Source organism: Pseudomonas sp. 05N431, from assembly GCF_056397005.1.
Window position 1 is genome coordinate 1 of the sequence record NZ_JBFTMN010000027.1, and the last position, 54,833, is coordinate 54,833.

Below are 54,833 nucleotides of genomic sequence, written 5' to 3' on the forward strand. Positions count from 1 at the left end.
GTTCACCCCCGGAACTGACTTCGACCACCTGGCGCAAGGCGTGGTCGAACACGTGACGCTCAGTTACCAGATGCAGGACGAACACGGGGCACTCTCGAGCTCTACGGTGGATGTGACCATCACCGGCACCAACGACGCGCCGGTGGCGGTGGCCGATACGGCCGCCGGCACGGAAAACCAGACCCTGAGCATCAACGTGCTGGCCAACGATACCGACGTCGATGACGGCCACCTGTTCACGCTGAACTCGGCCAGCGCGCCGGCCAACAAAGGCACGGCCAGCGTGGTCGGCAACCAGCTGGTGTTCACCCCCGGAACTGACTTCGACCACCTGGCGCAAGGCGTGGTCGAGCACGTGACGCTCAGTTACCAGATGCAGGATCAGTACGGGGCGCTCTCGACCAGTAGCGTAGACGTGACCATCACCGGCACCAACGACGCGCCGGTGGCAGTGGCCGATACGGCCGCCGGCACGGAAAACCAGACCCTGAGCATCAACGTGCTGGCCAACGACACCGACGTCGACGACGGTCACCTGTTCACGCTGAACTCGGCCAGCGCGCCGGCCAACAAAGGCACGGCCAGCGTGGTCGGCAACCAGCTGCTGTTCACCCCCGGAACTGACTTCGACCACCTGGCGCAAGGCGTGGTCGAGCATGTGACGCTCACTTACCAGATGCAGGATGAACACGGCGCGCTCTCGAGCTCCACGGTGGATGTGACGATCACCGGCACCAACGACGCGCCGGTGGCAGTGGCCGATACGGCCGCCGGTACGGAAAACCAGACCCTGAGCATCAACGTACTGGCCAACGACACCGATGCTGACGACGGCCACCTGTTCACACTGAACTCGGCCAGCGCGCCGGCCAACAAAGGCACGGCCAGCGTGGTCGGCAACCAGCTGGTGTTCACCCCCGGAACTGACTTCGACCACCTGGCGCAAGGCGTGGTCGAGCACGTGACGCTCACTTACCAGATGCAGGACCAGTACGGCGCGCTCTCGAGCTCCACGGTGGACGTGACCATCACCGGTACCAACGATGCTCCGGTAATGACGGCAGGTGGTTCTCTGTCGTACACAGAGAACCAGGCAGCGACGGCGATCAACTCGGTGCTGACGGTCACCGATGTCGACAGTAGCAACCTGACGGGCGCTACGGTATCGATCACCAGCAACTTTGCCTCGGGTCAGGACGTACTCGGGTTCACCAACCAGAGCGGCATCAGCGGCAGCTACAACGCAAGCACCGGCGTGCTGACACTAAGCGGGACGTCGTCGGTGGCGAACTATCAAGCCGCGCTACGTTCGGTGACCTACTCCGACACCAGCGACAACCCGTCGACGGCACCGCGCACGATTAGCTTCCAAGTGGATGACGGCTCTGCTGCTAACCACGCGAGCAACGTCGCAACGACGACTGTCACGGTGGCGGCAACCAATGACGCGCCGATAGTGGACTTGAATGGTGGCAGCGCGGGCAATGACGCAACGGCGAACTATCCAACAGGCACCTCGCAGTTATTGATTGCGCCGTCGGCGACGGTCACCGACGTCGACTCGCCGAACCTGTCGTCGATGACTGTCACCTTGACGAACGCTATGGACAGCAACAATGCGAACGTCAGGGAAATGCTCTCTCTGAACGCGTCTGCATCGACCGCCGCTACGGGGTTGACGGTGACCGGTGTTGCCAGTGGCGCAAACAATGGGATCTATACACTGACGATCACTGGCTCGGCTAGCCAGGCCACCTACCAGACTATCCTCAAAGGCGTTCAGTACACCGACACCAAGACCGGAAGCCACAACGTTACCGACCGAATCGTGAACGTGGTGACCAACGATGGAGCGGCAAATAGCCTTTTGCACACAGTCACAATCCATGTGGCAGCTCCGGCTGGTGTAGCCGGCGAGGCTATCAACCTGGCACTGACCAATCCCACGCCCGACACCTCAGAGGTCATTACCTACAAGGTGAGCGGGGTTCCGATAAATTGGGTACTGAGTGCCGGAACCAGAAACGGTGACGGTAGTTGGACGATACAAACCAGCGACCCCTCCGCGCTGACTGTCATGACGCCATCCACCTACGCCGGTGCGATGGAACTCACAGTAACTTACGGATGGACCAACGCGGACGGCAGTACAAGCAGTCACATCGTCTCCGACAACGTCGAAGCCTACGCCCCCGGCTCGCCGATCTTCGCCTTGTCAGCGGACGACAACCTCACTGCCTCCAGCGGTGCTGACCTGTTCGTGTTCGCTCAGCCGATTGGCAACAACGTCATCCACAGCTTCGATACGGCAGCGGACAAGATCGACTTGATCGGCTTCACGGGCGTTACCGGCTTTGCTGACTTGAGCATCGCTCACGACGCAAACGGCAATGCGCTGATCAGCATGGGCTCCGGCCAGACGATCACCCTGAAAGGTGTCGATGCGGCGGGCTTGAGCGAAGCGAACTTCCAGTTCGATGTGGATCCGCTCACCACCAATACCGGCACCATCAGCATTGCCGACGGGGCGATCATGCCGTTTGGTGGCAGCATCCATAACAGCGGCACCATAGAGCTCGGCTCCACCGGCAGCGAAACCGACCTGGAAATCCTCTTCCGTGGCGCGACCTTGACCGGCGGCGGACATGTGCTGCTATCCGACAGCGCGCACAACGTGATTTTCGGTGGCAGCGCTGACACCGTGCTGACCAACGTCGACAACCACATCTCCGGTGCCGGCCAACTCGGCGCAGGGCAAATGGTGCTGGTCAATGAGGGGCTGATCCAGGCCGACGGGCTGAACAGCCTGGTGCTCGACACCGGCTCCCACACCATAGTCAACAGCGGCGTGCTGGAATCCACGGGCACGGGGGGCATGACGGTGGCCAGCGCAGTCGACAACTCCGGTCACCTGTGGGCCAATGGCGGCGACCTGCGCCTGCTGGCAGACGTAACGGGCAACGGCAGTGCCACAATCGATGGCGACGCCAGCCTGATCTTCGGCGGCGGCGCCCACGCGTCAGTCGCCTTCCACGGCGAAGGTGCGGGTACGCTGATCGTGGAGCACGCCGCGGATGCCAGCTCGCTGGTCGGCATTCTCGGACTCGAAAGCAATGACTCGCTGATGTTCGGCGATATTGCCTTCGGCGCCAACACCCAGCTCGGCTACAGCGCCAATGCCCTTGGCTCCGGCGGCCTGCTGACGGTGGACGACGGCGTGCATTGGGCCGAGGTGAACCTGCTGGGGCACTACTCGGCGGCCGACTTCCAGGTCACCGACGGCGGCGCGGCTGGCACCCTGGTCGATTACCACGGCGTATCCAGCGGTACACAGGTGGGCAGCATGCTTGCGGACACACTCAGTGGCGGTGACGGCAACGACATCCTCGCGGGGCGTGGCGGGGCGGACACTCTCAGTGGTGGCGCGGGAGCCGATGTGTTCGCCTACCTCAGCCCGAACGACGGCGGCGACACCATCCTCGACTACAACTTCGCAGAAGGTGACACGCTCGACCTCTCCGCGCTGCTCAAAGCCAACTTCGTTAGCGGCAGCAGCCAGGTGTCAGACTTCGTCCAACTGGTGAAGTCCGGCAGCGACATCACCGTGAAGGTGGATACCGATGGTGCAGCCAATGGTGCGCATTTCACTGATGTGGCGGTCCTTGCCAACGCTGGCACGGCCGGCACCGATCTTGTGCGTGCCTGGTTCGGGGATGCTGACCATACGCTGAAGACCTGACAGACTGGAGCTACCCGGGGGGCAAACATTTGCCTCCCGGGCTGCCAGGCAAAGCCAAAGCATCGCCTACATCGGCGCTGGCGGTCCGATCAGCCGGCCCATGACGCCGAACAGTCCCAGCGACCTGATTGCCTCCAGTTCCCCCTGCGTTTCTATCTGCTCGGCAATCAACGGTAAATCGATGCTGTTGGTCGCGCGGAAAATGGCTTCGATGAACAGGCGTTTGTCGCTTTGCTGGTCGATGGCGCGAATGTAGCTGCCATCGATTTTCAGGTAGGCCAAACCGAGTTGGGTGAGGTTGCCGATCTGGCTGAAGCTGCCACCGAAGTGCTGCAGACCGATCCCGTAGCCGGTGTCGTGCAGGCTCAGGCACAGTTGACGCAATTCTTCGGGGAGCGGCAGTTGGCGTTCGTCGAGCTCAAGGGTCAGCAAGGGGCCGAGGCTGGGCAGGCCGTCGAGCATATCGAGGATCAGGCGTCGTTGCGCGGCATCGCGCAGGGTGCTGCCGGACAAACTCAGGGCCAGCGGCCAAGGGTGTTCGGCAAGATAGTCGAGGGTGTGTTCGAGCATTGCCAGGTCGAATCGCGCCGACCAGCCCAGCCGTTCTATCCAGGGTAGAAAGTGTCCGGCGCAAATGGCTTTGCCCTGCGGATCGAGCAGGCGCGCCAGCACCTTGTGGTGCAGCACCTGGCTGGTGTCGGCGCATTGCACCACGGGTTGGAAGTACAGCTGCATTTTGCCGTGAGTCAGGGCGTCATCGATCCAGGTGCGCCAGTCATGCTGCGTATGGTTCGGTGGGTTATCGGACTGCTGCAGATGCACCCACGGCCGTTCTGGATGCTGCTGGGCCTGAGTCAATGCCTGATCGAGGCGCAGCAGAATGTCGGTGGAGGCTTCGCCGGGTGTGTAGGCGACGATTCCCAGATGCGCCACCGGCATGCAGTCGCTGGCGCCGGTCAGGCGCAGGTTTTCCAGGGTGGCGCTGATCTCTGCGGCCAGGCGCGCTGCATCTTTGCGGTCCAGGCCTGGGGTCAGCAGGCTGAACTCACCGCCACGATTACGTGCAGCCAGCCAGGTATGGCGATCCGGCTGTTGAATCAGGTGTTTGAGTAACTGACCCACGGCGCTGATCAGCGCGTCGGTGCGCTGGCCACCCAGTCGCTGGTTGAGCCCGGCCAGGTCATTGATCCGCAGCATCAGCAGGTGTCCGGCGCTGCTCTGCTCGGTCACCAGCAACTGATCGGTGAGTTGCTCGTTGAGCAAACGGCGGTTGGCCAGTCCCGTGAGACTGTCCTGAAACGACTCGGCGCGCAGTTGCTCGCTACGCGCGGCTTCTTCGGCAAACAGCCCTTTGAGCTTTTCGACCATTTGGTTCATCGCCAGCACCACGCGTTTGAGTTCCGGGGTTCTGGGCACCTTCGGCAGGCTGAGAAACTCGCGTTTGTTGATGGCTTCGGCCTGTTTGACCATGGCGTCCAGCGGTCGCAGTTGCCGACGCAGCAACCAGCCGCCGAACATCGCGCTGAGCAACCCGCACAGCAGCAACCAGATCAGACTGCCGAGGGTACTGTCCCACAGTTTGCTCAGGACGAACTGTGGGTTGCTCACCACTTCAACGCGCGCGGCTTGCTCCCAGCCGCGCATCACCAACGCATCCCCGCCTTGCGGATGCAGGTTCACCAGATCGACGAACCAACCCGGTACGCGTTCGGTGGTGGCGACCGCATTGCGCTCGACCAGGACGCGCTCGTCCTCGATATTGATGACCCGGATACTGGAAAAGTAGCCACTGTCGAAGACCGAGCTGACCATCAATTCAATCATCGCCAGGTCGTCGATCTGTGTGGTCAACGACAGCCCCAGTGCGGTGGCAGTGTCCTGGGCGTGGGAGCGCAATTGGCTGAGTATCTGCGCACGCGAGCTTTCCAGGCCGACAAAGAAACTGCCGCTGAAGGCGACCAGCAAGAACAGGCAGATGGCCAAAAACAACTGTTTGAGTAGCGACATGAGACGCTCCGGAGCGTTGACCTTCCTGGACGACGGGATATGTCTGGCCGCAGACGTGCAGATGTCTGGAGTTTAGGCGCAGTTTTGCAGGAGGCTGGGCAGATTGTCGGGGGCGGGGGATAGATGAGCTTAGGTGGCGAAGCGTATTCAGGGTTTGATCAGGGTTTTCTGCCGCAGGATATACACCGTCACCAGCACTGCGCTGGTCAGCATGAAGCCACGTGCCCAGGGCAGTGGGACGAGGATGCAGGACAGGCCGATGCTCAGCCACATCAGGCCAATGGCGTAGACCTTGCCCTTGAACGGAATGCCGTTGCCGTCCAGATAGTCGCGAATCCATGGGCCGAGTCGTGGATGCTCGACCAGCCATTGATAAAAACGCGGCGAACTGCGGGCGAAACAGGCGGCTGCCAGCAGCAGGAAAGGGGTGGTGGGCAGTACAGGCAGGAAGATCCCGATCACCCCCAACGCTACGCTCAGCCAGCCGATGGCCAGCAGCACGTAGCGCAGGATCAGGGGGCGATTGCCTATGGGGTCAGCCACAGGCAAGGACTTAGTGGTGACGAGGCTTGAGGATCGCCGGTTTTTCGTCTGGCGCGTTGCACAGCAGGTACAGCGCAGTCAGGGCTTCCGGGATCTGCACGATCATGTCGTCCATCAGGTTGGCGTCGGCCGCGATGTCGGAGAACTCCGGTTGTTCGTCGAACAGGCCGGAACCGACCATGATCGGCAGCAGCATTTCGCTGACTTCGTCTTCGGCGGTCTCGAACCAGGCTTCTTCACGCAGGAATACGCCTTCCATGAAACCGATGCACCAGCCGCGCAGGTCGGAATCATCCGGCTCTTCGCCCAGGTCCAGGTCGCATGGCAGCTCGAACTCTTCATCGGACGCCAGTTGGCGAGCAATGTGAGCCTTGAGGGCCAACAGGGTCGATTCGATTTCCTGACGCTCGGCGTCGTCGCGATAATGCGGCTCTTCGGCGAACAGCGCGTCGATCCACTCACGATCAGGCACCGTCTCGGAACAGATCGACAGGGCCGTCAGGTAGCCGTGGGCGGCCACATAGTCCAGCGCCTCGTCATGCAGCTCGTCGGCGTCGAGGAAGGCTTGCAGGCGGGTTAGTTGCTCAGCGAAGGACATTGAAGGGCTACCTTGGGAATATACGATGCCCAATTCTAGGCGTTCTTGAGCGGTCAGGCCAGCCGCACGGCAGATTTGCCAGCATTCCAGGCCGATCTGATCCCGATCCGTAGCAGCTGCCGAGCCCGCGAGGCTGCGTTCGGCCGCGAAGCGGTCGTAAAATCCCGATCCGTAGCAGCTGTCGAGCCCGCGAGGCTGCGTTCGGCCGCGAAGCGGTCGCAAAATCAGGCATTGCGGTATTTCAGGTAGACAGAGTCGATAGGGTTTACGACTGCTTCGCAGCCGAACGCAGGCTGCGCCAGCTGCTACAAGGGATTGTTGATCTGGGTGGGGAGGCTATTCGTCAGTGACCCCCATTGCCCGGGATGCCTCGGGTATACTCGCGCGTTTTGCAAAGCCCTGCAGGTGTCGCGACGGTCCTGGACAAATCCGCTTACGGATCTGTCCGTGACAACGTGGTTTTTTGATCCAGCCTGCATACAGGGATATTCAGCACCATTTGGAGTTTTTCATGCTCGAACAGGCTCAGCGCGTCCTGAAGGACATCTTCGGCTACGACAGTTTTCGTGGCCGTCAGGGTGCCATCATTGAGCGCGTGGCCAGCGGCGGTGACGCTCTGGTGCTGATGCCGACCGGCGGCGGCAAATCATTGTGCTTCCAGGTCCCGGCACTGTTGCGCGATGGCCTGGCGGTGGTGGTTTCACCGCTGATTGCCTTGATGGACGATCAGGTCGCGACCCTCGAAGAACTCGGTGTGGCCGCGGCAGCGCTCAATTCGACCTTGAGTGCCGAGCAACAGCGCGATCTGGCGGCGCGGATCAAGCGCGGCGAAGTGAAAATGCTCTACCTGGCGCCTGAGCGCCTGGTTCAGCCGCGCATGCTGGCGTTCCTGCAAAGTCTCGAAATTGCCCTGTTCGCCATCGACGAAGCTCACTGCGTGTCGCAATGGGGGCACGATTTCCGCCGGGAATACCTGCAACTGGGCCAGTTGGCGGAACTGTTCCCCAACGTCCCGCGCATCGCCCTGACCGCCACGGCCGACAAGCGCACCCGGGAAGAAATCGTCGAACGCCTGCATCTGCAGAACGCCGAGCGCTTCCTGTCGAGTTTCGACCGGCCGAACATTTTCTACCGCATCGTGCCCAAGGAGCAGCCGCGCAAGCAGTTGCTGGCGTTCCTGGCGGAGCGGCGCAGCGATGCCGGCATCGTTTATTGCCTGTCGCGCAAGAAGGTCGACGAAGTAGCGGTATTCCTCAGCGAGCAAGGTTTCCCGGCGCTGCCGTACCACGCCGGCCTGCCCAACGATACGCGGGCCCACCACCAGAAGCGTTTCCTCAACGAGGAAGGCCTGATCATGGTCGCCACCGTGGCGTTCGGCATGGGCATCGACAAGCCCAACGTGCGCTTTGTCGCGCATCTGGACTTGCCGAAATCCCTTGAGGCCTATTACCAGGAAACCGGTCGAGGTGGCCGTGACGGTCTGCCGGCAGACGCCTGGATGGCTTACGGCCTGCAAGACGTGGTGATGCTCAAGCAGATGCTGCAGAACTCCGAAGGCGATGAGCGCCATAAGCGCCTGGAGCAGCACAAGCTCGACGCCATGCTCTCGCTGTGTGAAGAAACCCGCTGCCGCCGTCAGACGCTTCTGGCCTACTTCGACGAAGACATGCCGCAGCCTTGTGGGCATTGCGACAACTGTGTCGACGGTGTGCAGACCTGGGACGCCACCGAACCGGCCCGTCAGGCACTGTCGGCGATCTACCGCACCGGCCAGCGCTATGGCGTCGGGCATCTGGTGGATGTGTTGCTGGGCAAGGACAACGAAAAAGTCCGCAGCTTCGGCCATCAGCATCTGTCGGTATTCGGTGTCGGCAAGGCGCGGGCCGAAGGTGAATGGCGTTCCCTTTTCCGACAGCTGGTGGCGCGCGGTCTGGCGGACATTGATCTGGAAGGCTACGGCGGCCTGCGTTTAAGCGACAGCTGCCGGCCATTGCTCAAGGGTGAAGTGACCCTGGAGCTGCGCCGCGACCTCAAACCGCAAACCACTGCGAAAAGCAGCAGCACCAGCCAGGCCAGCCAGTTGGTGCGCGGCGAAGAACGCGAGCAGTGGGAAGCCTTGCGCGCCCTGCGACGCAAGCTCGCCGGAGAGCATGGCGTGCCGCCGTACGTCATCTTCCCGGATTCGACCTTGCTCGAAATGCTCCGCAGCCAGCCAAGCTCCTTGGCGGAAATGGCCAAGGTCAGCGGCGTCGGTGCGCGCAAGCTGGAGCGCTATGGCGAGGCCTTCCTCGAAGTGCTGGGCGGCCAGGCCGAGGCGCCGAAAGTGGTTGCCGACCTGCGCCACGAATTGATCACACTGGCGCGCGCCGGCATGACGCCGATGCAGATTGCCGGTCAGTTGCAGTGCTCGGAAAAGAACGTGTACACGATGCTCGCCGAGGCCATCGGCAAGCAGCAACTGTCGTTGGAGCAGGCACTGGACCTTCCGGAAGACCTGATGGGCGAAGTCCAGGACGCATTCCTGGACGGCGAGGGCGAGTTGCCGCCGGTGTCGGAGATTTCCGCGTTGTTTGCCGGTCGTGTTCCCGAAGGCGTTTTGTACTGTGTGAGAGCGGCATTGCAGTCGGAGTTTGAAATTTAAGTGTCGAAGATCAAGATGTAACGATTCAGTACAGACCGAGCCTTGCCTAGAGTCGAGGGTCATGCTTAGCTGACTAATAATTAGTTTCAGCCTATTTCAGTCTAACCATGAGTTTTTTATGCCGTTAACCGATCAACACCGTTTTGGCATGCAGTTGGCGCAGATGTCTCGCGGCTGGCGCGCCGAACTGGATCGCCGTCTCGCCGGCCTCGGCCTGTCCCAGGCCCGCTGGCTGGTGCTGTTGCACCTGGCTCGTTTCGAAGAAGCTCCGACTCAGCGTGAGTTGGCACAGAGTGTCGGTGTTGAAGGGCCGACGCTGGCTCGCCTGCTCGATAGCTTGGAAACCCAAGGTCTGGTGCAGCGTCAGGCGGTGGCGGAAGACCGCCGGGCGAAAAAGATCGTGCTGTGTGCGCCCGCCCGTCCCTTGATCGAACAAATTGAAACCATTGCCACCGAGTTGCGCCACGAGCTGTTCGAGGGCGTCGACGAGGAAGATATGCGGGTGTGCATGCGGGTTCATGGGCACATTCTGGCCAATCTGGAAAAATCTTGAGGCATAAGCACACCGCAGACTTTTGAGAACTGGCGCAGAGCAGACTATAAGAACTACCAGGCAATAACGTGTTCACACTGGACGTGCGAATGCGCACAGGTTGATTCTGGTTAGCTAAGGAATGCTCATGCTCGAGAGTTTGCAGTCTGTGTTACGGCGCTCCGTCAGCCTGTTGTCGGTCGCCGGTGCCTTGTGTTACTCCGCATTGGCACCCGCGCTGGGGCTTGGCGACATCACGTTGCACTCCGCCTTGAACCAGCCGTTGAATGCCGAAATCGCCTTGGTCGATCCCGGCGCCCTGAGTGACGGAGAACTCTCGATCAGCCTGGCGACGGCGGACGAGTTCGCCCGCGCCGGTGTCGAGCGAGTGTTTTTTCTCAACGACCTGCGTTTTACCGTCGTTCTGCGTGGTGATCGCAGCGTGATTCGGGTGGTGTCCAGCAAGCCGGTCAATGAACCGTTTCTGAATTTTCTGGTGCAGGCGAACCAGCCCAATGGGCATCTGCTGCGCGAATACACATTGCTGATCGATCCACCGGGCTCACCGGGGATCGTACCGGCGAGTGACATCGAGCCGGTTCCGGCGATCAGCCAGCAACCCACTGCCACCGCATCCATCAAAACGCCTGCTGCTCCTCCGGTAAGCACGGCGCCCACAACTACCGACCACGCTTCCGAGTTACTGGCCGCCAGCATCCTGGAAAACCAGCAGCTGAAACAAACGGTCGATCAATTGAACACCCGGCTACAAGCCCAGGATGAGCAGCTTGCCAGCCAGCGCAAGCAAGTCAGCGATCTGCAAACCGAGTTGGCCGAAGCCAAAAAGCCCGTGTCCGCACCTGCCATTGCTGCCGCGCCAATCCCGGTGCCTGTAGCCACCGTGGATGAGACGAGCAGTGGATGGGGGTTGTGGCTGATCGGCGGCCTGTCGGTGCTTGGCGTGCTGTTGCTGCTGGGCCTGTTTGCGCTCCGTCAGCGGCGGGTACAGCTTGCGTCAGAGTCTGCGTCGCGACATGAGCCGATGGTCGGTCGGGGGGCGCCCGATGCTGCGCAGAAACCATCGATTGAGCCTTCTACGACGCTGGCCCCCCCGGTGAACCGCGAAACCGTTCATGGGGCAGAAGTGCTCGAGGGCGTCGCTATCTACCTGACCTATGACCGTTTCACTGAGGCGGTCAGTCTATTGCGCGAAGCGTTGCTTAAAGAGCCGCAGCGCAGCGATTTGAACCTGAAGTTGTTGGAGGTACTGGGGCTGCAGGGCGACAGCGCAGCTTATTCGGACCACGAAAACAGCTTGCTTGAAGCGGGTTACAGCACCGAGGTATTGGAGCAGATTCGCGCACGTTCGCCAAAACTGGCCAGTGCACAATCGTTGGCGACTCTTGAGTCGACGACTGAAGCGACGACTAAAACGACGGTTGAACCTGCTGCCTCGGTACGGGATGAGTTCCAGTTGAATCTGGATGACTTGTCGATGGATTCGAGCTGGGATCTGATCAGCCCGTCCGACACGACAGCGGCAATGGCTAAACCCGTGGATCAGTTGGAACCGCTGGACGATGGCTTTCTCGACGATTTCGCCGATGCATCGCCGCCCCTGGAACTTGAGCCGTTGTCGGGCGGGCTCGCAGCGCCTGAGCACGAAGACATCCACCCCGGCAAACTGGAAGAGGCGCAGAACTGCATCGACGACGGTGATCTGGACAGCGCTATTCGGCTTTTGAATGAGCTACTCAAGGACAGTGACGAATCCTTGAAGCAAACCGCCCGCAGCCTGTTGGCCAGTATTCGCTAGGCTCCTGTGGGAGCCTGGCTTGCCAGCGATGGCGTCCATGAGATCGCTATCGCCAGCAAACTGGGCTCCTACAGGTCTTGCGCAGCCATCAATTTTCGCAATACCTGCGATCAGAACGTCTGCCCAAGGTTCAGGTAAATCGCTCTCTGATCGTCGTCGTTGAAGCCATAGCTGAAGTTCAGCGGCCCCAAAGGCGTGTCGAAGCCGAGGAACACACTGGCAGCGTTGATGTAGCCGCTGTCGAATTCGTTATCGTTGTTCCAGGCTCGGCCACGTTCCAGCGACGCTCCGATGTACAGCGGGAAGTCCAGCGGCAAATAGCTCCGAGGCGTCAGGCGGCGGTAATACACGGCACGGGCCAGGCTGATGTTCTGGCCGGAAATCGAGTCCTGCCGGAAGCCCGACAGTTGGCGCGCCCCTCCGAGCACGAAGCTCGATGTCACCACGTCGGTCTGGTCCAGGGTGCGCCCGTAGCGACCGCCAAGGATGAAGGTGTCCGGGCCGCTGCTCAGTGCCTTGTCCAGTTTGAACTCCCATTGACGGTAGCGTTTGTCTGAACCCAGCGTCGGTTCGAATTCGCGGAACGCCAGGCCAATGTCTTCGCCCGTATGAGGGAAGTACACATTATCCAGCGAGTCGAACGAATACTTGAGCTGGTAGAACCCTTCGCTGAAGCTTTCGCTGGGCAGGCTTTGGTCACCAATCCGCACGTTTGCCTTGCCCCACGCCTCACCTACACCGAAACGGATTTCGCCGCTATTGCCGATTTGCCGCCCGACGTTCAGGCCGAAGCCATAACGTTCAAGGCGATATTCGGCCACCGGGTCATTGTCCAGTATGGCATCGACGTTCCGCGATTCGAACGCCGCATAGGGGGCGACGAAGTAGCGAGAGCCGACGTCCAGCGGCTGGTAGAACTCGGTGTAGAGTTCCTGCCGATCACCAATCTGGGCCCGCGTCAGCCATTCCGCACCGAGGCGGTTGATGCCGTTCATTCGGTAGCTGGCGCCGATATTGAAGGCGCTGTCACCACGCATATCGTCAGACAGGTTCAACCCCAGGCGCAGGTAGTCAGTACCGCTGCGTTTGCCACGAGCACTGATCACCAGCGTGTGGTTCTGGCCTTTGTGGACCACGCGATACTGCACCTGTTCGAAGTAATCCAGGCCATACAGGGTGCCCATGTCGGTCTGCAAACGCTCCAGGTCCAGCGGTTCGCCGATGATCTGGCGAATGTAGTAGCGGATCACGTCGTCGCCGATCTTCGAGTCATTTTCGACCTTGATCGCCGTGATGATCGGTGTGCGCTGACCGGGAGCACGGGCGGCGGTCAGTTCACCGTCCGCCGGCTCGACGGGGCGCAGGCGTGCCAGTCGGGCATCAAGGATACGGGTGGCGCGATAACCGGCATCGATCATTTCCTGGGCCTTGCCGAAATCGGTGGCACCGAAACTGGCCAGTGGCGGCTGGATCAGCACATCGTTCTTGTGCAGCTCCGCGAGCTGCTCTTCGGAATTGCGGCGAGTCATGAGGGTGATCGACTGGTTCAACACGTCGACCACGGTCGTCAGCTGTTTACGGCTGCGTAACGGGGTGCCGATATCAACCACGATGGCGACGTCGACGCCCATCTCGCGTGCCACGTCCAACGGAATGTTGTCGGTCATGCCGCCGTCCACCAGCAGCCGGCCGTTGAGTTCGACTGGGGCGAACACCGCGGGGATCGACATGCTGGCGCGGATCACCTGGGGCAGGTGGCCTTTGCTGAAGACTACTTTTTCGCCACTGGCAATGTCGGTTGCGACGGCGCGGAAAGGGATCGGCAGTTTGTCGAAATCCCGGGTGTCACTGGCGTGAGCGAGCAGGCTTTCGAGCAACAACGCCAGGTTCTGCCCCTGAATGACTCCCAGCGGCAGGCCGAGGCTACCGTCGTCGCGAAAGCTCAGTTTCTGCTTCACCAGGAAGTCGCGGTCGTCCTGTTTGCGTCGAAACGGCACATCAGCACGTTGCGGTGCATCGGACAGGGCCTGTTGCCAGTCGATGCCCAACGCGAGTTTTTCCAGTTCGTCGATCTTGTAGCCCGAGGCGTACAACCCGCCAATGACTGCGCCCATGCTGGTGCCGGCAATCGCATCAATCTTGATGCCTTGCTCTTCCAGCGCCTTGAGCACACCAATATGCGCCAGCCCACGCGCCGCGCCCCCTGACAGCACCAATCCGACTTTCGGTCGGGGTGTTTCAGCGGCGTACGCGAACAATGGGAGCACACACAGCAACAGGCAGGACAGCAGACGGCGCATCGGGAATCTCGGGCGAGCGGCAAAGGCGGCTATTATAGCGGCGCCATCGAGCTCAGGAGTCCAGCGCGCCATGACCACACACAAACCGGAAGTCGTCATCACTTACTGCACGCAATGCCAGTGGCTGTTGCGCGCCGCCTGGCTGGCCCAGGAGCTGCTCAGCACCTTCGCTGACGACCTGGGAAAAGTTTCACTGGTGCCGGGAACCGGCGGGGTGTTTTTCATTACCTGCGACGGGGTACAGATCTGGGAGCGCAAGGCCGATGGCGGCTTCCCGGAAGCCAAGGTGCTCAAACAGCGCGTTCGCGACCAGATCGACCCTGATCGCGATCTGGGCCATAACGACAGAACTCAGTGAGAAGCGGCTTCGGCCGCCACGTTTTTCTTGCTGGAGCTGCCGGACAGGCTGCTGGATACCACAATCGCGATGATGATCAGCGCGCCACCGATCAGCATCCGCAGCGTCGGGTTTTCACCGAACAATAGCCACGCTACGGTGATGCCGTAAACCGGCTCCAGGGCAAATACCACCGCGGCGGTGCGAGCCTTGATCACCGCCAGGCTGGCCACGAACAGGCTGTGGGCGACGCCGGTACAGAACACCCCGAGCAGACCGATCCATAGCCAGTCGATGGCGCGCACCTCACTCAAGCCCGGTGCCGCCACCGGCAGCAGACAGAGTGCGACCACTACGTTCTGACACAGCGCCGCCTGCACGGCGGGTATACGCCCGGAGCTGGCACGATTGGTCAGGGACAGCAAGGCGAACAGCAGGCCCGAGCCCACCGCCCAGAGCAGACCGCTGGTGGCTTCACTGGCGAGGTCGAAATCCGGGGTCACCAGCACCAGTCCGACGCTCACCAGCACCACCAGGAGAATTTCATTGGTGCGAATTCGCTCGCGGAAGATCAGGCCTTCGAGGATCACCGTGAACGCCGGGAAACTGGCGAAGCCCAGGGTCGCAATCGCCACGCCGGCGACTTTCACCGCAATGAAAAAGCTCACCCAATGCCCGGCCAGCAACAGACCGCTGAGCAGCAGGCGACGCCAGTCCACGGCTTCGAGTTTCTGCCAACCAGTGTTGCTGGCGAAACGGGCAAAGAATGCCAGAGCGATCACCGCGAATGCCGCACGGCCAAAGACAATGATGGCAGGGGAGGCCGCGGCGAGTTTGCCGAACACACCCGTCAGGCCAAACATCAATGCGCCAATATGCAGGGCGCCAAGGGCGGTACGCGGAGTCATTTTAATCCTTTATCCATAGAGGCAATGACGACATTGAACCGCGTGACGGCCTGATCTGTCTGTCGTCAAACTCGCGTTTTTTATCGTCAGCCTAGCGCTTGCTCGCTGTACGACGCAGCGCACCCGGGGAAGCACCGAACTCGCGCATCACCGCCGCGGCGAAGGCACTCTGGGAGCCATAACCGACACGGCAGGCCACTTCGCCGATGGGCAGCGCGGATTCACGCAGCAACTTCACCGCGATGTGCAGGCGGCGACTGCGGATGTAATCCATCGGTGTCTGCCCGCATTCAGCGACAAAGCGTGCGTGCAGACGCGCGCTGGACAGCCCGGCGATGCGCGCCAGATCGGCAACTTGCAGTGGATAGGCGGCGTACTGGTCGATGTGCGCATTGAGCGCGGCGTAAGGCAAGCGGCGCCCGGCGATGCTGCTCGGCGCGGCGTTGTTGAGGCTGGCAAGCAACAACACGGCGCCTTGCTGGGCGATCAGCGGGTCAGTGACCGGGCTGCTCGCCAGCCAGCTCACCAGTTGGCTTTGTCCGGCGTCCAGCGGCAAGCGTCCGGGGTTGTCGAGCAAGCGCCGACTGGCATCGGCATGCTCGCCCAATGATTGCGAAACCCATTGATCGCTCGGCACATCGAGCACCAGGCAGCGGCTGCCATTCGGGCTACCGCAGGCGTGATGAGCGCCTGCCGGTACGACCACAAAACTTTGCTGTACCACCTGGCTGCCATGACCGCCGACCTCGAAGTCGAGCGCGCCCGACAGGCCGAACACCAGTTGCGCGTGGTCGTGGCTGTGGACGATCAGGTCGTGAGTGTATTGGCGTAGCGTGAGGATCGGTCTCATCGCAGTCTCCTGGGCAGACTCGCAGTCTACACCGGCCGCGCCTGGGTTCGGGTTGTCATCAGACTGCCGTATTTGTGTCATGGGCTATTAATCGCTGCGGTGCAAGCTTGCGGAAAATCCCGCAGAGGTTGCCCATGACCAGCGCCGAACTTGCCAAACCCAGCCGTAAACAACGCGTGCGCACCTTATGGATCTCCGATGTGCACCTCGGCACCCGGGATTGTCAGGCCGAGCATTTGTCGCAGTTTCTCAAGGGCTATCAGGCTGACAAGATCTATCTGGTCGGCGACATCATCGATGGCTGGAAGCTGCGCAGCGGCATGTACTGGCCACAGGCTCACACCAACGTCATTCGCCGTTTGCTGACCATGAGCAAGCGCGGCACCGAGGTTATTTACGTCACCGGCAACCACGATGAGTTTCTGCGGCGCTATTCGAAGCTGATCCTGGGCAACATCCAATTGGTGGACGAGGCGGTTCACGTCACTGCGGATGGCCGGCACCTGTTGGTGATTCATGGCGATCAGTTCGATGTGATCACGCGTTATCACCGCTGGCTGGCGTTTCTCGGCGACTCGGCCTACGAGTTCACCCTGACCCTCAACCGCTGGCTCAATCACTGGCGCGCACGGTACGGCTACGGTTACTGGTCGTTGTCGGCGTACCTCAAGCACAAAGTCAAAACCGCCGTCAGCTTCATCAGCGATTTCGAAGAGGCGATCGCCCACGAGTGCGTCAAACGCGAGCTGCACGGGGTGGTTTGCGGGCACATCCACCATGCGGAGATCCGCAAGGTCGGCGAGGTGGACTACCTCAATTGCGGGGATTGGGTGGAGTCATGCACGGCTTTGATCGAGCATTGGGACGGCTCGATCGAGTTGTATCGGTTGGCGGATGCGCAGGCGCGAGAGGCACAATTGAAAGCGGAATTGGTGAAGGTCGCAGAGCCGGTGTAAGCCGCGAGATTTTTGCTGCCTGATCCGGCCCCATCGCGAGCAAGCTCGCTCCCACATGTGATGGGTGCAAGGCCACAAATCTGTGGCCACCTACGATCCAGTGTGGGAGCGGGCTTGCCCGCGATGGACCGCATAGCGGTCCGCGGATTTTCAGACCGGTGCGTATTCTTCCATCGCCGCCGTGTAGATCGAATTTTTCGGTCGGGCAAACAGGCGTTCCATCATCGGTTCGAAGTAACTCAGCGGCAGGGTCTCGTAGTCCGGATCAAAGGCTGCCGCGTCATACGTGGCGCAGAACTCGATGGTTTGCCGGTACTGCGGGTGTTCGCGAAATTGCTCGCGCAGATGCCGGTCCATGCCCAGGTGATGGAAGAAGTAATAGCCCTGGAAAATCCCGTGCTTTTCCACCATCCACAGGTTTTCAGCGCTGACGAATGGCTTGAGGATCGCCGCCGCAATGTCCGGGTGGTTGTAGGAACCAAGGGTATCGCCAATGTCGTGGAGCAGCGCACACACCACGTATTCCTCATCCCGGCCATCGCGCCAGGCGCGGGTGGCGGTTTGCAGTGAGTGGGTCAGCCGATCGACCGGGAAACCGCCAAAATCACCCTCCAGCAGTTTCAGGTGCGCCACAATCCGTGTCGGTAATTGCTTGGCGTAGGTACTGAAGTCTGCGGCGATGATCGCCCAGTCTTCCTGCGTACCATCCTTCATGTGGGTGAAGCGGGCGTGCGCATTCATCGGCTATCCTCTTATTGTTTTCGAAGGGGCGTCGTGCAGTGTAGGTCTTGGATCCAATGCTGCACTGGCCATGTGGGACGGCTTGATGGCCCGGCGAGCCTAGAAAGGCACTTTGCCGAGGATCATGTCGCGGTACATCACGAAGTCGCCGAGCAGGCTGTAAAGCGGATGCTGGAATGTCGCCGGGCGATTCCTTTCGAAGAAGAAGTGGCCGACCCAGGCGAAGCTGTAGCCGGCCAGAGGCAGGGCCAGCAACAACATCCAGGTACCTTTGCCGATAGCGAAGGCGAGGATGAAAATCACCAGGCTGGTGCCGACAAAGTGCAGGCGTCGGCAGGCACTGTTGCTGTGTTCGCTGAGGTAATACGGGTAAAACTCGGCGAAGCTGCTGAAACGTTTGATGTTTTCCACGACTGCATTCTCTGTGGTTATTGTGTTGCCGAGCGGATGTTCTGCGGGCAGCTTATTTAAGTCTAGAGTCATCAGTGGCAACAGCCAGTGACCTTGGGCGCCACTTTAGTATCCTTCTGAAATTGGCCGTGACACGCGGCTCATCAAGTAAGAAAACGCCATGAGCGAACGAACGACTTCTGCAAGCTGGGCGATGGGGATTGTCAAAGCACTGGAGATGGACGGCCTGGATTGCCGGGTCTTGTTCAAACAGTTGGGGCTCGACTACGCGGCGCTGGATGATCCGGATGCGCGCTTTCCGCAAGATTCGATGACGCGGCTCTGGCAGCGCGCGGTAGAGCTGTCCGGCAACCCGGCGATCGGCCTGAACATGGGCAAGTTGGTCCGCCCGGCATCGTTTCATGTGGTCGGTTATGCGTTGATGTCGAGCCAGACCCTGGCGGAAGGCTTTCAGCGCCTGGTGCGTTATCAGCGGATCATCGCCGAAAGCGCCGACCTGAGTTTTCGCCTGTTACCCGAAGGTTATGCATTGATTCTGACGGTGCATGGCGACCATCTGCCACCCACACGACAAAGTGCCGAAGCGTCACTCGCTTGCGCGCTGGGCCTGTGCGGCTGGCTGACCGGGCGCACTCTGCAGCCACGCAAAGTATTGATGCAGGGCGATCAACCCAAAGACCTCGCACCCTACCAATTAGCCTTTCATGCGCCGCTGGAATTCAACGCGCCCTATGACGCGCTGATTTTCGAACAGGCGGACATGGAAGCCCCGTTGCCGACTGCCAACGAGGCCATGGCGTTGTTGCATGACCGGTTTGCCGGCGAATACCTGGCGCGGTTTTCTGAAAGCCGGGTGACCCACAAGGCACGGCAAGTGCTCTGTCGCCTGCTGCCGCAAGGCGAGCCCAAGCGCGATACGGTGGCGCAAACCCTGCACTTGTCCCAGCGCACCTTGCAGCGACGCCTGCAGGAAGAGGGCACGAGTTTTCAGACGCTGCTCGACGACACGCGACGTGAGTTGGCCGAGCAGTACCTGGCGCAACCGAACATGACCCTGCTGGAAATCGCCTACCTGTTGGGGTTCGCCGATCCGAGCAATTTCTTCCGGGCGTTTCGGCGCTGGTTCGAGACCACACCCGGCGAATACCGGATGCGGTTGATGGATGCGCCCAAAGAACTCAGTGACGCCAAAATGCCGGGATACACAGCACAAACACGGTAATGATCTCCAGTCGGCCGAGCAGCATGCCGAGGGACAGAATCCACTTGGCGGCGTCGGGCAGGCTGGCAAAGTTACCGGACGGGCCGATGGTTTCACCCAGCCCCGGACCCACTCCGGAAACCGTACTGGCGGCACCGGTCAGGGCGGTCATCCAGTCCACGCCCAGCAGCGATAGCGCCAGGGCGATGGCGCAGATGGTGATCGCAAAGAAGAACGAAAACGTCAGGATCGAGCGAACAATTTCTTCGTCGAGACGATGACCGTTGTACTTCTGCTTGATCACCGCACGCGGGTGGATCAGTTGGTTAAGGTTGGCCTTGAGCAGGATAAAGGCCACCTGGAAGCGGAAGATCTTGATCCCGCCAGCGGTCGAACCCGAGCAACCACCGACAAAGCCCAGGTAGAAGAACAGCATCAGTGAGAAGTTGCCCCACAGACTGTAGTCTCCCAGTGCAAAACCGGTGGTGGTGACCACCGAGGTGACGTTCAGCGCAACGTGGCGCAGTGCGTCCAGCCAATGCAGGTTGGTAGTCCACCAGTACCAGGTGCCGAGTACCAGCCAGGTAACCAGCAGCATGCCGAGCAATCCCTGCACTTGCTGATCCTTGATCAACGCCCGCCGATTGCCGCGCAAGGTTGCCACGTACAAGGTAAACGGCAGGCTGCCGAGAATCATGATCACCACCGCGACCCAGTGCACGGCCGGTTGCGTCCACTTGGCCAGGGACTGGTCGGAGGTGGAGAAACCGCCGGTGGATATTGCCGACATCGCATGGTTGACGGCATCGAACGGGCTCATGCCCGCCCACCAGAACGCCAGGCTACCGAGGATGGTGATGCCGACGTAGGCGGCGACGATCAGCCGGGCCACCATGTGCGAACGCGGCATGACTTTTTCGGAACGATCCGACGACTCAGTCTGAAACAGCCGCATGCCGCCGATGCGTAGCAGTGGCAGAATGGCGACCGCCATGCCGATAAAGCCGATACCACCCAGCCAGTGCAGCAACGAACGCCACATCAGGATGCCTGGAGACATGCTGTCCAGGCCGCTGAGCACAGTAGAACCGGTGGCGGTGATGCCCGACATGCTTTCGAAAAACGAGTCGGTGTAACTGATGTGCTGGGTCAGCAGGAACGGCAATGCCGCGAATATGCAGACCACTACCCAACTCGACACCGTGAGCAGGTACATGTCCCGCGGGCGCAGGTGTATATGCTCTGGTCGCCCGGGAATGACCAGCGCCAGACCGGCGACAAAGGTAATCATGCTGGCCCAGAGGAACGACGGCAGGTCGCTGGTGCGGTCGTAAATCAGCAGGGTTGCCATCGGCACGACCATGCTGATGGCCAGGGTAATCAGGAAGATGCCGATGATGAAACCAATAATCCGTAGGGTCGGCAACGCCATGAGGTCCGCTCGGGCTGATAGGGAAGGGCGCCATTCTACCTGCGAGGCGGGGCATGTAAACCGGCACCCCGACGGCAGTTGCCGCTAGAATAGCCAGACATTTTTTTCAGGAGGTGGCCGATGCAGGCTCTCGACGCTTTGCTCAACCGTGTATCCGTTCCGCGTTTGCTCGACCCGGCGCCCACCGCTGCACAACGGGAAGTGTTGTTTTCCGCGGCCATGCGCGCACCGGATCACGGGCATTTGCAGCCGTGGCGTTTTCTGACGGTCGAAGGCGCGGCGCGCGAGCAATTGGGCGAGATACTGGCGCAGGCAGCACGCCTGCAAGACGCCGATGTGCCTCAGGCCCTGGTGGACAAGGCGCGTAACGGCCCGCTGCGGGCGCCGTTGGTGGTCGTTGTGGTAGCGCGTGTGCAAGACCACGTCAAAGTACCGAAATCCGAGCAGTTGCTGGCCGCCGGTTGCGCAGCCCACGCGATCTTGCTGGCGGCTTACGCTCAGGGTATTGGCGCGGTATGGCGCACCGGCGAGCTGGTCTATTCGGAGCATGTGGCCCAGGGGCTGGGCCTGGCGGAAGGTGAAGAGGTGATTGCGTTCCTTTACCTGGGCACACCGCAGAACGAACCGCGTGTGGCCGGGAAAGTCGATCTCGCCGAGTTTGTCAGCGCCTGGCCTGCCAAGCCCTGAGTCATTGGCAGATTGATTTAATGTGGGAGCGAGCTTGCTCGCGATAACGTCGGCACATTCAACATAGATGTGACTGTCAGGACGCTATCGCGAGCAAGCTCGCTCCCACAAGATCCCACAGGTTTCAGGGTTGTACGGCTGCGCCGGGTTCCAACGGCAACTCCAGGCTGGCGATGAATCCACCCTCCGGGTGATTGGCCAGAATCAGGCTGCCGCCGTGGCGCTCTGCGGCGCGACGGGCGATGGCCAGTCCCAGGCCATGTCCGGCGGCCGTCTGCCCGGGTGCCCGAAAAAACGGCTCCCCCAGTTGGCTTAAATGCTCGGCCTCTACACCAGGGCCATGGTCGCGCACGCTGACCACAATCCGATCCCCCTGACGCAATGCCAGCAGTTCAATCGGTTGTCCCGCCGGATTGAAGCGCTGGGCGTTGCGCAACAGGTTGTCTAACGCCCGCTCGATCATGGTCGGCCAGCCTTTGAGGCTTAATTGCCGTTCGGCTTCGATACGGATGCTTTGCTCTGGCGCGCCAAGCTGAGCGTCTTTTTGCACCGTATTGAGTAGCGCATTGAGGTCGACCTCTTCGGCACTCGCGTTGTCGGCGTCGACCCGTGCCAGCACCAGAATTTCACTGATCAGTGCTTCCAGGCGATCACATTCGCGGGTCAATCGTGGCCAGAGCTTTTCGCGTTCTTCGGGGCCGGCCCGCTCCGCAAGCGCCAGGGCGATACGCAACCGGGCCAACGGCGAACGCAGTTCGTGAGACACGTCGCGCAGCAGCTGCCGCTGGCTGCCGATCAGGCTTTGCAGGCGTGCGCCCATGCGGTTGAAGTCGTTGGCCAGCACACCAAACTCGTCACGCCGATTGGCCAGCCGCGCCAGGCTGTTTTGCTGATAGGCCGTCTGACCGAGGTCATGCACCGCACCGCGTAAACGGCTCAACGGGCGGGTGATGGACAGCGTCACCAGCAGGCTGAACAGCGTCAGCACCACCAAGGCAATCGACAGCGCACTGAGGGGCCAAAGCAGGCTGTTGCGGTGCCAGGCGTTGAGCTCTGGATGCGGAATACGGTAGATCAGCAAGTAAGTTTCAGCGGTTTTCGGGCTGGTGTACTCGACGGTCAGGCGCCGCCAGGGCAGGTGGCGGCCGCTGTCGTCGGGGTTGTCGTTCTGCCGTGCTTCCAAGGCTGCCGCGCGGCGAGGAAAGGTCCCGCGTACCACCGGGTCACCACCTTCGTTCAGCACCTGAACATCGATGTGGTAACGCCGTTTGCGTTGTTCGAGCAAGGCTTGCGCCGCGTCCTCGCCTTTTTCTTCGTAGAGCTGCGTCCACTCTTGCGCCAGGGTATTGAGACCCGGGTGGCGACTGAGAATCCAGGCATCCTGGTTCAGCATGTGCCCGAGCAGGATCGACAACCCTGCAACCAGAGCGATGGCCAGCCAGAAACTGGCAAGGATGCGCCAGAACAGTGAACGCACGGGAAGTCCTCAAACAAAGAAAGCCCAATGGCGATTGACCATTGGGCTGGGAAGTAGCGCTAGAACATTATTGCGTTTTTTTCGGTTGCTGGGCTTTCCACGCCTGAAACTCGGCCCATTCGGCTTTGCGCTCGGCCTGCTTCTTTTGGATCGCATCGAACTTCTGCTGTTGGTCCGGCTTGAGCAGGGCACGAATGTCCTTCTCGGTTTTCTGGCGGCCGGCCGCCATTTGGTCTTTCATGGCCTGCTGATCGGCTGGCGAGAGTTTTTGCAGGTACTGCTCGACCAACTCTTTACGCGCATGCATCTGCTCGCCGATCAGTTTGCGAATCTGCTCGCGTTGTTCATGGCTCAGATCCAGTTCTCTGTACATGCCTTTGCCGCCGTGCATGTGCTCGCTGTATCCGTGGCCTTCCATTGGGCCCATCGGGCCTTGGCCTTCTGGTGCAGCCATGGCAATGGTTGGCAGTGCAGCGGCGAACATCAAAGCGATAAGGGTCTTGCGCATGGTGTGTCTCCTTGTCTCGTTCCCGGTGTGTTCCGGATGAGTACAGATTACGCAAATCAAGGTCAGCGGCGGTCAGCGGAGCGTAAAGCTTGGGTAAAGACGGTTTTGCGCTGACCTGACAAAACAGAGTTCTCGTAGCAGCTGGCGAGCCCGCGAGCCTGCGTTCGGCCGCGTAGCGGTCGTAAACCCTGTTGGCTCGGTCCACCTGAGCACTGCGGTGCCTGATTTCACGACTGCTTCGCAGCCGAACGCAGGCTGCGCCAGCTGCTACAGGGGCCGTGTGGTGTTCAGAGGCTGTAGTAATAACCGCGGCTGCGCAGGGCAACGATGCGTGGGCGGCCGTCGGGGTGCGGGCCGATTTTTTTGCGCAGGTTGCTGACGTGCATGTCCAGGCTTCGGTCGTACAGGGTCAGCTTGCGTCCGAGGGCGATCTGCGCCAGTTCCTGCTTGTCCAGCGGTTCGCCGGGTTGCTTGAGCAGGGCTTCGAGCAGGCGACTTTCAGAGACGGTCAGGGTGAATTCCTGTTCGTCGATGCTGACCACGCCACGGACCGGGCTGAAGCACAGGTCGCCGAGCTCCATCTGGCTGGACACCGCCGCCGGATGACTGCGCCGCAGCACCGCACGCAGGCGCGCAGTCAGCTCACGGGGATCACAAGGCTTGGCCAGGTAATCGTCGGCGCCCAGTTCCAGCCCGAGGATCCGGTCCAGCGGCTCGCCACGAGCCGAGAGCATCACCACCGGCAAATCCGGGTGGTCGTTGCGCAACTGCTTGAGCAGCTCCAGACCGCTGCCGTCGGGCAGCATCACGTCCAGTACCACCGCTGCCGGCGCGGACTCGGCCAAGGCGCGGCGCGCACTCATACCGTCGTGGCAAGCGCGCACGACAAAACCTTCCTGGCTTAGCCAACTGCTCAGGAGCTCACACAGCTCCTGGTCATCATCAATTAGTAACAGCTCGCTCATGACTCACTCAATTTAGCCATTGCCGACGTTTTCTACGTCCACCACTGGCGAAGATACCGCAGAGCAGGGCCAATAGCGCTACTCCGGCGCCAGTGACGAACCACTGCTGTTGATCGGTCAGCAGGCGCGGCAGCGGGTTTGCCTGGACTTCCTTGAGTTGCAGCTTGAGGCGCTGATTCTCTTGGCGTAATCGGCCCAGCAAGGCGCTTTCGCGTTCGTTATCGGCATTTTGCAGTTGTTTGTTCAGCTCTTCCCGTTGCCGCTCGCTTTCTTTCAAACGCTGCTGCAATTCGGTGATCTGGCTTCCGGCGCTTAACGACAGAGGCGTTGAATAGCCTGAGTCCGAATGCTCTTCGGCATGGGCGAAGGCCCCGATCGATAACGTGACCAACAGCAGGCACAGCGGACCTTGGCGCATCGAGACTCCTGATTCCAATCGAGTGTTGGGCAGGTTGTCGGCCGTGAAACGAGAATAATGAGCAATTGAACACGCGATGAACCGAAGGTTCATCGCGCAGAGGCTGGGTTATGGCAGGACTTGCTTGAACGGTTTGACCAGAACGTTGGCGTAGACGCCAGCGGCGATATACGGGTCGGCGTCGGCCCAGGCCTTGGCGGCTTCCAGGGAGGCGAACTCGGCGACGATCAGGCTGCCGGTGAAACCTGCTGCGCCCGGGTCATTGCTGTCGATGGCAGGGTTCGGGCCTGCCAGAACCACGCGGCCTTCGGCCTTGAGCTGTTGCAGCCGCTCAAGGTGGGCAGGGCGCGCAGCCAGGCGCTTTTCCAGGGAGTTGGCGACGTCTGTAGCAATGATTGCGTAAAGCATGTCAGTCCTCGGTTTTTGGCGTAGAAGTATCGGCGTCGTGCAGGTGGCGGGACAGGTAAATGCCCTGGCCGACCAGGAACAGCAGGGTCATGCCCAGGCTGCCGAAGACTTTGAAATCGACCCAATAGTCCTGGAAGGTGAACGCAACGAACAGGTTGGCCGCGCCGCAAAACAGGAAAAAGCCGATCCAGGCGATGTTCAAACGGGTCCAGACCAGGTCCGGCAGGGTCAGCGCGTGGCCCATGATGCGTTTGATCAGCAACTGCTCGCCGACGAAGTGGCTGCCGATAAAGGCCAGGGCGAACAGCCAGTTGACCACCGGCGCTTTCCATTTAAGGAAGGTTTCGCTGTGGAAAGCCAGGGTCAGGCTACCGAAGACCAGGCAGGCAATCAGGGTCAGCCACTGGCTCTTCTCCAGCTTGCGCTGTTTGATGAACAGCGTGCCGTAGACCACCAGGGAGCTGGTGATCAGCATCGCGGTGGCACTGTAAATGCCACCTACCGTCACTGGATGACCAGCGATGTCGACGACCCGTGGATCGATTTTGAAGACGATGAAAAACAGCAGAAGCGGGATGAAGTCGATGAATTGTTTCACAGTGGCAGCCAGAAGCAGGATGTGGCGGCATAATAACAAACATATTGAGTCGCGAAAGCGCCAGCTGATTTGAGGGTACACAGTCCTGTGAATGTTGATTTGCACTGCCATAGCACGGCCTCCGATGGCGCCCTGGCGCCTGCGGTACTGGTTGCGCGTGCGTTCGAGAAAGGCGTGCGAGTCCTGGCCTTGACCGATCACGACACCCTTGAAGGCCTCGACGAGGCCCGCAGCGCTGCGGTTGCGCTGGGGATGCAACTGATCAACGGTGTCGAATTGTCCTGCACCTGGGGGGGCGCGACCATTCATGTGCTCGGTTACGGGTTCGACGTCAATGCCCCTGCGTTGGTCGAGGCGATTGCCAAATTGCGTGACGGGCGCTGGCTGAGGTCCGAAGAAATCAGCCGCAAGCTCGAACTCAAGGGCATGCCGGGCGCGCTGGAAGGCGCGCGGGCGATCCAGCAGGAGCTTGGTGACAGCGGCAATGCGCCGGCCCGACCGCACTTTGCCGACTATCTGGTCCGTGCAGGCTTCGTCAAGGACCGTGCTGAAGCCTTCCGCAAGTGGCTGGGCGCCGGCAAGCTGGGGGACGTCAAGCAGCACTGGCCGACCCTGGAAGAAACCGTTGAAACCCTGCGCGCTGCCGGGGCCTGGGTCAGCCTGGCACACCCTTGGCACTATGATTTCACTCGCAGCAAACGCCGTCGCCTGATTGCGGACTATATTCAAGCAGGCGGCCACGCAATTGAAGTGGTCAATGGCCATCAACCAGCCGAGCAGGTTGGCAGCCTGGCTATTCTTGCGCGTGAGTTCGGTCTGCTGGTCAGTGCCGGCAGTGATTTCCATGGACCCGGAGGCTGGTCCGAGATCGGCGAGTACCGCCCACTCCCGGAGGACCTGCCACCACTTTGGTGTCGGTTCAAACATGACCCAGCCGTTATTGCCGTCTGAACAGGTAGACAATGTGAGTCAATTTTTCCAGATTCATCCGGAAAACCCGCAAGCGCGCCTGATCAAACAGGCTGTCGAGATCATCCGCAACGGCGGGGTGGTGATTTATCCCACTGACTCGTCCTACGCCATTGGTTGCCAGATCGGTGACAAGAACGCTGTGGAGCGCGTGCGCCGGTTGCGTCAGCTGGATGAAAAGCACAATTTCGCACTGATTTGCAGCGACTTGTCACAATTGGGGCTGTTCGCCAAGATCGACACCGGCACCTTCCGCTTGCTCAAGGCCCACCTGCCGGGGCCGTACACGTTTATTCTCAACGCCACCCGCGAAGTGCCGCGTCTGCTACTGCACCCGAAGAAGCGCACCATCGGTTTGCGGGTGCCGAGCCATCCGATTGCCCTGGCGTTACTCGAGGAGCTGGGCGAACCGCTGATGAGCGTGACCCTGATCATGCCCGGTGACACCGACCCGTTGAGTGATCCGTATGAAATGCGTCAGTTGCTTGAGCATCAGGTCGACCTGATCATCGACGGCGGTTTTGGCGGAATCAAAGCTTCCACGGTGATCAACCTGGCCGACGGCGAACCAGAAGTGATTCGCGTCGGTTGCGGTGACCCCGCGCCGTTTACGGTTGAGGCCTAGATGTCCGCAGTAGAACCCGTCGATAGCCAGGCCGGGGCACAGCAAGAGCTGCCGTTCGCCATGGTTTACGGCCAGGCGGTCATGGAAATGCCGCTGGACCTGTACATTCCGCCGGACGCGCTGGAAGTCTTCCTCGAGGCCTTCGAAGGCCCGCTCGACTTGCTGCTGTACCTGATCCGCAAGCAGAACATCAATATCCTCGACATTCCGGTGGCGGAAATTACCCGGCAGTACATGGGCTATGTCGAATTGATGCAGTCGGTGCGCCTGGAACTGGCCGCCGAGTACCTGGTGATGGCGGCGATGCTCGCCGAGATCAAGTCGCGGATGCTGCTGCCGCGCTCGGCCGAGATCGAAGAGGAAGAAGACGATCCGCGTGCCGAGCTGATCCGTCGCTTGCAGGAGTACGAGCGCTTCAAGGCGGCCGCTGAAGGCATCGACGGCCTGAGCCGGGTCGGCCGCGATGTGGTGGTGCCCAAGCTCGATGCCCCGCAGGCGATGGCGCGCAAGTTGCTGCCGGACGTGAGTCTGGAAGAGTTGCTGATGTCCATGGCCGAGGTGCTGCGCCGCGGCGATATGTTCGAAAGCCATCAGGTCAGCCGCGAGGCGTTGTCGACCCGCGAGCGTATGAGCGATGTGCTGGAACGGCTCAAGGGCGGCGGTTTTGTGCCTTTTGTCGAGCTGTTCACCGCCGAAGAAGGACGCTTGGGTGTGGTCGTGACATTCATGGCGATCCTCGAACTGGTCAAGGAATCCTTGGTCGAGCTGGTACAGAATGAGCCGTTTGCGGCTATCCATGTGCGGGCGCGAGCCGAATAACGAGCAAAATCAATGAATCTGAGTGAACCCCGCGAGCTGGCGCCATTGCTTGAAGCCTTTCTGTTGGCCTCGGGAAAGCCGCAGTCGATGGAGCGTCTGTTCGAACTCTTCGAAGAGGGCGAGCGCCCGGAGCCGCCGGTCTTCAAGAAGGCCTTGGCGATTCTCGCGAAATCCTGCGACGGTCGGGCTTTTGAGCTGAAGGAAGTCGCCTCGGGCTACCGTCTGCAAATTCGCGAAAAGTTCGCGCCGTGGGTCGGACGTCTGTGGGAAGAACGTCCGCAGCGCTATTCCCGAGCGATGCTGGAGACCATGGCCTTGATCGCCTATCGCCAGCCGATCACCCGTGGCGAAATCGAGGATGTGCGCGGCGTGGCGGTCAACAGCCACATCGTCAAAACCCTGCTGGAGCGTGAGTGGATCAGGATCGTCGGTTATCGCGACGTACCGGGCAAGCCGGCGATGTTCGCCACCACCAAGGCGTTCCTCGATCATTTCAACCTGAAGAACCTCGACGACCTGCCACCGCTGGCCGAACTGCGCGAGCTGGAGCCCGAGCCGATGCTCGAGTTCGACGACGCGCCGGTGCCGCAGGGCCTGCAAGAACTGGCCGATGCCAGTGCCGAGCCGGAAGAACCGAAAGACGAGACCAGTTTCCATACCTTGTTGCTCGAACTGGATTCGATGGAAGAGGGGATCAAGACCGATTTCGACGACTTGCTGCGTGATGGCGCGGTCAGCGACAGCGAGCCTCAGTCGCCCGTTGATGCGCCTGTCGAGGTGGTGGTAGAGGCCGAGCGTCAGGCAGAAGCCGAAGAGGTTGAGGAAGAGTCCTCGGACGTTGAGGAAGAGGCTGAAGATGACATCCTGGGCGTTGCCGAAGCTCGCGAGAAACTCCTCGCCGCCGTCGCCGCACTGGAACAGCCCAAACCCGCACCCGAACTGAGCGATGAAGAAGCCGAAGCCCAGGCCCTTGCCGAAGCGATCGAGAACGAACGCCGCTCGCTCGAAGATTGACACAGCCCCTGTGGGAGCGAGCTTGCTCGCGATGAGGGAGTGTCAGTCGACATCAATGTTGCCTGATACACCGCTATCGCGAGCAAGCTCGCTCCCACAATGACTCCAGTGTCTGATGAACCTTGGCACCACCGGTCGGCGGAAAAACAATTATCCGACCGTTTATCCGCTAGTCTCTGATGCGCGAGCGGCGTCATCCGCGTATGATTCGCGACCCTTTGGCGATCCCTTCGCCCAAAGACCAGATTTCAACTCTTCAGGCCAGGCCTGAACAGACCACACCGGGAGGTGCCCAGATGAGTATCAACGACCAGAAAGACGACCAGGAAATCGGCCCAGCAGGCGAAAAACTGCAGAAAGTCCTCGCCCGTATCGGCGTCGGCTCGCGCCGCGACGTAGAAGCCTGGATCAGTCATGGCCGGATCAAGGTCAACGGCAAAGATGCCACCCTTGGCCTGCGAGTCGACCTGCACGACGCCATCACCATCGATGGCAAGGTGATCAAGCGTGAAGAAGCGGCCGAATCGGTCCGCCGCGTGATCATGTACAACAAACCCGACGGCGAAATCTGCACCCGTGACGACCCGGAAGGCCGTCCGACCGTGTTCGACAAGATGCCGCGCCCGAAAGAAGGCCGCTGGATCAACATCGGTCGTCTGGACATCAACACCACCGGTTTGTTGATGTTCACCACCGACGGTGAGCTGGCCAACCGCCTGATGCACCCTTCCTACGAAATGGACCGCGAGTACGCGGTACGTGTGCGTGGTGAAGTCGACGATGAAATGATCGAGCGCCTGAAGGCCGGCGTTGTTCTCGAAGACGGCCCGGCGAAGTTCACCGACATCAAGCAGGCGCCGGGTGGCGAAGGTTTCAACCACTGGTACCACTGCGTGGTGATGGAAGGTCGTAACCGCGAAGTTCGACGTCTGTGGGAATCCCAGGGTCTGGTGGTCAGCCGTCTGAAGCGCGTGCGTTTCGGCCCGGTGTTCCTCAACTCCGACCTGCCGATGGGCCGCTGGCGCGAAATGAGCCAGTACGAAGTCGACGTACTGAGTGCTGAAGTCGGTTTGACCCCGGTGGCCATGCCGCAAATGAACGCCAAGAGCAAAGACAAGCTTGAGCGTATGCAGCGCAAGTCGTCCCGCCCGGTCGGCAAGAGCGAGCGCGTGCGGACCCTGCGTCCAGCGACCGGTGCTCCAGCGGCTGCTGGCCCGCGTCCAGTGCGCGAGCCGCAGATCGAAGGCGAGCGTCCGGCACGCAAGCCTGCGCCACGTCAGGACGGCGAGCGCGGTCCACGCACTCCGCGTCCGGCCAACGGTCGCACTGAACGTGGCGAAGGCCGCGGCGCTCCAGCCGGTGGTCGCAGTGATCGTGGTGCTCCGGCAGGTCGTGGTGAGTCGGGTCGTGGTACGCCAGTGGCAGACCGTCCGTCCGACACCAAGCGCCCGGCCAAACCGGCGCCGAAAAAGCGTCCGGGCATCGTCCTGGTCGACCGTGATGCGCCATCGGGCAAGCGTCGCGGCGCACCGGCCGGTTCTGGTCAACGCCCAGGCTTTGGTCGTCGCAAGCCGGAATAATCGGTCAGCTCCCATAAAAAACGCCAACCCTCGGGTTGGCGTTTTTTTTGTCCTGGCTTTAGTGACGTAGTGTTTTTGAGTTTGTCATCGCGAGCAAGCTCGCTCCCACAGGTGGCCGAGATCGTTCAGATAAATGCACTTAAATGTGGGAGCGGGCTTGCCCGCGATGACGTCAGCCGCGTCACCACTGAACTCGCTTAAAACACAAACCGCCCATCAAACACCGGCTTGTCATCCAGCGCCAGCACACCACTGGCGAAGATCAGGTCCAGGTGATGGCTGCCCTTGGCGCCGCCACCCAATCCCAGGTGAAGGCCGCAATGGCGCTCTTCGAAGCCGGCGTTGCGCGCATACAGGTCCTTGACGCCCTCGTTGGTGCCGATCCCCAACTCCTCGATGCGTCGGTTGGACGGGTTGGCATCCAGGTATTTGTTGAAGTCATGTTCCAGTCCCGGCACTTGCGTGGCGATTCGGCTGATGGTCGAGTTCTCGATCCACAACTCCAGCGGCGATTCGAGCACGCCATATTTGCGGGCGAAGGGGATGGTGCCGAGGAAGGTGCCGACGAACTTTACCTGGCCATTGATGGCTTCGCTGTGGGTGGCGATCTCGCCGGGCGCCAGGTCGAAGTTGCCGACGCCGTTGATATTGGTCCACTTCTTGATGCTGCTCAGCGGCGTCTCGAAGTAAGAGCCGAGCCGATCACTGAAGCTCAGGGTCGTGGCCTGGGACATACGCTGGATCAGGTGGCCGTTAAGCCCGGCGATACGTTGCGGTGTAACGCTGAAGGTGTCGTAGAAGTAATCGCCGTAATCCTTGAACAGCAGCGACTTTTTCCAGTTGTCGGCCATGACGCTTTGCAGCGCGCGAACAAAGTCGGGGCCGTCCGGGCGCGGGTTGGGCAGGGTCGACGAGTCGTAGAAGAAAATGTACAGATCGCAGTCGGCAATCGCCTGCGCCAGGGTTTGGGTCGATTCGAGGTCCAGGCGCATGGTACTGAAGTGAAATGGCTCGTTGGACGCTTGCTCGATGATCGCGCCAGTCAACGCCTCGTAAGGTTGCGTATGCCCAAGCAAGACCTTGGCCGGGCGTACGCCAACGAGGGCAGGGTGGTGTTCGAGGTAGTAAAGGAAATGCGAAATGGCGCGGAGTCTATCCATGAATCCTCCCTGACAGTCAGCGAATAGTGGCGGGTACGACCGGCCGGCTCGTACCCGCCTGGATGTCTTATTAAGGCCACATCGCCGTGCCGAACGGAACGACTGCGTCGGCTTGCATCATTTCAACGGCAGCGTCATGGGTAGGCGCTTCAAACCAATCGTCCAGTTGCAGTTCAGTTTCCAGGTCTTTATCCATTGCTTGCATAGTGAATCTCCCAGATGACTTTAAGGTTGAATGGCGGAGCTATTTTCAGTGTATGAATAAATCATGCTGACCGAATCAAGCTGCCGCTGACTTGTTGGGCGTTGGATCCCGGCAAGTGGTTGGAAACCTAGTTCAGTACTTTTTAAAATACAATTTAAAATTTAAATTCAGATTGTATGAAATTTTTATTCTGTTTTTTGGTGTCTGTTTTTTCAATTAAAAACAAAACGCTAACGCTGCCTCATCGGTAGGAATGGGGCTGCCGTCAATTTGCAGGCGACCTCCAGAAAGATCTGTTGTGGAAAAAATATGTTACGCCTTGTAAAGGAGGCTTTACGAAAAGCCGCGTTCTGCGCCATGGATTCGGGTTGATGTGGGGGTTGTAAGGAAAAGCTTCCGATTGGCGCTCGGTAGTGTGGTTTGCAGGGCTCTGGCCCGCTTGTTTCAAGACGGTTTCAGCGGTGAGATGCGCCCATGCCTGTCGTGCAGGTGCATAACAAGAAGGAGGCGCAATGAACGCCGTGAGTCATTTTCATCTCTCTTCGAGGGGCGAATTTTCCATCGCCCCCGTCAATGACCTGCAAAGGTCTGAGCCTTTTTTTGCAGCCGCCCGAGCCCCTCGAGGCGGACACAGGCAATCCCGGCAAACGACGCGCTGATTCAGCGGTGTCTGGCAGCAGGGGGTTACAGGTGTACAATGCGCCGCGTTTTAACTGTGACCTCCCTGCGTAACTGCGCAAACTCAAGGCTATCCGCTTTGTTAACTCCGCCGCGCCACAAGCGTGTCGGGTTCGATTTCGTCACAGATAAAAACAAACAGGTGACGCATGACCGGTAAAAAAACGCTGAACTCCTGGTGCCTGCGCTGGGGTTTGATCCGCGCTGCTTGATCCTGATCCGAGCGGCAACGTCTTAACGAACATTATCAAACCTTGCGTGAGACCCTTTTCATGAGTGGACAAAACTCGCATTCAGGTACGCTTCAACGCGGCCTGAAAAATCGCCATATTCAACTGATCGCCCTTGGTGGCGCGATCGGTACCGGATTGTTCCTGGGCTCTGCCGGTGTGCTGAAATCGGCCGGCCCGTCGATGATTCTCGGTTACGCAATCTGTGGCTTCATTGCTTTCATGATCATGCGCCAATTGGGCGAAATGATCGTTGAAGAGCCGGTGGCTGGCTCGTTCAGCCACTTCGCCCACAAGTACTGGGGCGGTTTCGCCGGCTTCCTGTCGGGCTGGAACTGCTGGATTCTGTACATCCTGGTGGGCATGTCGGAGCTGACGGCGGTTGGCAAATACGTGCATTACTGGTGGCCGGACGTCCCGACCTGGGTCTCGGCTGCGGCGTTCTTCGTGATGATCAATGCGATCAACCTGGCTAACGTCAAAGTCTTTGGCGAAGCGGAGTTCTGGTTCGCGATCATCAAGGTCGTGGCGATTGTCGGCATGATTGCCCTGGGCAGCTACCTGCTGGTCAGCGGCCATGGCGGCCCGCAAGCCTCGGTGACCAACCTGTGGGAACACGGCGGGTTTTTCCCGAATGGCGTCAGTGGTCTGGTGATGGCCATGGCGATCATCATGTTTTCCTTCGGCGGCCTGGAAATGCTCGGTTTCACCGCAGCAGAAGCCGACAAGCCGAAAACCGTGATCCCGAAAGCCATCAACCAGGTGATCTACCGGATCCTGATTTTCTACATCGGCGCATTGGTGGTTCTGCTGTCGTTGACTCCGTGGGACAGCTTGCTGGTGAGCCTGAATGCGTCCGGCGATGCCTATAGCGGCAGCCCGTTCGTTCAGGTGTTCTCGATGCTGGGCAGCAACACCGCGGCGCATATCCTCAACTTCGTGGTACTGACTGCAGCGCTGTCGGTGTACAACAGCGGCACTTATTGCAACAGCCGCATGTTGCTGGGCATGGCTGAACAGGGCGATGCCCCGAAAGGTCTGGCGAAGATCGACAAGCGCGGCGTGCCGGTGCGTTCGATCCTGGCCTCGGCCGCGGTAACCTTCGTCGCCGTGGTGATGAACTACCTGATCCCGCAGCATGCGCTGGAACTGCTGATGTCGCTGGTGGTTGCAACGCTGGTGATCAACTGGGCGATGATCAGCTTCTCGCACTTCAAGTTCCGTCAGCACATGAACCGCACCAGACAAACGCCGCTGTTCAAGGCGCTGTGGTACCCGTACGGCAACTACATCTGCCTGGCGTTCGTGGCCTTCATCCTGTGCATCATGCTGATGATCCCGGGTATCCAGATCTCGGTGTACGCAATTCCGGTGTGGGTCCTGTTCATGTGGGGCTGCTACAACATCAAGAACAAACGCAGCGCTCAGCACGCGTTGAATGCTGCGGCTTCTGCAGTGAAGTAACGCGGAAAGCAGAAACGACAAACCCGGCCATGTGCCGGGTTTGTTGCTTATGGGGCTATGCAAAACCTTTGGACTTGCACTGAACCCCTGTGGGAGCGGGCTTGCTCGCGAATGCGGTGTGTCAGGCAATATTGATGTGACTGACACACCGCATTCGCGAGCAAGCCCGCTCCCACAGTTGATCTTCGGCGTGCTGAATATCTCATTCAGGGTATCCTGAACGCCCTGACCCCGGACCGCTTTCCATGCTGGAGATTTCCAACAACGTGCATCTGCCGGATGCCGAGATCGAATTGACTGCCATTCGTGCGCAAGGCGCGGGTGGGCAGAACGTCAACAAGGTCTCCAGCGCGGTGCACTTGCGCTTCGATATTCCGGCTTCGTCCTTGCCAGAGTTCTACAAGGAGCGCTTGCTGGCGCTGCGTGACAGTCGGATCACCAGCGACGGCGTGATCATCATCAAGGCCCAGCAGTACCGCACGCAGGAAGCCAACCGCGCCGATGCGCTGGCGCGTCTGACCGAGTTGATCCTCAGCGCCACCAAGGTTGAAAAGAAGCGTCGTCCGACCAAGCCGACCCTGGGCTCGAAGAAACGTCGGCTGGAGTCAAAAACCAAGCGCGGCTCGATCAAGGCCGGGCGTGGTAAAGTCGACTTCTAGGGCGCTTCGCGTTCTTCGCGATACTTTTCGTTCAGGTGCAGTGGTGACTGTCGGTACAGATAGAAGCTGAGCATCAAGCCGCTCAAGGCGGCGAGGGCGGCGAACAGGAAGATCGAGGCAAAGCCGAATCCGGCTGCGATGGCGCCCGCCAACGGCCCGGTGATCCCCAGTGACAAGTCGATGAACAGCGAGTAAGCCCCGACCGCCGCGCCACGGCTGGAGGCGGGCACCAGATTCACCGCTTCCACGCCCAGTGCCGGGAACACCAGCGAGAAGCCGAACCCGCTCAGCGCCGCGCCCGCCAGTGCCCAGTGTGCGTCCGGCGCCATCCACAACAGCAACAGGCCGAGGGTTTCAACCGACAGGCAGGCAATCGCCACGCGAAAACCGCCGAGGCGATTGATCAGGTTGCCGAACAGCAGGCGCGCGCCAATGAAACAGGCGCCGAACAGGCTCAGGCAGAGCACGGCGTTGTCCCAGTGTCGGGTGGCGTAATACAGGGTGATGAAGGTGGCGATGGTGCCGAAGCCGATCGAGCCCAGCGCCAGCCCGCAACCGTGGGGCAGCACCCGTCCCAGGACATGCATGAACGGCAGGCGTTCACCGGCAACGATCGGCGCCGCGGTTTTCGGCCAGGCCAGCAGCAGCCCCAGCGCTGCCAGCAGCAGAATGCTCACGCCCATGCTCCACAGCCCCAAGTGATGAACCAGCAGCACGCCGAGCGGCGCGCCGACAGCCAGTGCGCCGTAACTGGCGATGCCGTTCCAGGAGATGACCTTGGCGGTATTCGCTGCGCCGACCCGGCCGATGCCCCAGCCAATCGATCCCGAACCGACCAGGCTTTCGGCGCTGCCCAGCACCAGTCGACCGATCAGCAGGCTGATCAGGCTCAAGGTCGGGAGGTTTTGCGTCCAGGCCGACAGCAGCATGAACACGCCGCTCAAGCCGCACCCAGCCAGGCCGATCATTACCGCGCGTTTGCTGCCCTGGTTGTCGATGATCCGTCCCGCGTACGGGCGGCTGAGCAGGGTGGCGAGGTATTGCACGCTGATCACCAGGCCCGCGATCACCGCGCCAAAACCCAGGTCGCTGTGCACATAACCCGGCAAAACGGCCAAGGGGATGCCGATATTCAGATAGCCGATGAAGGTAAACAGGACGATGGAAACGACTTGCAGCGTGACCGCCATGGGGCGCTGGGGTTCTGGCATGGGAATGGGTCCACGGGACAGCAGGATAGATAGGCTGCTTATGATACCGGTGGTTGGATGCGCAGAGGGGGAGAAATTGGCGCCAGGTGTCGGCCGTTGTGTTGCCTGGCCGGAATCAGGATTTGGCGGGTGCGACCAGTTGCGTGGTTACCAGTGCGGCGAGGGCGTTTTCCTGGCTACCGAAGCGGGTCAGGAGCAGGGCTTGCTTCTCGGGTGTCAGGCGGTTCCAGACATCGATCATCTTTTCGGCAGTGCCGATCAGTACGTTGGCCTGGCTTTCGGTGAAGGTGTCGCTCATGTACGGGTCCTTGGTTCAGGCTGTGTGGAAAGCGCATGAATTAGCGCTTTCCACACGGTCTGGGTAGTGCTTTTTTCAGTCTTCGCTGTCGGCCTTGCGGCTGCCAGTGGCTTCTTTCGGCTCGGGCTGTTGGGCGCCGGCTTGTTGCGGGGTTTTCTGCGCAGTTTCGTGCAGGCTTGGGAAGGGGAGATTAGGAATCTCGTGCATGTTGGTTGCTCCTCGCAAGGTCTGTTTTTAAATCGCTGTGTAGATCCGCGCTTTTAAAAAAGCCTGGGCAGGATACAGCAGGGGAGATGACAAAAAGACTTTTATCTCCCTTTGTTGCGACGGATGGGATTGTCTAGACAGGTCAGCAGGAGGGACGCAATTCAAATGTGGGAGCGAGCTTGCTCGCGAATGAGACGATGCGGTTTATCAGAAAAACCGTGTAATCGTTCTTCGCGAGCAAGCTCGCTCCCACAGGGGTTACTTACAGACGTCGGCGATCGCTTGCGCCAGCAAATCCAGGCGTGTGGCATCGATCCCGGCGACGTTGGCACGACCGGAGCTGACCATGTACACGCTGTGATTCTCCCGCAGGTTTTTCACCTGAGCCGGTGTCAAACCGGTGTAGGAAAACATCCCGCGTTGCACGCCGATATGCGCGAAGCGTTCGCCCAAACCGTGTGGCTCCAGCGCTTCCACCAGGCCCGAGCGCAGCTGCGCGATACGCAAGCGCATGGCTTCCACTTCATCGGCCCACAGCTGTTTCAGCTCCGGGTCGCCAAGGATGGTTGCCACGACAGCGGCGCCGTGATCCGGTGGTGTCGACCACAGGTTGCGGGCGATGTTGGCCAATTGGCTGCGGATATCCACCAGCTTTTCGGCATCCTTCGCGCAGACGATCAGCGCGCCGGTGCGGTCGCGGTACAGGCCGAAGTTTTTCGAGCAGGAACTGGTGATCAGCAGTTCAGGCAGTTCAGCGGCAAACAAGCGCACGGCCCAGGCGTCCTGCTCCAGGCCATCGCCAAAACCCTGATAAGCGAAGTCGATCAGCGGCAGCAGTTCGCGGCTGCGAACTACTTCCAGCACACGGCGCCAGTCATCGTGGGACAGGTCGAAACCGGTCGGGTTGTGGCAGCAGGCGTGCAGCAGCACCACATCGCCCTTGGGAATCAAGTCCAGGGTCGCCAGCATCGCTTCGACATCGAGGCGATTGTCGCTGCCCACGTACGGATAGTGGCTGACCTTGAGGCCGGCGGTGGCGTAGATGGTTTCGTGAATCGGCCACGTCGGGTTGCTCAGCCAGATGCCACGGCCCGGCAGGCATTGCGCGATGAAGTCGGCGCTCAAGCGCAAGGCACCAGTGCCGCCCGGAGTCTGGGTGGCGCCGGCGCGCTGCTCGGCGATCAGCGCGGAGTCGGCGCCGAGCACCAGCTCATTGATCACTTTGCCGAACGCCGCGTCACCGTGACCACCGATGTAGGTCTTGGTGGTCTGCCGATCGACCAGGCGCAGTTCGGCGAGTTTCACCGACTGCGGAATCGGGGTCAGGCCCTGGGCATCCTTGTAGACGCCCACGCCAAGGTCGAATTTGCGCGGATTGTTGTCCTGCGCATAGGCCTCCATCAGGCCGAGAATCGGGTCGCCGGGTACTCGGCCGATGGCGTCGAAATGCATTATTTTCGGCCCTCGGCGTCTTTGGCCACTTCGTCAGTGCGCGCGGCCATGATGAAGTCGTTGCGGTGCAGGCCTTTGATCGAGTGGCTCCACCAGGTCACGGTGACTTTGCCCCACTCGGTGAGCAGGCCAGGATGGTGGCCTTCGGCCTCGGAGATTTCACCCACGGCGTTGGTAAAGGCCAGGGCAAATTTGAAATTCTTGAACAGGAAGACTTTTTCCAGCTGCATCACGCCGTCGCGAACTTCGATGTTCCAGTCAGGGATCTGCTTGATCAGTACCGGCAGTTCTTCGTCGCTGACTTGTGGGGCATCGGCACGGCAGGCTTCGCAATGGGCTTGGTTCAGAGCGTTCATGGTGGGTTCCTGAATTCGGTTCTTGTTAGACGTTACTATTTTTTGAGGGGCGCCGCGACTGCGGCGCTCTCAGGCCGCCTTGGGTTTAGGCGGAAACTTGGGTGCGTGCAGCCCCAGCTGCATGCCTTGCTGGACCATGCCCATGATGTCTTCGTGGGCCAGATCGAACAGGCGCTTGAGGTTGGGCAAGACGAAGTACAGCGGTTGCAGGATGTCGATGCGATACGGCGTGCGCATCGCTTCCAGCGGATCAAAGGCTTGATGCTCTGGCTCGCCGGACAGGCTGTACACGGTTTCTTTTGGCGAGGAGAGGATGCCGCCGCCGTAGATGCGTTTGCCGTCCGGGGTGTCGACCAGGCCGAACTCGATGGTCATCCAGTACAGGCGCGCCAGATAGACACGTTCTTCCTTGGAGGCCTGTAGGCCGAGTTTGCCGTAGGTGTGGGTGAATTCGGCGAACCAGGGGTTGGTCAGCAGCGGACAGTGCCCAAAGATCTCATGGAAAATGTCTGGCTCTTGCAGGTAATCCAGTTCTTCGCGAGTACGAATAAAGGTCGCGACCGGAAACTGCTTGCTGGCCAATAATTCAAAAAAGGTCTGAAACGGAATCAGCGCCGGTACGCGGGCGACTTGCCAGCCAGTGGTCTCGCCGAGGACTTTATTGATTTCGTCGAGTTGCGGAATGCGGTCATGGGGCAGGCCGAGTTTCTCGATGCCGTCCATGTATTCCTGGCATGCACGACCCTCGAGCACTTTCAACTGGCGAGTGATCAGCGTATTCCACACTGCGTGTTCTTCAGCGGTGTAGTGAATAAAACCTTGCGCATCGGGCTCGCGGGCCACGTATTGCGTCTGCTTCATGCTGCTCTCCTGCAAAGGGATACATTCTTGTTATGTCGTGTTGCCTATGGACCTAGAGATAACCCGAAGTGTGCGACCTTGCAGCAGGGTTTGAGCGTCGTGCGTAGGAGAATTCCCTGATTTTCGTAAAGTATTCGTTACGTATGAGCAGATGTGGCGTGGGCATTGATATTTTCGGGTTTGAAAAGGACTTGAGCTGTCACATAATCTTGACGACAAACTTCGCGCCTTGGCAGAAAAGTCCTCGCCATGCGCCTCATTTACCATCGTTCAGGCCTTTATATGCGTATCAAAGTCCACTGCCAGAACCGCATCGGTATCCTGCGCGACATTCTCAACCTGCTGGTGGAGTACGGGATCAACGTCGCCCGGGGTGAGGTCGGCGGCGAGCATGGCAACGCGATCTATCTGCATTGCCCGAACCTGATCAACCTTCAATTCCAGGCACTGCGTCCGAAGTTCGAGGCCATCACCGGTGTGTTTGGCGTCAAGCGTGTAGGGCTGATGCCCAGCGAGCGTCGGCACATGGAGCTGAATGCCTTGCTCGGCGCGCTGGAGTTTCCGGTGTTGTCGATCGACATGGGCGGCTCGATCGTTGCGGCCAACCGCGCCGCCGCGCAATTGCTTGGTGTGCGGGTGGACGAGGTGCCGGGCATTCCCTTGTCGCGGTATGCCGAGGACTTCGATTTGCCGGAGCTGGTACGCGCCAACAAATCGCGGATCAACGGCTTGCGGGTCAAGGTCAAGGGCGACGTGTTCCTGGCCGATATCGCGCCGTTGCAATCGGAGCATGACGACAGCGAGGCCATGGCCGGTGCGGTGCTGACGCTGCACCGGGCGGACCGGGTCGGCGAGCGCATCTATAACGTGCGCAAGCAGGAGTTGCGCGGTTTCGACAGCATCTTCCAGAGCTCCAAAGTCATGGCCGCGGTGGTGCGTGAAGCGCGGCGCATGGCGCCACTGGATGCGCCGCTGCTGATCGAGGGCGAGACCGGCACCGGTAAAGAACTGTTGGCGCGCGCCTGCCACCTGGCCAGCCCGCGCGGGCAGTCGCCATTGATGGCGCTCAATTGCGCCGGGCTGCCGGAGTCGATGGCCGAGACCGAGCTGTTCGGTTATGGCCCGGGTGCGTTCGAAGGGGCGCGGGCCGAAGGCAAGCTCGGGCTGCTGGAGCTGACGGCGGGCGGCACGCTGTTTCTTGATGGCGTCGGGGAAATGAGCCCGCGCTTGCAGGTGAAGTTGCTGCGGTTTTTGCAGGACGGTTGCTTCCGCAGGGTGGGCAGTGATGAAGAGGTTTACCTGGATGTGCGGGTGATCTGCGCAACGCAGGTCGATTTGTCTGAACTGTGTGCCAGCGGTGAATTCCGTCAGGATCTTTACCATCGCTTGAATGTGCTTTCACTGCACATCCCGCCACTGCGTGAATGCCTCGACGGTCTGACGCCGCTGGTCGAGCACTTCCTCGATCAGGCCAGTCGGCAGATCGGTTGTCCGCTACCGAAGCTGGCACCGGCGGCGATGGAGCGGCTCAGCCATTACCACTGGCCGGGCAACGTCCGGCAGTTGGAGAATGTGTTGTTTCAGGCGGTTTCGTTGTGTGACGGTGGCACGGTCAAGGCAGAGCATATTCGCCTGCCGGACTACGGCGTGCGCCAGCCTCTGGGGGATTTCTCGCTGGAAGGCGGGCTGGACGAGATTGTCGGGCGTTTCGAGAAGGCGGTGCTGGAGCGGCTGTATTCCGAGTACCCGAGCAGTCGCCTGCTGGGTAAGCGCCTTGGCGTGTCCCACACCACCATTGCCAACAAGCTGCGTGAATATGAAGTCGGCAAGACCGAGTCATAGCGGGTACCTACTTTATTAGTGCTGGCATCATCGCGAGCAAGCTCGCTCCCACATTGGGTCTTCGGCGGCCACATAATTTGTGAGCACTCCATAACCCTGTGGGAGCGAGCTTGCTCGCGATGGCGGTAGTGGCTGCTGCCCAACATCAAAGGTTGCCGCCAAACGGCATAACCGCGCCGGTTTTTCGTCTTTGACACAATCGCTCATTCCCCTCCAATTCCTCTCAAGTCCTTTGTTTAGAGGGCTTTGAACCTCTGCGTGGAAGTTGGTCTGCAAATTGCTTGAGGCTCAGCAGTACAGCGGTGGGCGGCAAACGTCCGACATGCAGAGGAAAGACTGTGGACAAGTACCTTTATGTGGCAATGACCGGCGCCAGCCAGAACGCACTGGCGCAAAAGGCTCATGCCAACAACCTGGCGAACATCTCCACCAACGGTTTTCAGAAAGACCTGGAGCAGGCGCGGTCGATGCCGGTGTTTGGCGACAGCTTTCCGGCGCGAGCGTTTGCCCTGTCCGAACGTCCGGCCACCGACTTCTCGCCTGGCGCGATGATTGAAACCGGTCGCGATCTCGATGTGGCGGTCCAGGGTAATGGCTGGATTGCCGTACAGAATCCGAATGGCGGTGAAAGCTATGTGCGCACCGGCAGCCTGAATGTCGACGCCCTGGGCGTGCTGCGCGCCGGCAACGGCATGCCGGTCATGGGCAACGGTGGTCCGATTGCCGTGCCACCCGAGCAAAAAATCGAAGTCGGCCAGGACGGCACCATCAGCATTCGGTCAATGGGCGAAGGCCCGCGCGTCATTGCAGAAATCGACCGCATCAAGCTGGTCAACCCGGACATCAAGAACATGACCAAGGGGCTGGACGGTTCGATCAACACCGCAGACGGCAAGCCGGCACCGGTCGATGCCAACGTGCAGCTGGTGTCGGGCTTCCTTGAGTCGAGCAACGTCAACGCCGTTGAAGAGATGACCTCGGTGCTGGCTTTGTCCAAGCAATTCGAGCTGCACATCAAGATGATGAACACCGCCAAAGACGACGACCAGGCCATGGCTCGGGTCTTGCAGATCAGCTAATTATCAGAACGTCGCGCCGTAAAACAGGCGCACGAGGAGAATTGAATGCTTCCGGCTCTATGGGTTGCCAAAACAGGTCTGTCCGCCCAGGACACCAACCTGACGACTATTTCCAACAACCTGGCAAACGTATCGACCACGGGTTTCAAGCGTGACCGTGCCGAGTTCCAGGACTTGTTGTACCAGATCAAGCGTCAGCCAGGCGCCCAGTCGACCCAAGACAGCGCACTGCCGTCGGGTCTGCAATTGGGTACCGGTGTGCGCATTGTCGGCACTCAGAAAAACTTCACCGCCGGTAGCCTGCAAACCACCGACCAGCCGCTGGACATGGCGGTCGACGGTCGCGGTTTCTTCCAGATCCTGCAGCCGGACGGCACGACCGCCTACACCCGTGACGGTACGTTCCACCTGGACTCCAATGGCCAGATCGTCAACGCCAGCGGCTTTGCCCTGGAACCGGCCATCGTCATTCCGAACAACGCACAGACCTTTACGGTTGGTCGTGACGGCACCGTGTCGATCACTGTTCCAGGTGCTGCTGCCGCGCAAGTGATCGGCAACCTGCAAACCGCCGACTTCATCAACCCGGCCGGTTTGCAGGCCATGGGTAACAACCTGTTCCAGGAAACCGCCGCCAGTGGTGCGCCGCAAATCGGTACGCCGGGCCTGAACGGTTTTGGTACCACGCTGCAGAACACCTTGGAAACCTCCAACGTCAGCACCGTTGAAGAGATGGTCAACATGATCACCACTCAACGCGCTTACGAGATGAACTCCAAGGTGATTTCTACCGCCGACCAGATGCTCTCGTTCGTAACGCAGAATCTGTAATCAAGTCTATGAGGCGGCATGAAGCCGCCTGCAACACCGTGAGGTAGGGTCATGAATCGCTTTGTATCTGTTCTCGCATTGAGTGGGATCGCCGTGCTCGCGGGCTGCGTCGGTCCGACGCCGAAGCCCAATGACCCGTACTACGCGCCCGTGTTGCCTCGTACACCGCTGCCGGCAGCGGCAAACAACGGCTCGATCTATCAGGCCGGTTTCGAGCAGAACCTGTACAGCGACCGCAAGGCGTTCCGGGTCGGTGACATCATCACCATCACCCTGAACGAGAAGACCCAGGCCAGTAAAAACGCCAACTCCCAGGTGGACAAAACCAGCAAGGCCGGAATCGGTCTGACCTCGCTGTTCGGTGGCACCCCGGCCACCAACAGTCCTCTGAGTCTGGGTGCCAATTACAACGGTGACCGCGCCACCAAGGGCGACAGCAAGGCAGGGCAGGGCAACAGCCTGGTCGGTTCGATCACCGTCACCGTTGCCGACGTGCTGCCCAACGGCATCATTGCCGTGCGTGGCGAGAAGTGGATGACCCTCAATACCGGTGATGAGCTGGTGCGCATTGCCGGTCTGGTCCGGGCAGACGATATCGCTACCGATAACACGGTGCCGTCGACGCGTATCGCTGATGCACGGATCACCTATTCGGGCACCGGTTCGTTTGCCGATGCGAGTCAGCCAGGCTGGTTCGACCGTTTCTTCTTAAGCCCGTTGTTCCCTTTTTAGGTGATGAAACGACTCATGTTTAATTTCAAGCACCTGATGGCGGCCATGTTGTTGCTGTCCACTTCCCTCGGCGTTCAGGCCGAGCGGCTGAAGGACATCGCCAGTATTTCGGGCGTGCGTTCCAACCAATTGATCGGCTACGGCCTGGTCGTCGGGCTTAACGGCACGGGTGACCAGACCACGCAAACCCCGTTCACCCTGCAGACTTTCAACAACATGCTCTCGCAGTTCGGCATCAAGGTGCCGCCCGGTTCTGGCAACGTGCAGTTGAAGAACGTCGCGGCGGTGTCGGTCAGTGCCGATTTGCCGGCGTTCGCCAAACCGGGTCAGCAGGTCGACATCACCGTATCCTCGATCGGTAACTCCAAGAGCCTGCGTGGCGGCACCTTGCTGCTGACGCCGCTCAAGGGTATCGACGGTAACGTCTATGCGATCGCCCAGGGCAACCTGGTGGTCGGTGGTTTTGATGCTGAAGGTCGCGACGGTTCGAAGATCACCGTCAACGTTCCGTCGGCGGGTCGCATCCCGGGTGGTGCTTCGGTCGAGCGTTCGGTGCCGAGTGGTTTCAATCAGGGCAACAGCCTGACCCTGAACCTCAACCGCTCCGACTTCACCACCGCCAAGCGCGTGGTCGACAAGATCAACAACATGCTCGGCCCTGGTGTTGCTCAGGCCATCGACGGCGGTTCGATTCGCGTCACTGCGCCGCTCGATCCGAGCCAGCGCGTCGACTACTTGTCGATCCTGGAAAACCTCGAAGTCGATCCGGGGCAGGCGGTGGCCAAGGTCATCATCAACTCGCGGACCGGCACTATCGTGATCGGTCAGAACGTCAAGGTTTCACCGGCCGCCGTGACTCACGGCAGCCTGACCGTGACCATCACCGAAGACCCGATCGTCAGTCAGCCGGGACCTTTGTCCAACGGTCAGACGGCAGTGGTGCCGCGTTCCCGGGTCAATGCGCAGCAAGAAGCCAAGCCGATGTTCAAGTTTGGTCCTGGCACCACGCTGGACGAGATTGTCCGTGCGGTGAATCAGGTCGGCGCGGCGCCGGGTGACTTGATGGCGATCCTTGAAGCGTTGAAACAGGCTGGCGCACTGCAAGCCGACTTGATCGTGATTTGATATGGCGAACATGGATCTTCACAAGAGCGGGTTGGTCAGCAGCGGCGATTCGGGTTCGTACTCGGACCTGAACCGGCTTAACCAGCTCAAGGTCGGTGACAAGAACAGCGATGCGAACATGCGCAAAGTGGCGCAGGAGTTCGAGTCGCTGTTCCTCGGCGAGATGCTCAAGTCCATGCGCTCGGCCACCGAGACCCTGGGCAAGGACAATCCGCTCAACACGCCTGCGGCCAAGCAGTACCAGGAAATGTACGACCAGCAGCTGGCGGTTTCCATGTCCCGCCAGGGTCATGGTATCGGCCTGGCCGACGTGCTGATGCGCCAGATGTCGAAGAACAAACCGCTGGCGCCGGGCGAGGCGGCGGCGATGTCTGCGGCCAAGCAGGCAGCGGCGAAAGCGGCAGTATCAACGCCGGTGGCTGCCGGTACGGTGGGCACCGATGGGCCGTTGTCGCGGCTCAATGGTCAGCGGCCGTTGTGGGCGTCGCGCGCGGTCAACCCGCCGCAACAATCGCTCGACGGGCACCGCAATGACGTGGCGATGCTCAACCAGCGTCGTCTGGCGCTGCCGCCGAAACTCGCGGATCGCTTGCTCGCCGGCCTGGTGCCGTCGGCATCGACGACCGCTGCGACCAGCGCAACGGCGCTCAACAACATCCAGTCGTCTCAAGGCATGAAGACCGGTTCCGGTCCGCTGTTCAATGGCGATTGGCTGGCCTCGCAAACGGATTCGGGATCGAGCGGGCGGATGCAGATTTATGGTCGTGCCATGGCTCAAATTCCGCTGGCACCGGCGAAGAAAGCTTTCAGCTCCGCCGACGAATTCGTCAATACGATGATGCCGATGGCCAAGGAGGCCGCCGACCGCATTGGCGTCGATCCACGTTATCTGGTGGCCCAGGCGGCCCTGGAAACCGGTTGGGGTAAATCGGTCATGCGCGCCCAGGATGGCAGCAGCAGTCACAACCTGTTCGGCATCAAGGCCGGCAGCAGCTGGAAGGGCGATTCGGCGCGGGCGATCACCAGCGAGTTCAGGAATGGCGAGATGGTCAAGGAGACGGCCGAGTTCCGTTCCTACGGTTCTTACAAGGACAGCTTCCATGACCTTGTGACGTTGCTGCAAACCAATAATCGCTATCAAGATGTTGTGAAGTCGGCCGATAACCCGGAACAGTTTGTACGCGAGTTGCAAAAGGCCGGGTATGCAACCGACCCAGGCTACGCCAACAAGATTTCGCAGATTGCCAAGCAGATGAAGAGTTACCAGAACTACGCTGCGGCGGGCTCTTCCACGACGCCTTTATAGGCATAAGGTATAAGGTCTGAATCATGAGTTTGCTCAATATCGGGATGTCGGGGTTGAATGCGGCCTCATCGTCTTTGGCGGTGACCGGCAACAACATTGCCAACGTTGACACGGCCGGCTACTCTCGTCAGCAAACCGTACAGAACAGCAAGTCCTCGATTCAGTACGGCAGCAACGTATTCATCGGCACGGGCACGACCCTGGCTGACGTGCGTCGTGTGTATAGCGCTTACCTCGACACCCAGTTGCAGACCAGCACTTCGCTTAACGGCCAGGCATCGTCCTATCTGGGGCAGGTTACGCCGGTCGACACGATGCTGTCCGACAGCAACACCGGCCTCAGTGGCTCACTGCAGAAGTTCTTCACGTCCCTGCAAGCGGTCGCGACCAAGCCTACCGATGATGCGTCCCGCCAATCGGTGATGACCAATGCCAAGACCTTGAGCGATCGCTTCAACTCGATTTCCAAGCAGTTGACCGACCAGAACACCGGCATCAACTCCAACCTGGCGGACATGGCATCCCAGGTCAACAAACTGGCGACCACGATCGCCCAGTACAACCAGCAGATCTCTCAAACAGCGGGTAGCAACACCAGCAACAGCAGTGGCCCGAGCGACTTGCTCGACAAGCGTAACGAGGCGGTCCGCCAGCTTTCCGACCTGGTCGGTGCCCAGGTTGTCGAACGCGGCACCAACTACGACGTCTACATCGGCAGCGGTCAGCCGTTGGTGATGGGCGGCACCACTAACACCCTGGAAACCGTACCGGGCAAGACTGATCCGACTCAGTCGACGCTCCAGTTGAATCGCGGTTCGAGCGTCATCGATATTACGTCGGTGATGACGACCGGGCAGATGGGTGGCTTGCTGAGTTATCGCAGCGAAGTGCTCAACCCGGCAATTAACGAGCTGGGGCGAGTGGCACTGGTTGTCGCCGATCAGATGAACCAGCAGCAGGCACAAGGCATCGACCAGAACGGCAACTTTGGTTCGGCGATCTTCAACAACATCAACAGTGCCACGCTGATCTCGCAGCGCAGTATTGCCCAGGCGGGTAACAGCGCCGGTTCCGGTAACCTCAATGTCACCATCAACGACACGGGCAAGCTGACCACCAACGATTATCAGGTGACCTTCACCAGCGCTACGAACTACAGCGTTACGCGCTCCGACGGCACCAACATGGGAGCCTTCAGCACCACCACCACACCGGCTCCGGTGATCGACGGCTTCAGCATGACGCTCAATGGCGGCGGTGCAATGAGCGCCGGCGACACCTTCAAGGTGACACCGACCCGCAGCGGTGCCAGTGATATCCAGACGGTGATCACCGATCCGAAGAAGCTCGCCGCAGCTGCGCCTCTGAGTGGTGTTGCCAGTGCCAACAACAAAGGCACCTATACCCAGCCGACGTTGACCAGCACCCTGGATATCTACAATCCAGCGGCCAATGCCGACCTGCAAACGGGGCTCCAGTATTCGACGCCGGTCAAAGTGGTGTTCGATCCAGCAGGCGCCGGGACCCAGGGTTATAAGCTTTACGATGCCAAGGGCGTCAGCATGGGCTCGGGCAGCATCGTTCCCGGTCAAAGCAATACCCTGAACCTGCAAGTGAACATGGTCGATAGCACGGGTGCTGCGATCATGGATAACTCGGTCGTGCCGCCAGTGCAGAAGACCTTCTCGGTTCAAACAACGGTCAATGGTTCGCCTGCTGCCGGTGAGAGCTTCAGTATTTCGTTGACCGGCGCCAACTCTTCAGACAACCGCAACGGCACCGCACTGGTCGGTTTACAGACCAGGCAGACGGTGGAAACCGGTTCGGTGAGCAAGGGGCTCAGCCTCTCGGATGCCTACGGCAAACTGGTGTCCAACGTTGGTGCCCAGGCGGCCCAGGCCAAGGCTGACGGCGATGCCGCCACGGTGATTCTGACCGGGGCCAAGAATGCCCGCGATGCCCTGTCAGGTGTGAACCTCGATGAAGAGTCCGGCAACCTGGTGAAATACCAGCAGTACTACACAGCCTCATCGCAGATCATCAAGGCTGCGCAGGAAACTTTCAGCACGCTGATCAACAGTCTTTAAGGAGTCGTAATTCATGCGCATTTCTACCGCCCAGTATTACGAAACGACCGCTGCCAACTATCAGCGTAATTACAACAATGCAATCAAGACCAGCGCCGAAGCGAGCAGCCTGACCAAGGTCAACACAGCTGCCGATGATCCGATTGGTGCTGCGCGCTTGCTTCAGCTCGGCCAACAGAGTGCGATGCTGGATCAGTACGCCGGCAACATCAGCAGCCTCAAGGGTGCATACAGTCAGTCCGAAACCGCACTGAGTGCCATTGGCACCGCCTTGCAGCGGGCCAAGGAACTCGCGCTGGGCGCCAGCAACGGCACGCAGACCGATGCGGACCGTAAGGCTGCGGCCCAGGAGCTGGGGCAGATCCAGAGCCAGGTGTTAGGCCTCATGAACAGTCAGGATGCCAACGGCAACTATCTGTTCGCCGGCTCCAAAACCAGCACGCCTCCGTACACGGCAAACTCCGATGGTACCTACAGCTACAACGGTGACCAGTCCGACGTGAGCCTGGCCATCGGCGACTCCATGTCGGTTGCCAGCAACATCACCGGTTGGGATGCCTTCCAGAAGTCGGTCAATACCAGTCGCTCTCTGACCACCATGACCGCACCTGCGGTGGATGACGGTCGGGTGACGCTATCCAACGGCCAGATCAGCAACAGCGGAACGTTCGATTCCAAGTTCACCGCAGGTCAACCTTACACCGTGAATTTTGTCAGCAGTACCCAGCTGCAGATCACTGATGCGCTGGGTAACGATGTCACTGCCGAGGCCAGCCAGAACGGTGTGATCAGCAATAAGGACGCGTCTAACCAGACGGTCAGTTTCCGTGGTGTGGATTTGACGCTGAACATCAATCTGAAGCCTGGCGATACCGTTCCAGACACGGTGATCGCCGGCCATAGCTTCCAGTTGGCGGTCAAGCCCGACACCATCAATGCTTCGCGTAGCCCGGGCAACCCGTCTACTGCAGTGATTTCCGGTGCGACGACGAGCAACCCGACTGCCTATAACAGCTCCTTCCCGACTGGCGGTGCGATTCTCAAGTTCACCAGTGCCACGGCTTACGATCTTTATGCATCGCCGATCACGGCGACCAGCAAGCCGGTGTCTTCGGGCACCATGGCCGGTTCTACGGCGACAGCTGCAGGGGTTACGTTTACGCTCGGCGGTACTCCGGCAGCCGGCGATCAGTTTGTTGTCCAGGCTAACAACCACCAGACCCAGAACGTTCTGGACACCCTGGGGCAGTTGCAAGCGGCGTTGAATACTCCGGCGGATAACAATCCGGTCGCCTTGCAAAAAATGCAGGCAGCCGTCGCGTCGGGCATGGGCAACCTGGACACCGCGCAGGCGCAGTTGGGGTCGGCAATCACTGCTGTGGGTGTGCGTGGCCAGGCCCTGGATGATCAGACGACAACCAACCAGAGTCTCGTCCTGGCCAACACTACCAGCCAGTCGGCTATCCGCGACTCTGATCCGGCAGAAGTCATGACCCGTCTGACGTTGCAGCAAACCATGTTGCAGGCTGCGCAACTGGCGTTCAGCAAAATCAGTCAGCTGGGCCTGTTCAACAAGATCTAAGAGGGCCTGGCGCGAAAGCGCCTGGCCGTAAACCGCCGAATACCAATCGCCTTTTTTTCAGCGGTTTCAGGGGCTCACCCGACCGGGTGAGCATCCTCCGCTTGAGAGCCCCGCCGTGAATCCAGCCCCGTTAGTCAGCCTCGTCATCCCCGCCTTCAATCCACGCTTCTTCGCTCGGGCCCTGCGCAGTGCCCTGATCCAGCAATACGCCAACCTCGAAATCATTGTGTGCGACGACAGTCGTGGCGATGAGATCAAACAGGTTGTCGAGTCGCTGGCGGGCGACGCGGCAGAACGCGTGCGGTATGTACGAAACCCGCAGACGCTGGGATTCGTCGGCAATCTGCTGGCGTGCCTGGGCGAGGCAAAGGGCGAGTACATCAAGTTTCTCTGTGATGATGACCAGTTGTCGCCTGCGTGTATCGAACGCCAGGCGCAGGTCCTGACCGAGCAGGCGGACATCAATCTGGTGCTGGCCCAGCGCGCGTTCTGGGATGCGGATGATCACCCGCTGCCGTCACGCCTGGAGAACAGCACGCTGTCGCCGGTGTGCGGGATATTCAAGGGCGATGACCTGCTGGCGATTTTCGAGAGCTTCCCGGTCAACTTCGTCGGTGGTTTCAGCAATGCGCTGTTCCGCCGCGAGGATATGCAGGAGCTGATGCCTGCCCTGACTCAGCCAGGCCATTGCTTTGTCGCATCGCTCGATCTGGCCTTGTACATCTGCCTGATGCGCCGGGGCAACATAGCTCAGCTCAACTACGTGTTGAGTGTCGAGCGCTTGCATCCGGAGCGTTTGATTCGTCAGCAGCCGATGAAAGATGCGGCGGAGCTGGAAAAGCAGTGGCTGGTGCAAATGCTCAAGGTTCGTGGTGGCGAGGGCGCACCGGCGGCAGGTTGGGTTCGGTACTTGCCGTTGAGCCGCGCCAGCGAGGCGCCGCGCGTCTGGGACGAACTGCCCCTGAGTCGAACCCTGGGCGCTCGCCAGTCCAACCAGGAGTATCGGGTGGGTATCGCCAGCGAGAGTTTTTCCCAGCTGTACTCGCAATGGCTGGCGTGTCGCACGCTCAGTGAGACTCAGCGAAGTCTATTGCCGGAAACCGTGGCCGGTTGGTCGCGGCAACCGAAAATTGTCCCGATCATCATCGATGAGCAGGCCAGCCGAGCCAATCTGGATCTCACCCTTAAAAGCCTTGCCGGGCAGCTCTACGCGCCGGAGCTGACCTTGGTGTTGTCCAGCGCCTGTACCGAAGCGCAGCTCGATGAGCGGGTGTTCAACCTGCCATTGCAGGAGGACTGGTGCGCGCAGCTCAACGCATTGCTGGCGCAACTCGACGGCGTCGACTGGTTCTACGTGCTGCGTGCCGGCGATCGCCTGGTGGAGCCGGCGCTGTTGCTGCTGGCCGAGCGCATCAGTGCCTCGCCGAGTGCGTTGTGCGTGTATGGCGATGAAGGCGGATTGCGTGACGGTGAGTCGGCCGACCCGGTCTTCAAGCCGGATTTCAACCTGGACCTGATGCGCAGTTATCCCTACGTCGGGCGATCCCTGGCGTTTCAGCGTGAGCGTTTCCTGGCGCTGGGTGGTTTCAATTCAAGCTACGGCGAGCTGGCGCCTCACGATGTGCTGTGGCGCATGGTCGAGGATGACGGCATCAAGGTCGTCGAACATATTGCCGAGGTGATGCTGGAGTCGACATTCGGCCTGGCACAGTGGCTGGCGCTGCCCGAAGTCATTGAGCTCAACCCGCAAGTGTTGGAGGCGCATCTTCAGCGATTGGGCGTTGCCCACGAGATTCGCCAGGGCAGTTTTACCTTGCTCAATCGCGTCGATTACCTGCACGCCGATCGGCCGCTGGTGTCGATCGTCATTGTCTGCAAGGATCAGTTGGCAGTGCTGCAACGCTGTGTCGAAAGTCTGTTGGAGAAAACTGCCTACAGCGAGTACGAGTTGTTGCTGGTCGATGACGGCAGCGAGTCTGCGCAGACGCTTGAGTGGCTGAGCGCCATGGCGCAGTTGGGCTCAGACCGGTTGCGGGTGTTGACGTATCCGCAGCAGGGTAATGTCGCGGCGACGCGCAACTTCGCGGCGCAGCAGGCTCGCGGCGAATACCTGCTGATGCTTGACCCGTATGTGGTGGTCACCCGTGCGGACTGGCTGGATGAATTGCTCAATCATGCGCAGCGTCCAGAAGTCGGTGTGGTCGGGGCCAAGCTGTTCAATCCCGACGGTTGCGTGCTGCATGCCGGCCTGATTCTCGGGCTGCAAGGGCCGGCGGGTTCACCGTTTTTCGGTGACTCGCTGAACGCCGCCGGCTACATGCATCGTTTGCAAGTGGTTCAGGACTTGAGCGCGGTCGGTGCTGATTGCCTGATGGTGCGCAAGGCGTTGTTCGAGAGTGTCGGTGGGCTTCAGGCGGAGGATTTTGCCTTGACTCTCAACGAGGTGGACCTGTGTTTGCGGGTCCGTCAAAGCGGCTATCTGGTGGTGTGGACGCCATACGCCCAACTGGCCCTGGGGACGCAGCCCGTAGTCGTGCCGGACAAAGCCGAACTGGCGCTGCGCACGCAGGAGCAGGAAACCTTCTACCGGCGCTGGTTGCCCATCGTTGCTCGCGACCCGGCGTACAACCCCAACCTGATGCTGAATACGCTAGGCAGCTCCAGTTACAGTCTGGAGCCAGGCTTGCGCACCGGCTGGAGCCCGTTTTCCGTTCGTCAGTTACCGAAGGTCATGGCGTTGCCGGTCAATTCCTCGGCGGTCGGTCACTATCGGACGATCCAGCCGCTGGTCGAACTGGAGAAGGCCGGTCGGGCGACCGGGCGGATCTACTACGACCTGCCGTCGATCATCGAGATCGAGCGTGAGTCGCCGGACGTGATCATTTTGCAGGGGCGCTACAGCGAGGGGCCGATCAACGAGATCGCTGCCTTCAAGCCCTATACCAGCGCCCGACTGATTTACGAACTGGATGACTATGTCATCAAGGCGCCGAAGAAGAACGCGCACATTCGCAATATGCCGGACAACGTCGAGATGGAGCGTCTGGTCCGTCGCGGCATCGGCCTGTGCGATCGGGTGGTGGTTTCGACTCAACCACTGGCCGATGCGTTGTCGTCGATGCATCACGACATTCGGGTCGTGCCGAACATGCTCGCGACTCATCTTTGGGATGGCCTGCGCAGTCAGCGTCGCACCTCGAAAAAGCCACGGGTTGGCTGGGGTGGCGGTACCAGTCACTCGGGCGACCTGGCGATCATCGCTGATGTCGTTCGCGAGCTGGCCAACGAGGTGGATTGGGTGTTCTTCGGCATGTGCCCCGAAGAATTGCTGCCTTACATGCATGAGTTCCATGGCGTGATCGACCTCAGTGTCTACCCGGCGAAGCTGGCCAGCCTGAACCTCGACCTGGCGCTGGCGCCGCTGGAGTTTCATATCTTCAACGACTGCAAGAGCAATCTGCGTCTGTTGGAGTACGGTGCTTGCGGCTACCCGGTGGTGTGTACGGATACCGAGGCGTATCGGGGTTATCTGCCGTGCACTCGGGTTGTCAGCAACAGCACGCAAGAATGGTTGCAGGCCATTCGCATGCACCTGGCGGACCCGGATGCCAGCTACCGCATGGGCGATGAATTGCGCGAAGCGGTACTGCGCGACTACATGCTGCGCGGAGACAACGTGCGGTATTGGGAAAATGGTTGGTTGGCCGACTGATACGCCCTGCCTTCGGAGCTGCCGAAGGCTGCGATCTTTTGACCTTGGCGGCCTGGCAGCCGACCAACCTCTCGCAGATGTACACAGTCCAACTGTGGGAGCCGGGCTTGCTCGCGATGGCGGCCTGGCCGCCGACCAACCTCTCGCAGATGTACACAGTCCAACTGTGGGAGCCTGGCTTGCTCGCGATGGCGGCCTGGCAGCCGACCAACCTCTCGCAGATGTACACAGTCCAACTGTGGGAGCCGGGCTTGCCCGCGATGGCGGCCTGACAGCCGACCAACCTCTTGCAGATGTACACAGTCCAACTGTGGGAGCTGGGCTTGCCCGCGATGGCGGCCTGACAGCCGACCAATCTCTCGCAGATGTACACAGTCCAACTGTGGGAGCCGGGCTTGCCCGCGATGGCGGCCTGACAGCCGACCAATCTCTTGCAGGTGTACATATCCATTTCTGCGGTAACGGCCACTTGGGGTTTCGCCCTGACGGCGACTCACTTTTGCAGACGCCCAAAAGTAAGCAAAACGCTTCGCCCCAAGCGTACGGCACCTCGCCTAGGCTCGGCGTCCCCTCGTTCCGGCATTCATCAGGGGGCATCGCCTACGGTCTGCTTCGCGACGACCTCCTCTCGATGTGTCCGGCTGCGCCGTACGGCGCTGCGCGCCCACCCCCTGAT

Annotated in this window: 48 protein-coding genes; 25 read left to right on the forward strand and 23 right to left on the reverse strand. The window is 60.2% G+C overall.

Going from position 1 to position 54,833, the window contains the following annotated elements:
• The coding region (locus AC1DIG_RS27595) for a tandem-95 repeat protein (protein WP_477769858.1) at positions 1-3,739 on the forward strand (3,739 nt) is incomplete at its 5' end.
• 66 nt (positions 3,740-3,805) lie between these two features.
• Here the strand turns inward: AC1DIG_RS27595 and lapD are convergent.
• From lapD to AC1DIG_RS27610, 3 genes are all read right to left on the reverse strand, one after another.
• Positions 3,806-5,746, reverse strand: a complete 1,941-nt coding sequence (gene lapD / locus AC1DIG_RS27600) for a cyclic di-GMP receptor LapD (protein WP_477769859.1) — start codon at positions 5,744-5,746, stop codon at positions 3,806-3,808.
• 147 nt (positions 5,747-5,893) lie between these two features.
• A complete protein-coding gene (locus AC1DIG_RS27605) occupies positions 5,894-6,289 on the reverse strand; it encodes a YbaN family protein (protein WP_477769860.1) in 396 nt (131 codons plus the stop codon).
• Between the two features lie 10 nt (positions 6,290-6,299).
• Positions 6,300-6,887, reverse strand: coding sequence for a UPF0149 family protein (locus AC1DIG_RS27610; protein ID WP_019692442.1), 588 nt, complete (start codon positions 6,885-6,887; stop codon positions 6,300-6,302).
• Positions 6,888-7,398: 511 nt separating this feature from the next.
• Here AC1DIG_RS27610 and recQ point away from each other — a divergent pair.
• The 3 genes from recQ (at position 7,399) to AC1DIG_RS27625 (ending at position 11,876) form a co-directional block, all read left to right on the forward strand.
• A complete protein-coding gene (gene recQ / locus AC1DIG_RS27615; RefSeq protein ID WP_477769861.1) occupies positions 7,399-9,528 on the forward strand; it encodes a DNA helicase RecQ in 2,130 nt (709 codons plus the stop codon).
• 118 nt (positions 9,529-9,646) lie between these two features.
• A complete protein-coding gene (locus AC1DIG_RS27620) occupies positions 9,647-10,081 on the forward strand; it encodes a MarR family transcriptional regulator (protein ID WP_477769862.1) in 435 nt (144 codons plus the stop codon).
• A gap of 127 nt (positions 10,082-10,208) precedes the next feature.
• Positions 10,209-11,876 (forward strand): motility hub landmark protein FimV, encoded by a 1,668-nt coding sequence (locus tag AC1DIG_RS27625; RefSeq protein ID WP_477769863.1) that lies wholly within the window; start codon positions 10,209-10,211, stop codon positions 11,874-11,876.
• Between the two features lie 110 nt (positions 11,877-11,986).
• Here AC1DIG_RS27625 and AC1DIG_RS27630 read toward each other — a convergent pair whose 3' ends face one another.
• Entirely contained in the window at positions 11,987-14,176 is a 2,190-nt protein-coding gene (locus AC1DIG_RS27630) for a patatin-like phospholipase family protein (RefSeq protein WP_477769864.1), read from the reverse strand.
• A gap of 70 nt (positions 14,177-14,246) precedes the next feature.
• Between AC1DIG_RS27630 and AC1DIG_RS27635 the strand changes: the two genes are divergently transcribed.
• Positions 14,247-14,534, forward strand: a complete 288-nt coding sequence (locus AC1DIG_RS27635) for an Rdx family protein (protein ID WP_477769865.1) — start codon at positions 14,247-14,249, stop codon at positions 14,532-14,534.
• On the opposite strand, the gene AC1DIG_RS27640 is transcribed toward AC1DIG_RS27635, so the two are convergent.
• Both AC1DIG_RS27640 and AC1DIG_RS27645 read right to left on the reverse strand, forming a co-directional pair.
• The gene (locus AC1DIG_RS27640; RefSeq protein ID WP_477769866.1) at positions 14,528-15,421 is read right to left on the reverse strand and encodes a DMT family transporter; all 894 of its coding nucleotides are present in this window, start codon (positions 15,419-15,421) and stop codon (positions 14,528-14,530) included. The two genes, AC1DIG_RS27635 and AC1DIG_RS27640, sit on opposite strands and share 7 nt — an antisense overlap.
• Before the next feature lie 91 nt (positions 15,422-15,512).
• Positions 15,513-16,271 carry a helix-turn-helix transcriptional regulator gene (locus tag AC1DIG_RS27645; protein ID WP_477769867.1) on the reverse strand — a complete coding sequence of 253 codons (759 nt, stop codon included), beginning with the start codon at positions 16,269-16,271 and terminating at the stop codon, positions 15,513-15,515.
• A gap of 134 nt (positions 16,272-16,405) precedes the next feature.
• Between AC1DIG_RS27645 and AC1DIG_RS27650 the strand changes: the two genes are divergently transcribed.
• Positions 16,406-17,227, forward strand: coding sequence for a UDP-2,3-diacylglucosamine diphosphatase (locus tag AC1DIG_RS27650; RefSeq protein WP_477769868.1), 822 nt, complete (start codon positions 16,406-16,408; stop codon positions 17,225-17,227).
• Between the two features lie 150 nt (positions 17,228-17,377).
• Here AC1DIG_RS27650 and AC1DIG_RS27655 read toward each other — a convergent pair whose 3' ends face one another.
• On the reverse strand, positions 17,378-17,968 hold the full coding sequence (locus tag AC1DIG_RS27655) for an HD domain-containing protein (RefSeq protein WP_477769869.1): 591 nt from the start codon (positions 17,966-17,968) through the stop codon (positions 17,378-17,380).
• A 99-nt stretch (positions 17,969-18,067) separates the two neighbouring features.
• Positions 18,068-18,379 carry an Mpo1-like protein gene (locus tag AC1DIG_RS27660; protein WP_477769870.1) on the reverse strand — a complete coding sequence of 104 codons (312 nt, stop codon included), beginning with the start codon at positions 18,377-18,379 and terminating at the stop codon, positions 18,068-18,070.
• 160 nt (positions 18,380-18,539) lie between these two features.
• Between AC1DIG_RS27660 and AC1DIG_RS27665 the strand changes: the two genes are divergently transcribed.
• Positions 18,540-19,601 carry an AraC family transcriptional regulator gene (locus tag AC1DIG_RS27665; RefSeq protein ID WP_477769871.1) on the forward strand — a complete coding sequence of 354 codons (1,062 nt, stop codon included), beginning with the start codon at positions 18,540-18,542 and terminating at the stop codon, positions 19,599-19,601.
• Here the strand turns inward: AC1DIG_RS27665 and AC1DIG_RS27670 are convergent.
• Positions 19,558-21,012 carry a TrkH family potassium uptake protein gene (locus AC1DIG_RS27670; RefSeq protein WP_477769872.1) on the reverse strand — a complete coding sequence of 485 codons (1,455 nt, stop codon included), beginning with the start codon at positions 21,010-21,012 and terminating at the stop codon, positions 19,558-19,560. The two genes, AC1DIG_RS27665 and AC1DIG_RS27670, sit on opposite strands and share 44 nt — an antisense overlap.
• A 120-nt stretch (positions 21,013-21,132) precedes the next feature.
• On the opposite strand from AC1DIG_RS27670, the gene AC1DIG_RS27675 reads away from it, so the two are divergent.
• Positions 21,133-21,699, forward strand: coding sequence for an NAD(P)H nitroreductase (locus AC1DIG_RS27675; RefSeq protein WP_054596252.1), 567 nt, complete (start codon positions 21,133-21,135; stop codon positions 21,697-21,699).
• Between the two features lie 124 nt (positions 21,700-21,823).
• Here the strand turns inward: AC1DIG_RS27675 and AC1DIG_RS27680 are convergent, their stop codons facing one another.
• The 6 genes from AC1DIG_RS27680 to AC1DIG_RS27705 all read right to left on the reverse strand — a co-directional run bounded on the left by AC1DIG_RS27680 (position 21,824) and on the right by AC1DIG_RS27705 (position 26,073).
• On the reverse strand, positions 21,824-23,176 hold the full coding sequence (locus tag AC1DIG_RS27680; protein ID WP_477769873.1) for a sensor histidine kinase: 1,353 nt from the start codon (positions 23,174-23,176) through the stop codon (positions 21,824-21,826).
• Between the two features lie 67 nt (positions 23,177-23,243).
• On the reverse strand, positions 23,244-23,684 hold the full coding sequence (locus AC1DIG_RS27685; RefSeq protein ID WP_477769874.1) for a Spy/CpxP family protein refolding chaperone: 441 nt from the start codon (positions 23,682-23,684) through the stop codon (positions 23,244-23,246).
• Between the two features lie 287 nt (positions 23,685-23,971).
• Positions 23,972-24,649 carry a response regulator transcription factor gene (locus AC1DIG_RS27690; RefSeq protein WP_477769875.1) on the reverse strand — a complete coding sequence of 226 codons (678 nt, stop codon included), beginning with the start codon at positions 24,647-24,649 and terminating at the stop codon, positions 23,972-23,974.
• Between the two features lie 7 nt (positions 24,650-24,656).
• Positions 24,657-25,067, reverse strand: coding sequence for an SH3 domain-containing protein (locus tag AC1DIG_RS27695; protein WP_477769876.1), 411 nt, complete (start codon positions 25,065-25,067; stop codon positions 24,657-24,659).
• Positions 25,068-25,175: 108 nt separating this feature from the next.
• Positions 25,176-25,475, reverse strand: a complete 300-nt coding sequence (locus AC1DIG_RS27700) for a YciI family protein (protein ID WP_477769877.1) — start codon at positions 25,473-25,475, stop codon at positions 25,176-25,178.
• Between the two features lies 1 nt (position 25,476).
• A complete protein-coding gene (locus tag AC1DIG_RS27705; protein WP_477769878.1) occupies positions 25,477-26,073 on the reverse strand; it encodes a septation protein A in 597 nt (198 codons plus the stop codon).
• 87 nt (positions 26,074-26,160) lie between these two features.
• Here AC1DIG_RS27705 and AC1DIG_RS27710 point away from each other — a divergent pair, with 87 nt between their 5' ends.
• The 5 genes from AC1DIG_RS27710 (at position 26,161) to rluB (ending at position 31,080) form a co-directional block, all read left to right on the forward strand.
• Complete coding sequence (locus tag AC1DIG_RS27710) at positions 26,161-27,024, forward strand: PHP domain-containing protein (RefSeq protein WP_054596259.1); 864 nt, start codon at positions 26,161-26,163, stop codon at positions 27,022-27,024.
• A 13-nt stretch (positions 27,025-27,037) separates the two neighbouring features.
• Positions 27,038-27,667, forward strand: coding sequence for an L-threonylcarbamoyladenylate synthase (locus tag AC1DIG_RS27715; RefSeq protein WP_054598268.1), 630 nt, complete (start codon positions 27,038-27,040; stop codon positions 27,665-27,667).
• A 120-nt stretch (positions 27,668-27,787) separates the two neighbouring features.
• The gene (locus AC1DIG_RS27720) at positions 27,788-28,486 is read left to right on the forward strand and encodes a segregation and condensation protein A (RefSeq protein WP_173859978.1); all 699 of its coding nucleotides are present in this window, start codon (positions 27,788-27,790) and stop codon (positions 28,484-28,486) included.
• 12 nt (positions 28,487-28,498) lie between these two features.
• Positions 28,499-29,500, forward strand: coding sequence for an SMC-Scp complex subunit ScpB (gene scpB, locus AC1DIG_RS27725; protein WP_477769879.1), 1,002 nt, complete (start codon positions 28,499-28,501; stop codon positions 29,498-29,500).
• 296 nt (positions 29,501-29,796) lie between these two features.
• Positions 29,797-31,080: a 23S rRNA pseudouridine(2605) synthase RluB gene (gene rluB / locus AC1DIG_RS27730; RefSeq protein ID WP_477769880.1), complete on the forward strand. Its 1,284-nt coding sequence runs from the start codon at positions 29,797-29,799 to the stop codon at positions 31,078-31,080.
• Between the two features lie 197 nt (positions 31,081-31,277).
• Here the strand turns inward: rluB and AC1DIG_RS27735 are convergent, their stop codons facing one another.
• Positions 31,278-32,240: a M29 family metallopeptidase gene (locus AC1DIG_RS27735; RefSeq protein ID WP_477769881.1), complete on the reverse strand. Its 963-nt coding sequence runs from the start codon at positions 32,238-32,240 to the stop codon at positions 31,278-31,280.
• Between the two features lie 70 nt (positions 32,241-32,310).
• Positions 32,311-32,445, reverse strand: coding sequence for a hypothetical protein (locus AC1DIG_RS27740; RefSeq protein WP_477769882.1), 135 nt, complete (start codon positions 32,443-32,445; stop codon positions 32,311-32,313).
• Positions 32,446-33,395: 950 nt separating this feature from the next.
• Between AC1DIG_RS27740 and AC1DIG_RS27745 the strand changes: the two genes are divergently transcribed.
• Both AC1DIG_RS27745 and arfB read left to right on the forward strand, forming a co-directional pair.
• Positions 33,396-34,817: an amino acid permease gene (locus AC1DIG_RS27745; protein ID WP_477769883.1), complete on the forward strand. Its 1,422-nt coding sequence runs from the start codon at positions 33,396-33,398 to the stop codon at positions 34,815-34,817.
• 245 nt (positions 34,818-35,062) lie between these two features.
• On the forward strand, positions 35,063-35,476 hold the full coding sequence (gene arfB, locus AC1DIG_RS27750) for an alternative ribosome rescue aminoacyl-tRNA hydrolase ArfB (RefSeq protein ID WP_262116639.1): 414 nt from the start codon (positions 35,063-35,065) through the stop codon (positions 35,474-35,476).
• On the opposite strand, the gene AC1DIG_RS27755 is transcribed toward arfB, so the two are convergent.
• The 6 genes from AC1DIG_RS27755 to phhA form a co-directional block, all read right to left on the reverse strand.
• On the reverse strand, positions 35,473-36,687 hold the full coding sequence (locus AC1DIG_RS27755; RefSeq protein ID WP_477769884.1) for an MFS transporter: 1,215 nt from the start codon (positions 36,685-36,687) through the stop codon (positions 35,473-35,475). The genes arfB and AC1DIG_RS27755 overlap by 4 nt on opposite strands.
• Positions 36,688-36,802: 115 nt before the next feature.
• The gene (locus AC1DIG_RS27760) at positions 36,803-36,985 is read right to left on the reverse strand and encodes a hypothetical protein (RefSeq protein WP_477769885.1); all 183 of its coding nucleotides are present in this window, start codon (positions 36,983-36,985) and stop codon (positions 36,803-36,805) included.
• Positions 36,986-37,060: 75 nt separating this feature from the next.
• Positions 37,061-37,192 (reverse strand): hypothetical protein, encoded by a 132-nt coding sequence (locus tag AC1DIG_RS27765; RefSeq protein WP_477769886.1) that lies wholly within the window; start codon positions 37,190-37,192, stop codon positions 37,061-37,063.
• A 258-nt stretch (positions 37,193-37,450) separates the two neighbouring features.
• A complete protein-coding gene (locus AC1DIG_RS27770; RefSeq protein ID WP_477769887.1) occupies positions 37,451-38,644 on the reverse strand; it encodes an amino acid aminotransferase in 1,194 nt (397 codons plus the stop codon).
• Positions 38,644-39,000 (reverse strand): 4a-hydroxytetrahydrobiopterin dehydratase, encoded by a 357-nt coding sequence (locus tag AC1DIG_RS27775; RefSeq protein ID WP_019692410.1) that lies wholly within the window; start codon positions 38,998-39,000, stop codon positions 38,644-38,646. The genes AC1DIG_RS27770 and AC1DIG_RS27775 overlap by 1 nt, the downstream gene beginning before the upstream one ends.
• 69 nt (positions 39,001-39,069) lie before the next feature.
• Complete coding sequence (gene phhA / locus AC1DIG_RS27780; RefSeq protein WP_477769888.1) at positions 39,070-39,861, reverse strand: phenylalanine 4-monooxygenase; 792 nt, start codon at positions 39,859-39,861, stop codon at positions 39,070-39,072.
• A 282-nt stretch (positions 39,862-40,143) separates the two neighbouring features.
• On the opposite strand from phhA, the gene AC1DIG_RS27785 reads away from it, so the two are divergent.
• The 10 genes from AC1DIG_RS27785 (at position 40,144) to AC1DIG_RS27830 (ending at position 54,429) form a co-directional block, all read left to right on the forward strand.
• On the forward strand, positions 40,144-41,703 hold the full coding sequence (locus AC1DIG_RS27785) for a sigma-54-dependent transcriptional regulator (RefSeq protein WP_477769889.1): 1,560 nt from the start codon (positions 40,144-40,146) through the stop codon (positions 41,701-41,703).
• 338 nt (positions 41,704-42,041) lie between these two features.
• Positions 42,042-42,782, forward strand: coding sequence for a flagellar basal body rod protein FlgF (locus AC1DIG_RS27790; RefSeq protein WP_123583969.1), 741 nt, complete (start codon positions 42,042-42,044; stop codon positions 42,780-42,782).
• A 45-nt stretch (positions 42,783-42,827) separates the two neighbouring features.
• Positions 42,828-43,613: a flagellar basal-body rod protein FlgG gene (flgG, locus tag AC1DIG_RS27795; RefSeq protein WP_054596270.1), complete on the forward strand. Its 786-nt coding sequence runs from the start codon at positions 42,828-42,830 to the stop codon at positions 43,611-43,613.
• A gap of 51 nt (positions 43,614-43,664) precedes the next feature.
• Entirely contained in the window at positions 43,665-44,345 is a 681-nt protein-coding gene (gene flgH / locus AC1DIG_RS27800) for a flagellar basal body L-ring protein FlgH (protein WP_477769890.1), read from the forward strand.
• A 15-nt stretch (positions 44,346-44,360) separates the two neighbouring features.
• The gene (locus AC1DIG_RS27805; RefSeq protein ID WP_477769891.1) at positions 44,361-45,470 is read left to right on the forward strand and encodes a flagellar basal body P-ring protein FlgI; all 1,110 of its coding nucleotides are present in this window, start codon (positions 44,361-44,363) and stop codon (positions 45,468-45,470) included.
• A 10-nt stretch (positions 45,471-45,480) separates the two neighbouring features.
• Entirely contained in the window at positions 45,481-46,776 is a 1,296-nt protein-coding gene (gene flgJ / locus AC1DIG_RS27810; protein ID WP_477769892.1) for a flagellar assembly peptidoglycan hydrolase FlgJ, read from the forward strand.
• A gap of 23 nt (positions 46,777-46,799) precedes the next feature.
• A complete protein-coding gene (gene flgK / locus AC1DIG_RS27815; protein ID WP_477769893.1) occupies positions 46,800-48,863 on the forward strand; it encodes a flagellar hook-associated protein FlgK in 2,064 nt (687 codons plus the stop codon).
• A gap of 13 nt (positions 48,864-48,876) precedes the next feature.
• Positions 48,877-50,445 carry a flagellar hook-associated protein 3 gene (locus AC1DIG_RS27820; RefSeq protein ID WP_477769894.1) on the forward strand — a complete coding sequence of 523 codons (1,569 nt, stop codon included), beginning with the start codon at positions 48,877-48,879 and terminating at the stop codon, positions 50,443-50,445.
• A 115-nt stretch (positions 50,446-50,560) separates the two neighbouring features.
• A complete protein-coding gene (locus AC1DIG_RS27825; protein ID WP_477769895.1) occupies positions 50,561-54,157 on the forward strand; it encodes a glycosyltransferase in 3,597 nt (1,198 codons plus the stop codon).
• A 77-nt stretch (positions 54,158-54,234) separates the two neighbouring features.
• On the forward strand, positions 54,235-54,429 hold the full coding sequence (locus AC1DIG_RS27830; RefSeq protein ID WP_477769896.1) for a hypothetical protein: 195 nt from the start codon (positions 54,235-54,237) through the stop codon (positions 54,427-54,429).
• The last annotated feature ends 404 nt before the right edge of the window (positions 54,430-54,833 follow it).

What these genes read in the sequence shown, in the direction of transcription:
- flgH (WP_477769890.1), top strand. Translation starts at nt 43,665, where the DNA reads ATGAATCGCTTTGTATCTGTTCTCGCATTGAGTGGGATCGCCGTGCTC.
- flgK (WP_477769893.1), top strand. Translation starts at nt 46,800, where the DNA reads ATGAGTTTGCTCAATATCGGGATGTCGGGGTTGAATGCGGCCTCATCG.
- AC1DIG_RS27770 (WP_477769887.1), bottom strand. Translation starts at nt 38,644, where the DNA reads ATGCATTTCGACGCCATCGGCCGAGTACCCGGCGACCCGATTCTCGGC.
- AC1DIG_RS27620 (WP_477769862.1), top strand. Translation starts at nt 9,647, where the DNA reads ATGCCGTTAACCGATCAACACCGTTTTGGCATGCAGTTGGCGCAGATG.
- AC1DIG_RS27645 (WP_477769867.1), bottom strand. Translation starts at nt 16,271, where the DNA reads ATGAGACCGATCCTCACGCTACGCCAATACACTCACGACCTGATCGTC.
- AC1DIG_RS27610 (WP_019692442.1), bottom strand. Translation starts at nt 6,887, where the DNA reads ATGTCCTTCGCTGAGCAACTAACCCGCCTGCAAGCCTTCCTCGACGCC.
- AC1DIG_RS27735 (WP_477769881.1), bottom strand. Translation starts at nt 32,240, where the DNA reads ATGGATAGACTCCGCGCCATTTCGCATTTCCTTTACTACCTCGAACAC.
- flgJ (WP_477769892.1), top strand. Translation starts at nt 45,481, where the DNA reads ATGGATCTTCACAAGAGCGGGTTGGTCAGCAGCGGCGATTCGGGTTCG.
- AC1DIG_RS27820 (WP_477769894.1), top strand. Translation starts at nt 48,877, where the DNA reads ATGCGCATTTCTACCGCCCAGTATTACGAAACGACCGCTGCCAACTAT.
- AC1DIG_RS27665 (WP_477769871.1), top strand. Translation starts at nt 18,540, where the DNA reads ATGAGCGAACGAACGACTTCTGCAAGCTGGGCGATGGGGATTGTCAAA.
- AC1DIG_RS27785 (WP_477769889.1), top strand. Translation starts at nt 40,144, where the DNA reads ATGCGTATCAAAGTCCACTGCCAGAACCGCATCGGTATCCTGCGCGAC.
- lapD (WP_477769859.1), bottom strand. Translation starts at nt 5,746, where the DNA reads ATGTCGCTACTCAAACAGTTGTTTTTGGCCATCTGCCTGTTCTTGCTG.
- AC1DIG_RS27685 (WP_477769874.1), bottom strand. Translation starts at nt 23,684, where the DNA reads ATGCGCAAGACCCTTATCGCTTTGATGTTCGCCGCTGCACTGCCAACC.
- AC1DIG_RS27695 (WP_477769876.1), bottom strand. Translation starts at nt 25,067, where the DNA reads ATGCGCCAAGGTCCGCTGTGCCTGCTGTTGGTCACGTTATCGATCGGG.
- AC1DIG_RS27650 (WP_477769868.1), top strand. Translation starts at nt 16,406, where the DNA reads ATGACCAGCGCCGAACTTGCCAAACCCAGCCGTAAACAACGCGTGCGC.
- AC1DIG_RS27630 (WP_477769864.1), bottom strand. Translation starts at nt 14,176, where the DNA reads ATGCGCCGTCTGCTGTCCTGCCTGTTGCTGTGTGTGCTCCCATTGTTC.
- arfB (WP_262116639.1), top strand. Translation starts at nt 35,063, where the DNA reads ATGCTGGAGATTTCCAACAACGTGCATCTGCCGGATGCCGAGATCGAA.
- AC1DIG_RS27775 (WP_019692410.1), bottom strand. Translation starts at nt 39,000, where the DNA reads ATGAACGCTCTGAACCAAGCCCATTGCGAAGCCTGCCGTGCCGATGCC.
- flgG (WP_054596270.1), top strand. Translation starts at nt 42,828, where the DNA reads ATGCTTCCGGCTCTATGGGTTGCCAAAACAGGTCTGTCCGCCCAGGAC.
- rluB (WP_477769880.1), top strand. Translation starts at nt 29,797, where the DNA reads ATGAGTATCAACGACCAGAAAGACGACCAGGAAATCGGCCCAGCAGGC.
- recQ (WP_477769861.1), top strand. Translation starts at nt 7,399, where the DNA reads ATGCTCGAACAGGCTCAGCGCGTCCTGAAGGACATCTTCGGCTACGAC.
- AC1DIG_RS27700 (WP_477769877.1), bottom strand. Translation starts at nt 25,475, where the DNA reads ATGCTTTACGCAATCATTGCTACAGACGTCGCCAACTCCCTGGAAAAG.
- AC1DIG_RS27655 (WP_477769869.1), bottom strand. Translation starts at nt 17,968, where the DNA reads ATGAATGCGCACGCCCGCTTCACCCACATGAAGGATGGTACGCAGGAA.
- AC1DIG_RS27690 (WP_477769875.1), bottom strand. Translation starts at nt 24,649, where the DNA reads ATGAGCGAGCTGTTACTAATTGATGATGACCAGGAGCTGTGTGAGCTC.
- AC1DIG_RS27670 (WP_477769872.1), bottom strand. Translation starts at nt 21,012, where the DNA reads ATGGCGTTGCCGACCCTACGGATTATTGGTTTCATCATCGGCATCTTC.
- scpB (WP_477769879.1), top strand. Translation starts at nt 28,499, where the DNA reads ATGAATCTGAGTGAACCCCGCGAGCTGGCGCCATTGCTTGAAGCCTTT.
- phhA (WP_477769888.1), bottom strand. Translation starts at nt 39,861, where the DNA reads ATGAAGCAGACGCAATACGTGGCCCGCGAGCCCGATGCGCAAGGTTTT.
- AC1DIG_RS27635 (WP_477769865.1), top strand. Translation starts at nt 14,247, where the DNA reads ATGACCACACACAAACCGGAAGTCGTCATCACTTACTGCACGCAATGC.
- AC1DIG_RS27745 (WP_477769883.1), top strand. Translation starts at nt 33,396, where the DNA reads ATGAGTGGACAAAACTCGCATTCAGGTACGCTTCAACGCGGCCTGAAA.
- AC1DIG_RS27805 (WP_477769891.1), top strand. Translation starts at nt 44,361, where the DNA reads ATGTTTAATTTCAAGCACCTGATGGCGGCCATGTTGTTGCTGTCCACT.
- AC1DIG_RS27830 (WP_477769896.1), top strand. Translation starts at nt 54,235, where the DNA reads ATGTACACAGTCCAACTGTGGGAGCCGGGCTTGCTCGCGATGGCGGCC.
- AC1DIG_RS27675 (WP_054596252.1), top strand. Translation starts at nt 21,133, where the DNA reads ATGCAGGCTCTCGACGCTTTGCTCAACCGTGTATCCGTTCCGCGTTTG.
- AC1DIG_RS27760 (WP_477769885.1), bottom strand. Translation starts at nt 36,985, where the DNA reads ATGAGCGACACCTTCACCGAAAGCCAGGCCAACGTACTGATCGGCACT.
- AC1DIG_RS27625 (WP_477769863.1), top strand. Translation starts at nt 10,209, where the DNA reads ATGCTCGAGAGTTTGCAGTCTGTGTTACGGCGCTCCGTCAGCCTGTTG.
- AC1DIG_RS27755 (WP_477769884.1), bottom strand. Translation starts at nt 36,687, where the DNA reads ATGCCAGAACCCCAGCGCCCCATGGCGGTCACGCTGCAAGTCGTTTCC.
- AC1DIG_RS27740 (WP_477769882.1), bottom strand. Translation starts at nt 32,445, where the DNA reads ATGCAAGCAATGGATAAAGACCTGGAAACTGAACTGCAACTGGACGAT.
- AC1DIG_RS27640 (WP_477769866.1), bottom strand. Translation starts at nt 15,421, where the DNA reads ATGACTCCGCGTACCGCCCTTGGCGCCCTGCATATTGGCGCATTGATG.
- AC1DIG_RS27765 (WP_477769886.1), bottom strand. Translation starts at nt 37,192, where the DNA reads ATGCACGAGATTCCTAATCTCCCCTTCCCAAGCCTGCACGAAACTGCG.